We start from the raw sequence: 55,797 nt of genomic DNA, 5'->3' as shown, positions 1-55,797 counted from the left end.
GCTGGTCAGGGTGACGTCGCAGGGGGCGCCGACGTTGCCGGGGCGGGCGGTGCCGCGGCCGTCCGGGCCCACGACGATCAGCGACTCGTCGACGCTGCCGTGATAGCTGTAGCTGTTCACGAGGATCTTGGACCGGCCGGTGACGGCCCGGGCGAGCCGGATCGCCCAGCGGTTGGCGTCGGTCGCGGTCAGCGAGAAGCTCCAGCGCGCGAGCCCGAAGCGGCGGGTCAGCTCCGCGCCGACCCACTCGGCGTCCTCCGTGGGGAGCATCGCGGTGGCCCCGCCCTGCTCGGCGAACCTGCGGTTCACCGCCTCGGCCACCACTGCGGGTGAGTGACCGGCCATGGCACCCGTGTCGCCGAGGCAGAAGTCGATGTACTGGTGTCCGTCGATGTCGGTGACCCGGGCTCCCCGGGCGGTTGCCAGATAGCGCGGAAAGGCGCCGGCGGTCTTGTTCATCCAGGTCATCGGCACCCGGCCGAAGAGGTGGTCGGCCCGCGTGTAGGCCGCCTTCGAACGCGGGTTGCGGCGCTCGGCCTCGGCGCTCTCGCGGGCCAGGAGGTGGTGGAGACGGGTGCGGTCCATGGAATACCCCAGCGGCGACGGCAATGACAACGGAACATGCGGAGCGTACGACCGAAGCAGCTGATACATCAACCCTGTACGCTCGATTCGATTGTTCGAGCACGCGATTCGAGCGCCCATCTCGTCACTGGAAGTAACGATTACTCGCTCGACAGCCCGAATCCCTGCTCGATTTTCGAATGTCGGGCACGAAACGCCAGGGCGCGCCACCCCTTCCGCCACATGGATCTATCTACCAGCATGCATATCCGGTGTTGGCGTGAAGTCGCACGAAGTGCCCGGTGACAGACGCCGCGCCCGCGCCCGTGTCAGGCGAGCGGAGATCACCCGGAGCGGTGCATGATGAACCCGATGTGGATGCAGGGCGTGGAATGGCTTGCCGCGGCGGCGGCGAACCCCCGGGCGTGCAAATGGGAGTGGGACCACGGCGAGGGCATCGCGCTGCTGGAGGCCGGACGCTTCTGGGACGTGCTGAGCGTTCCCGACCGGCTCGGTCTGCTCACCCTGGACCTGCTGTGGCGGCCCTCGCTGCCCGTCCCCGGGCCGACTCTGGTGGACACCGTGGCGCACCGGGTCGGCTTCTTCCTGCCGCCCGACCCGTCGGGTCGGTGGGTCGGCGCCGGGCTGCGGTACGCGACCAAGGGGTCCTGGGTGGCCGTACCGCCGCCGTACCGCTCGGCCCGCTCGCTGGAGTGGCTGATCCCGCCCGACGGAACCGGCTCGCTGCACGGTCCCGGCACCCTGGAAATGGCGCTGCGCCAGGCCAACGGGACGCTCGCGGTCCTCGGGCCACAGGCCGACGGCTAACGCCTCACAGACGCCCCACCCCGGGCCGGATGCGCACCGGAAGTCCGGCGAGGAAGGTCCACTTCAGGTCCGGGTCCGCGGGTACGCACCGCCCCTCGGCGCGCCACTCCGCGACGAGCTGCGCGTAGATCGGCTCACGGGTCCGCAGTGCGGCGGTCGGCTGCGCGGAGCGGGGCGGGTCGGGCTCCGGGTTCTGTGAGCGTCGCAACGCGACGGAGGTTCGGTCCATGCCGGAGCAACGCGTACTGTGCGCCGGTGGTACGCGCGCACCCGGGCGCTCACCGTGTCGGGTGAGTGCGCCGCCCGATCGGGGCACCCGCCGGTGCGACAAGCATCCGGAACGACAGGTGCCCCGGCCCGGTCAGCAGATCCTAGGCAGCTGCTCCCCCAGGGGCATGTCGACGACCCGGGTGCCCCCGAGGCCGGTGCGGGCCACCACCATCCCGGGGTGCTCGCGCACCGCCTCGCCGATGATCCTCGCCTCCTCGCCCAGCGGATGTGCCCGCATCGCGTCCAGGACGGCGTCGGCGTGCTCGCGCGGGACGAAGGCCACGAGCTTGCCCTCGTTGGCGACATAGAAGGGGTCGAGGCCCAGCACCGCACAGGCGTTGGCCACCTCGGGCGGGACCGGGACGTCCCGCTCGGTGACGACCACGCCCGTCCCCGAGGCGGCCGCGATCTCGTTGAGCGAGGCCGCGAGGCCGCCGCGGGTGGGGTCACGCAGCACGTGCAGATCCGGCGTGACGGCGAGCATGGTCTCGACGAGACCGCCGAGCGCGGCACAGTCGCTCTCGATCTCCACCCCGAACTCCAGGCCTTCGCGCACGCTCATGATGGCCACGCCGTGCACCCCGATCGCGCCGCTGACGATCACGACGTCGCCCGGGACGACCCGCTGCGGCCGCAGGTCGACACCCGCCGGGACAAGGCCGATGCCGGCGGTGTTGAGGTAGATACCGTCGCCGTGACCGGCCTCCACCACCTTGGTGTCGCCGGTCGCCACCTCGACGCCCGCGGTCCGCGCGGCCGCGCCGAGCGCCTCGGCCACCCGTGAGACGGTCTGCAGCTCCACGCCCTCCTCCAGGATGAATCCGCAGGAGAGGTAGGCCGCCCGGGCCCCGCTCATCGCGAGGTCGTTGACGGTGCCGTTGACGGCGAGGTCACCGATGCTGCCGCCCGGGAAGAACAGGGGCCGTACGACGAAGGAGTCGGTGGAGAAGGCCAGTCGCACACCGCCGAGGGACAGCGCGGCGGCGTCGCCCATCTGGGCGAGGACCTCACCCCCGAAGGCGGGCGCGAAGATGTGCTGGACCAGTTCGGCGGAGAGCGTGCCGCCGCCCCCGTGGCCCATGACGATCCGGGGCTGGTCGCGCAGCGGGGCCGGGCAGGTCCACCCGGTCGGGTCCAGGGTGTCGGAGGTGCTGTCAGGCAACGGGGCTCGCCTCCCGGGCCGCGGGGGTGATGTCCAGGCGCCGGTAGAGGTAGTACGCGGCGCAGGCGCCCTCGCTGGAGACCATGGTGGCTCCGAGCGGGGTGCGGGGGGTGCAGCGGGTGCCGAACGCCTCGCACTCGTTCGGCTTGAGCAAGCCCTGCAGGACCTCGCCGCTGCGGCACTCGGCCGGCTCGCAGGTGCGGATGCCGTCGACGGCGAAGCGCGACTCGGCGTCGTAGTCGCGGTACTTGGCGGACAGCCGCCACCCGCTGTCGGGGATCACGCCGATGCCCCGCCAGGCGCGGTCGGTGACCTCGAAGACGTCCTCCAGCATGGCCCGCGCGGCCGGGTTGCCCTCGGCGCGGACGGCACGGGGGTAGGCGTTCTCGACGGTGTGCTCCCCGCGTTCCAGCTGCGCGACGGTCCGGCGTACCCCCTCCAGGATGTCCAGGGGCTCGAAGCCCGTCACGACGATCGGGACGCGGTGGCGCTCCGCCAGCTCCGGATACTCGTCCACGCCCATCACGGTGCACACGTGCCCGGCGGCCAGGAAGCCCTGCACCCGGCAGCTCGGGGAGCGCATGATCGCCGCGATGGCGGGAGGGACCCGCACATGTGAAACCAGCAGGCTGAAGTTGCGGATGCCCAGCCTGCGGGCCTGATGGACCGTCATGGCGTTGGGGGGTGCGGTCGTCTCGAAGCCGATGCCGAAGAACACCACCTGGCGGTCCGGGTTCTGCTGGGCGATCCGCAGGGCGTCGAGCGGTGAATAGACGACCCGTACGTCGCCGCCCTCGCCGCGCACCTGGAACAGGTCCCGCCCGGTGCCGGGCACCCGGAGCATGTCGCCGAAGGAGCAGAAGATCACGTCCGGCCGGGAGGCGATCTCCAGGGCCTTGTCGATGACGTCGAGCGGGGTCACGCACACGGGACAGCCCGGACCGTGGATCAACTCGACCTGCTTGGGGAGGAGTTGGTCGATGCCGTGGCGGATGATGGAGTGCGTCTGCCCGCCGCAGACCTCCATCAGCGCCCAGGGCCTGGTCACGGTGGCGTGGATCTCGTCGAGGAGCCGCCGCGCCAGCGCCGGGTCCTGGAACTCGTCGATGTACTTCACTTCCGCGCCTCCTCTGCGGCGTGGGTCGCTCCCGCGCCCGCGGCCGCTTCCCAGGGGTCGCCGAACTCCTCTTGGAGCATGCCGAGTTCGGCGAAGAGTTCGAGCGTCTGCCGGGCCGACTCCTCGTCGAGCCGCTGCAGCGCGAACCCGACGTGCACGATGGCGTACTCGCCGACCTGCAGGTCGGGCAGGTACTCCAGGCACACCTCCTTGACCACACCGCCGAAGTCGACGGTGGCCAACCGGGTGCCGTCGCGCTCCTCGATGTCCAGGACTCTGCCGGGTACCGCCAGGCACATGGGCCTCTCCTCGCTGTGGGGTGGTTCGTCAGTCGGGGACCGGGCTCCGCGCGGCCACCATGAGCTGGCCGAGGGACAGACCGCCGTCGCCCGGCGGGACCAGGTGGTGGCGCAGCACGGTGAAACCGTCCGTGTCCAGCGCCGCCGTACAGGCCGAGGAGAGCGGGGAGTTGAGGAACACACCGCCGGTCAGGGCGACGGTGTCCACTCCGTGCCGCTCGCGCGCCCGCACGCAGACGCGGTGGACGATCTCGGCGACGGCCCGGTGGAAGCGGACCGCCACCCGCGCCGGAGCGACACCCGCGCGCAGATCGGCCACGATCGCCGAGAGGACGGGCGCCGGATCGGCCCGCACCGGTTCGCCGTCCAGCAGCGCGAACGCGTAGGCGGCGGTGTCCTCGGGGGGCGCCTGAAGGGCCGCGGCCTCCAGTTCGACGGCCGCCTGGGCCTCGTACCCGGCCAGCTGGCACACCCCCGCGAGCGACGACACGGCGTCGAAGAGCCGGCCCATGCTGGAGGTGGGAACGCAGTTCAGGTCTCGCTCCAACTGCTTTGCCAGAACGGCGAGTTCGCCAGAAGGGCAGGCCGCAACAGAGGCCAGGTCGGTGGACCACTCGATCCCGGCGGCGCGCAGGTGCGCGAGGGCCATGCGGTAGGGCCGGTGCACCGCGGCGTCCGCGCCGGGCAGCGGTACGTAGGCCAGGTGTCCGAAGCGGGTGAAGCCGTCGTAGTCCGCGAGCAGGAACTCCCCGCCCCACACCGCGCCGTCGTCGCCGTAGCCGGTGCCGTCGAAGGCGACGCCGAGCACCGGGCGGCTGCCGTCCAGTCCGTGTTCGGCCATCGTGGAGGCCACATGGGCGTGGTGGTGCTGGACGCGGACGACGGGCCGGCCGTCGGCGTTCCTGCTCGCCCACCGCGCGGAGCGGTAGCCGGGGTGCCGGTCGGCGGCCAGCAGCGTGGGCCGTACCGGGGTGATCGACTGCAACTGCCCCACGGCACGTTCGAAGGCCCGCTGCGTGGCCAGGTCGTCCATGTCGCCGATGTGCGCCGACAGCCAGGCCCGGCGTCCCTCGCCGAGGCAGAGGGTGTTCTTCAGGTCGCCGCCGACCGCGAGGGCCGGGTGCACGGGGACGGGGAGGTCCAGGGGCAGCGGGGCGTAGCCGCGGGCCCGGCGCACGACCAGCGGCCTGCCGTCGCACACGCGCACCACGGAGTCGTCGCACGGCACATGGATCGGCCGGTCGTGGGTGAGCCAGGCGTCGGCGAGCGGGGCCAATCGCTCCAGCGCCTCCGCGTCGTCGGTGACGATCGGCTCGCCGGAGACGTTGCCGCTGGTCATGACGAGCAGCCGGGTGCCCTCGGGGTCGCCGGGCAGGCCGAACAGGAGGTGGTGCAGCGGGGTGTACGGGAGCATGATGCCGAGGTCGGGGCTGCCGGGGGCGACGGTCTTCGCCGGCCAGGGCTTCGCGGGACCGGTGGGTGTGCGGCGGCGCAGCAGGACGATGGGGCGGCAGGCGCCGGTGAGCAGAGCGCGCTCCTCGGGACCGAGGCGCACGAGGTGCTCGATGTCGTCGAGGCTGCGGGCCATGACGGCGAACGGCTTGTCTCCCCTGGACTTCCGGTCGCGCAGCAGGGCGACCGCGCCGGGGTCGGTGGCATCGCAGGCGAGGTGGTAGCCGCCGAGGCCCTTGACCGCGACGATCGCGCCGCGCGCCAGCAGAGCGCGGGCCTCGGCGACCGGGTCGGCCGCGGCGACCGGGGCCGGCCGGCCTCCGGGGTCGGGTGCGCGCACCAGCAACCGCAGACGCGGCCCGCAGGCCGGACAGGCGACCGGCTGGGCGTGGAAGCGCCGGTCGGCGGGATCGGCGTACTCGCGGGCGCAGTCGGGGCACATCGGAAAGCCGGCCATCGTGGTCTGCGCCCGGTCGTAGGGCAGGCCGGTGACGATCGTGAACCGCGGGCCGCAGTGGGTGCAGTTGACGAAGGGGTGCCGGTGGCGCCGGTCGGCGGGGTCGGTCAGCTCGCGCAAGCACTCCGCGCAGGTCGCCGTGTCCGGGGGGATCAGCGTGCCGACGGGTCCGGCCGTGCGCGAGACGAGGATGGTGAACCCGTTGCCGCCGAGGGCGGGCACGTCCCGGTGGTCGACCGCGTCCACACGGGCCAGGGGCGGCGCGTCCGGTGCGATCCGGGCGCAGAACCGGGCGACCGCCTCGGCCGGGCCCTCGACCTCCGCCACAACGCCTTCCGGGGTGTTGGTCACGTGCCCGGACAGGTCCAGTGCGGTGGCGAGGGTGAAGACGTACGGCCGGAAGCCGACCCCCTGCACCACGCCGCGCACGGTGACCCGGCGGCGCAGTCGGGTCCGGCCTTCGGCTTCGACGGGTGGGGGCAGGACGCTCACGATCGGGACGGGACCGTGGCGTGGTCGTGGTCGTGGTGATGGTGGTGAAGGGGCCGGCGGGCCATGACGGGACTGTGCGGCGGGGTGCCCTCCGCGGCCGCCAGTGCCCGGTCGAGCAGGGAGCCGAGTCCCTGGTCCGCGCGTACCGAGGTCAGCAGCACCTCGACGCCGGGATTGACCCGCTCCACGTTCGCGCGGAAGGCGGCCTCGTCGAAGCCGACCGCCTCGGCGATGTCGGTCTTGGTGACCACCACCAGCTGGGCCAGGCCGAAGGCGGTGGGGTACTTCAGCGGCTTGTCCTCGCCCTCCGTCACGGAGGCCAGCACGACGCGGAGCGTCTCCCCGAGGTCGTAGGAGGCGGGACAGACGAGGTTGCCCACGTTCTCCACGAACAGCAGCCGGGTGGGCTCGGGCAGCCAGCCGTCCAGGTGGCGGGCGAGCATCCCGGCCTCCAGGTGGCACAGTCCGTCGGTGAGGACCTGCTTGACCGGGACGCCCGAACGCGCCAGTCGTGCCGCGTCGTTCTCGGTGGCGAGGTCGGCGGTGAGCGCCGCGACCGGCACGGACCGCTCGCGCGCCAGCGTCAACTCGTGTTCCAGCAGTGCGGTCTTGCCGCTGCCGGGGCTGGAGAGCAGGTTGACGACCGTGGTGCCGCGGGCCGTCAGTTCGGTGCGCAGGGCGTGCGCGGCCTCGTCGTTGCGGGCGAGGACCGCCTGTTGCAGGTCGAGCACACGGCACATGGTTCAGCGCTCCTCGACGATCGGTTCGCGGGCGGCCGCGGGCGCGCCGCCGTCGTCCCACCGCACACTGGTGACGCGCAGTTCACGGCCCGACAGCAGCTCGGTGGTCCCGCCGGCGCACCGTGGGCAGGTCAGCGAGGGCGGCATGCCGACGGCCCATTCGTGCGCGCAGGGCGCGCAGCGCGCCCGCCCCGGCACGGTGTCGGTGACCAGTTCGGCGCCCTCCAGCACGGTGCCGGCACAGGCCAGTTCGAAGCAGAAGGACAGGGAGTCGGCCACGACACCGGCGAGTTCGCCCACCTCCAGGCGCACCGAGCGCACGGCGGTGACGTCCCCGGCCCGCTCGGCCGCTTCTTCCACCTGTCCGATCACCGCCAGCGCGATGGACATCTCGTGCATCGGTCTCCGTCCTGGCGCGTGGTGTGCGCGCCGGTCACCGGGTCCCATTACAGGCGCGGCAGCACGGGCGGGCGGCTCGGCACGCCGTCGCCGCCCGGGCACGTACGCCGTTCGCCGCAACGTGTCGCCGGGCGGACGGGGCCTGTCTCACATGCGGCTGATCTTCAGGTAGCGCCTGATGTCGGGCAGCGACTGCACGACCAGGGCCGCGATGGCGGCGGACAGCACTCCGAGCGCGATGTTCTTCTTCATTCTGTGTCTCCTCAGTTGACGGCTTCGGCGGCCCGGGGCCGCGCCCCGGGCTCCGGCGGTGCGGCCAGCAGCTCTTCGATCAGCCGGACGGCCTGCGGTACGGCGTCGGACACCGGCCCGCTGAGGCCGATCCCCTCCTCCACGGAGGCCGGTTCGCAGCCCACGACCACGGTGCGGCGCGGGGGCCGGCCGCCGGTTCCGGCGCACAGGGTGCCCAGCAGGGCGAGCACGGCGTCGGGGGTCATCCGATGGCCGTCGAGCGGGGCGTGCTCCGTGCCGTCCGCGCCGATGTCGTCGTGCTCGATCACATACAGGGTGCCGGGGGCTCCGCCACGGGCCGTGGCGTCCACCAGGATCAGGGTGTCGTAGCCGTCGAGGAGCTGGTAGGCGAGGTGGACGCCCCGCACTCCGATGTCCACGGCCTCGACGTGGCCGGGCAGTTCACGTGCCGCGAGGGCGCGCACGGTCTCCACACCGAAGCCGTCGTCGCCGAGGAAGATGTTCCCGATGCCCGCTACGAGCACACGGCCGCCATGGCCCCGCTCCGGGGAAGGGCTCATGCGTCGTCCTCCAGGGGGGTCAGTTCGTCGGGCTGGAAGTACAGATAGCGGCCCTGTTCACGGCGCAGGTCGGCGCCGGGGTCGCCGTCCACCGTCACCGCGAGGTGCACTGCGCCGTCCACGTCGTGCAGCACGGCCTCGACCGTCGCGGTGCGCCCGCGCAGGAACAGGTCCTGGGCGTCGGTGCGGCGCAGGCCGGGGTTCAGGACGACCCGGCTGCCGGCGCCCACCGGCCGGCCGCCGACCGTGACCCGGTCGCGGGCGGGGTCGAAGCCGGCGTCGGCCGCCGGGTCCCACCAGGGTGTGTCGGGCTGTGGTACGCCGTGCTCGCCGGGGAAGCCCGCGGCGGGCGTGGGCCGTGTCACCTCGCGCAGTCCGCGCACGGTGCCGTGCAGGCGCTCCAGCACCTCCGGGGGCAGCGAGTCGGCCAGGTCGATCACGGCGGCGGCCCGCTCGTCGGTGCCCCGTGCCTCGCGCTTCTCCTCGTCGGTGAGGGCGGCGGTGCGCAGGGCGAGGATCTCGTCGATCTCGGTGGCGTCGTACAGGGCGCCGGGGCTTTCGGGCGCGATGGCCGGGTGGTCCTCGAGGATGATCGGTGAGGACAGGACGACGTCGGCGCGGCCGGGTTCGCCCGCGAGCACCGGCCAGGTGTGCAGATTCCGGCAGGAGGCGATCGCGGCCTTCGCCCACTCGGGGGGATCGGTCATCGACAGGAACGACCCCTTGCTCAGCGCCATCAGGAGGTGGGCGGCCACCAGGGAGCGCGGGAGTGCCGCGTCCCGGTCGGTCGCTTGTCCGGACGGCGGCAGCCAGGTGCTGGTGTTCTCGGCGACGGCGGTGAGCCGCGCGACCCGGTAGGGCCCGTCGAGTTCGCGCGCCGACAGGCGCAGGATTGCGCCGAGTTCCTCGTACCGGTGGATCGTGCGGCCGACGGTGCGGCCCGTCTCGTCGAGGACGGGCTCGCTGTCCTCGCCCGCGGGGCGGGCGAAGGGGATGGTGACGTCGCCGGCGAGCAGGTCCGCCACGGGCACGACCGCCTCGACGCGTTCCTCGACGCCCTCGTCCCAGGGAACCAGGACCCGGTCGGTGAGCCGGAGTTCGGGGACCGTCTCGAACCCACCGTCCGCGAGCGACCGTTGGACCGTGCGGCGACGGGCGCGCAGGAAGCGCAGTTCGACGGCGAGGGTGGCGCCCGACCGGGGTTCCATCAGGCACTCGGTGTGCTGGAAGGAGTGTTCCTCGCACTCGGCACCCCAGGCGGGCGGCACCAGCACACCGAACTGCCAGCGCAGCCGGTTCTTCGCGGAGGAGGCACGGTACGGGTAGAGCACATAGCCCTCGAAGAGCACGGCGTCGGCCACCTGCCGGGCGAGGGCGAGCCGCGCCTCGGTCTCGGGCGCGAAGGTGGTCACGCTCACGGAGCGGTCCTTCCGGTGATGACGGCGCCGGTGACGGATGCGCTCCGTGTCTCGTCCAGCAGGGCGCGTACGGTCGCCTCCCAGGAGGGCAGTGCCCGGCGTGAGCGGAAGGCGAGCAGGGCGTCCATGGTGTCGCGGGGCAGCCGGATCCAGCCGCAGCCGGGGAAGTGCTGTTCGACCATCTCGCGCCAGGTCGCGACGGGCATCCGGACCGTCGCCTCCCGGTCCCAGGGGACGGGCTCGACACGGAAGCCGCCCTTGCCGGTGAAGGCCGTGCCGGAGAAGAGCAACAGCAGCGGCACCTCGCCACCGCTCAGGGCGTCGAGGTAGCGGGTCGCCGCGATGTCCATGTCGTAGGTGCAGGGCACCACCAGGTCCGCCTCGGTCTCCCGGGTGAAGCCCGTGACCATGAGCGGGACCTGTGCGAACTGCACCGGCTGGAGAGTGCTGCCCCACCGGGAGCGCTCGCCGAAGAGGTCGGTGAGCGCCTCGGCCTCGGCGCCGTCGTAGCCGCGCCGGGCCGGCTCGATACGGATCTGGCAGTTCAGCAGGAGGGCGTGCACCGGTTCGTCGTCGGGCTTGGTGATGCGCAGCCGGAACACCAGGGTGGGTCCGGCCGCGTAGCGGTCGGCGCGTACTCCGGTGCAGGCGAAGGAGAGTGCGGTCACGGCCGGTCCTCCTCGCCGACGGGCCGGGCGAGGGCCGCGACCCGTGCGAAGAACGCGTCCAGGGCGGCGCGGGCCTCGGCCCCGCCGTCGAAGCCCTGCCACAACAGGCGCATCCGGCCGACCAGTTCGTAGCAGATGTCGATCGGTACGAGATGGCACTCGACACCGGCATCGGTGCGGCGCAGCAGGAGTGCCTCGACGTCCGGTTCGAGCAGCCCGGCGAGCCCGGTGGCGGCGAGGACTCCCGTCCAGGCCTCCGGTTCGAGCTCGCTCTCGGTGGCGCCGGCCGGACTCGGGTAGAGGGCCACCAGCCGGTCGAGCGCGGTGTTGCGGAAGAAGAACGCGACACCGACCGGGATGCGCAGCGTGTTCCAGGCGTTGTCGTCGAGGCGGTGGTCCGGGTCGGTGAGGTGGCGGGCCGGGACCGGCCGGAAACGGCCCGCGCCGGCGCCCGGCCGGTCCATCAGCAGGAAGCAGGGCGGGCAGGCGCACACCAGCGCCCGCTGCTCGGTGTCCACGAGGTGGCGGTGCTCCCCCTCGGCCACGACGACCGAGCACAGTCCGCACCGCTCGGGCTGCGGCGGGCGTTCGGCGAGAAATCTGCGCAGGCCGGACGCCGGGGCCGACGTCGCGGTCATCCGCGCACCCCGGGCCGGGTGCCGATCTGGAGCAGCGCGGGCTCGCCCGGGGCCCCGGCGGTCCGCACCTCGACGGCGCTGACCTCCGGCACGAAGCAGGTGAGGGCGTCCTCGGCCGCCTGCCGCACCGCCGACGCGGTGGCCGCGCAGCCGCAGCCCGCACCGGCCGCCGCCCGCAGCCGGAGTGTGCCCGTGGGCTCGTCGAAGTCCTCGACCTCCAGGCTCTGGTCCGCAACGGTGGCCAGGGCACGGGCGATGCGGGCCTCCCGGTCCTCGGGGTGGAGGTCGTGGAGCACCAGCAGGCCGGCCACCAGTTCGTCGCCGAACAGGGCCTCGACCGGGGCGCCCGCGGACAGCAGGTCCACGATCCGGGCGAGCCCTGCGCCGTAGAACTCCATGAGGGACCGCACCAGTTCCTCCGCCGCGGCGACCGCGGCGGTGTCGCCGGTGCCGGCCAGGCGGTCGAGGACGTCCTCGATCCGCCGCCCGGCCTCTTCCGCGCTCATCGGGCGCGTGGCGGGGGCCGCCGTGGTCGCGCTCATCCGCCCAGTCCGCTCAGGCCGGTGGGCACGTGCATCTTCTGCACGGTCCTGCCGCCTCCGACGTACATGTGGACACCGCAGGGCAGACAGGGGTCGAAGCTGCGCACGGTGCGCATGATGTCGATGCCCTTGAAGTTCTCCGGCGGGTTCTCCTCGAAGATCGGCGTGTTCTGCACTGCGTCCTCGTAGGGGCCGGGCGTGCCGTAGGAGTCCCGGACGCTGGCGTTCCACGGGGTGGGCGGGTAGGGGTGGTAGTTGGCGATCTTGCCGTCGCGGATCACCATGTGGTGGGAGAGGACACCGCGGACCGCCTCGGTGAAGCCGACGCCGATGCTCTCGTCGGGGACCTCGAACTTCTCCCAGGTCTGGGTGCGTCCGGCGCGGACCTCGTCCAGGGCCTGCTCGGCGAAGTGCAGGGCGAGGGCGGCGGTGTAGGCCTGGAAGTAGCTGCGCGCACGGTTGCGTTCCAGCGCGTTGCTCCACTTCGGGATCTTCCACTCGAAGGTGGTCTCGGGCTTGGTCATGGTGCGCGGCAGGTTGATGATCACGCTGTGACCGGTGGCCTTGACGCCGCCGGTGTCGACGAGTCCGGCCAGGGCGGTGGTCCACAGCCGGGCGATGGGGCCGCCGCCGGTGTCCAGGGCGAGATGGTCCTTGCCGTCGAACCAGCGCGGGGACATGACCCAGCTGTACTTGTCGTCGAAGTCCCGCTTCTGCGGGGCCGGGATGGTGTGCTGGTTCCAGGGGTGGCGCGGGTCGACCGGGTTGCCGAGCGGGTCGTGGGTGACGAAGAGGTCCTTGCCCTCCCAGTCCTCGTAGTACGAGCTGCCCAGCAGGATGCGGATGCCCAGGTTGATCCGGGTGAGGTCGGTGGTGACCAGCTTGCCGTCGACGACGATGCCGGGGGTGACGAACATCCGCCGGCCCCAGTCCGTCATGTTGGCGTAGGTGAAGTCGCAGTACTCGGGGTCGTTGAGCGCGCCCCAGCAGCCGAGCAGGACGCGACGGCGGCCGACCTCCTCGTAGCCGGGCATGGCCTCGTAGAAGAAGTCGAAGAGGTCGTCGTGGAGCGGGACGACCCGCTTCATGAACTCGACGTACCGCATCAGCCGGCTGAGGTAGTCCGTGAAGAGCTGGACGGAGGCGTTGGTGCCGACGCCGCCCGGGTACAGCGTGGAGGGGTGCACATGGCGGCCCTCCATCAGGCAGAACATCTCGCGCGTGTAGCGGCTGACCTGCAGCGCCTCGCGGTAGAACTCGCCCTCGAGGGGGTTCAGGGCCCGCATGATGTCGGCGATGGTGCGGTAGCCGTGCTCCGCGGCGTGCGGAGCCTCCGTGCGCTCGGCGAGTTCCAGGACGCCGGGGTTGGTCTCCTTGACCATCTTCTCGCAGTAGTCGACCCCGACCAGGTTCTCCTGGAAGATGTTGTGGTCGAACATGTACTCGGCGGCCTCGCCGAGGTTGATGACCCACTCGCCGAGGTGCGGGGGCTTCACGCCGTAGGCCATGTTCTGCGTGTACACGGAGCAGGTGGCGTGGTTGTCGCCGCAGATGCCGCAGATGCGGCTGGTGATGAAGTGGGCGTCGCGCGGGTCCTTGCCGCGCATGAAGACGCTGTAGCCGCGGAAGACCGACGAGGTGCTGTAGCACTCGGCGACCCGCTTCTGTTTGAAGTCGATCTTCGTGTGGATGCCCAGGCTGCCCACGATCCGGGTGATCGGGTCCCAGGACATCTCCATCAGGCCGCTGCCGTCGCCGGCCGCCTTGGTCTTCGGGGTCATGGTCTGTGTGGTGTCCTTCGTGTGCCGGGGGTCGGGAGGTGGGCGGAGGTGGGGTCAGGCGCGCCGGGGGTTCACCACGGACGCCGGTATCCGGTGGTGAGCTTGCGGCCCTTGTGGCGCCACTTCGGCTCTTTGTCGACGGTGTGGAGGGTGACGGAGCGCAGCTTGCGGATCACGGCGCCGTAGGCACCGCTCGCCGTGGTGGAGAGGGTCGCGCCGGGGGGCTGGTCCATGAAGGGCATGAACTTGTCCGGGAAGCCGGGCATGGTGCAGGCGATGCAGATGCCGCCGACGTTCGGACAGCCGCCGATGCCGTTCATCCAGCCCCGTTTGGGCACGTTGCACTTGACGACCGGGCCCCAGCAGCCGAGCTTGACCAGGCACTTGGGCGAGTCGTACGTCGAGGCGAAGTCGCCCTGTTCGTAGTAGCCGGCGCGGTCGCAGCCCTCGTGCACGGTGGCGCCGAACAGCCAGGTCGGGCGGAGCTTGTCGTCCAGCGGGATCATCGGGGCCGAGCCGGCCGCCTGGTAGAGCAGATAGGTGAGCGTCTCGGCGAAGTTGTCGGGCTGGATCGGGCAGCCCGGGACGCACACGATGGGGATGCCGGCCTTGGACTTCCAGTCCCAGCCGAGGTAGTCGGGCACGCCCATGGCGCCGGTCGGGTTGCCCTCCATCGCGTGGATGCCGCCGTACGTGGCGCAGGTGCCGATGGCGACGACGGCCAGTGCCTTGGGCGCGAGGCGGTCGATCCACTCGCTGGTGGTGATCGGCTGGCCGGTGGCCGGGTCGTCGCCGAAACCGCACCAGTAGCCCTCGGGTTTGATGGCCTCGTTCGGTACGGACCCCTCGACGACCAGCACGAAGGGGTCGATCTCGCCGCGCTCACCCTTGAAGAACCACTCGATGAACGTGTCGGCACCGCCGACCGGTCCGCATTCGAAGTCGATCAGGGGCCAGTGGACCTCGATCTTCGGCAGCCCGGGCAGCACGCCCAGCGCGATCTGCTCGATGCTCGGCTGCATGGCGGCCGTCAGCGCGACCGAGTCGCCGTCGCAGCTCAGTCCGGCGTTGATCCAGAGGATGTGGATCGTGGGCGTCTCGTCGGCGGGCGCGCCGGCGGTGTGCGTCGTGCCGGCCGTGTCGGGCATCGCCGGTGTCATGGGACCGCCTCCTCGGGGAGGTAAGGGACGAAGGCATGTTTTTCGATTACTGGATTCCTTGCATTTCTTGCTACCAGTGGTTCGGTGGCGATGAGACGCCGACGACGGCCGTTCCAGTGACGTCGGCCCCGGACGGGTCCGGTCCCGCGACTCCCCGGCCGCCCGGGGCCGCGCTGAGGTGCGGCGGTGTGCCGGCGGGCCGTTCCTTGTGGACGAACGCGCTGCGCAGCGCGTGGTACGGGGCGTCCGGGTCGTCGAAGGTCCGGCGCATCCGGTCCAGTTCCCGCTCCCGGAATTCGGCAAGGGGTTCGGTGCTCTCCTGGTGGTCCAGGGAGTCCTTCTTCGCGGCGATGCGGGACGGCGTGCCCGGCAGCGCGGCCAGCCGGGCGGCCAGCGCGCCCACCTCGGCGGCGAAGTCCCCGGGCCCGCAGTCGACCACGCGGTCCACGAGGCCCAGGCTCGCGGCGCTCGCTGCGCTCATCGGCAGGGCCTCGTTCATGAGCCGGTCGGCCGTGGCGGGGCCGACCCTGCGGGGCAGCGTGTACGTCCAGTACTCCGAGCCGTACAGGCCCATCAGCCGGTAGTGCGGATTCAGTACCGACCCGGCCCGGCACCACACCTCGTCGGCCGCCAGGGCGAGCATCACGCCGCCGGCCGCGGCGTTGCCCCCGACGGCGGCGACGACGAGCCGGTCGGTGGTCGTCAGGACCGCCTCGACCAGGTCGTCGATGGCGTTGATGTTCGCCCAGGACTCGGCGGCGGGCTCGGCGGCGGCCTCGATGACGCCCAGGTGGATGCCGTTGGAGAAGAAGTCCCGCTGCCCGCCCAGCACCAGCACGGTCGTCGGGCGTGCGCACGCCTCGCGGTACGCGGCGAGCAGGCGCCGGCACTGAGTGGTGCTCATGGCACCGCCGGGGAAGGAGAACGACAGGAAGCCGACGGTCCCCTCCTCCCGGTAGCGGATGTCCGCCCAGTTCTTGCCGGCGCAGGCCGGTGACGAGGACAGCTCGGGCAGGGGCGGCAGTCGGTCGCCGAGGGCCGTCACCGCGGGCAGTTTGAACCTGGGCGGCTGCTCCCGACCGCGTCGGCGCCGCAGCTCCGGGATCCACACGCCGCCGTCCGTCGTGGCCCGGCAGATCGCCCCCGCCCGGGTGGCCAGCAGCGCTCCCGGGGCGCCGTGGAGGCCGGTCTCGGGGTGGCCGCCGTGCAGATACCACTCGTCGCCGAGCAGGACGTCGAGCACGCCGGGCTGCGAGTCCGCGGCGCGGAGCTTACGGACGACGGTCTCGGTGGAGTCCGCCGCCCAGTCGATCCGGCGCACGCTCTGGTCGAGGTACGGGCGGGTGTGCCCGGTGTCCTGGCGCAGCGGGGTGTGACGCCCGTCGGCGAAACGGTCCACGGCGAGCAGGACGGCCGACAGCGCGGCGTCGGCGATCTCGCCCCGGTACAGGTCGCTCTTGGACACCGGCGGGACCGGGCAGCGCACGGAGGCCCACACGGCTCCGGCGTCCATCTCCTCCTCCGCCTGAAGAACCGTCACTCCCCAGTGTTCGGCGCCCTCCTGGACGGCCCAGTCGAGCGAGGACGGCCCCCGGTCCCCGGCCGGTCCCGGGTGCACGACGAGGCAGGGCCGGGCGGACCACACCTCCCGGGGGATCGCCGTCTTCAGCATCGGGGCCAGGACCAGCCGGGGGGCGTGCCGCTCGACGGCCTGCGCGAGCGACCGGCCCGGCAGGGCGAGCTCCACCGCAACGGTGTGGCCGCGGTCGCGCAGCTCGGCGTGGACGCGCTGGGTGAGGCTGTTGAAGGCGCTGGCCACGAGCAGGATGTGCACGGCGTACTCCCGGCGGACGACGCACCGGGCAGTCGTGCCCGGCCGACTGCGATGCTCCGTCACGGGCAGCCCTCGCACAGGCCGACAAGCGGCCGGGTCACCCGAAAGCGGGGCTCACGCCGCCACCCGGCCGTGTGGACATGGCAATTCCAGACAGTCCGCACAGTAGCGAACAGATTTCGGACCGATTCGAAGAGAGTTATCGCCCAACCGTGCGAGTTCGGTCGATGACGGTGTGTACTGTGCTGCGGGCGCCTTCAGTGAGCGCCACGGACTCCCCCTGCCTCGCTTCCCGCACAGCTTCCTGCCCTGCTCCCTGCCCGACTTCCTTGGACCCCTGTCGATGATGGAATTACCGGACCTGGTGGCCGGTGGCCTCGCCGCCGGCACGCTGTCCGCGCTTGCGCTCGGCGGCGGTCTGCTCCGGTCCCGACGCCAACGAGCATCGCTCCTCGCCGAGTTGACCGGGTTACGGGCCCGTCTGGACAACGCCCAGCAGGCGTTCACCGCCGTGATCGAGCACCTCGCCGCGCGGCGCGTTCGGTCACGGTGAGCGGCGTGATGTCCGACCGGTCAGGCGTGCGGGCCCGCGCCCCAGGACAGATGCGAAGCGTCCGCCGGGTACCGGCCTGCGGCGATCGAGCAGCTCACCCAGTGGCTGCCCGACCTGGAACCCGTCGTGCCCCGGGACCGCCTCGACCGGCGGCCCGGCCCCTTCCATCGCTCGCTGACGTCCCTGCCCGTGCGGTTCAGCCCCCCGCTCCCCGACCAGCCAGGAGAGTTGCCGTGACCGTGACCGACCGCATCGACCGCATCGCCATCGACCCGTTCGGCGCCGACATCCCCACCGAGAGCGCCCGGCTGCGCGCGCTCGGCCCGATCGTGCCCGTCGAGCTGCCCGGCGGCATCCCCGCCTGGGCCCCCACCGGCTACGACGTCCTCAAGGAACTGATCCTCGACCCCCAGGTCAGCAAGGATCCCCGGCTCCACTGGCGGCTGTTCCCCGAGATCGGCGCCAACCCCTCCTGGGCCTGGATCCTCGGCTGGGTCGGCGTGGTCAACATGCTCTCCACGTACGGCCCCGACCACACCCGGCTGCGCAAGCTGGTGGCGCCCAGCTTCACGCACCGGCGCACCGAGGCGATGCGGCCGCGGGTGGAGGCGATCACCGCGGAGCTGCTCGACGCCCTGGAGGCCGCGGGCGCCGACGGCGAGGCGGTCGATGTGCGCCAGGCGCTCGCGCACCCGCTTCCGATGCGGCTGATCTGCGACCTGTTCGGTGTGCCCGAGGAGATGCGGAAGGACACCGCCGAACTCATCGCGGCCATCATGGACACCTCCGACCCGAGCCCGGAGCACGCCGCGTGGGTGCAGGAGCGGATCGGCGCGGTGCTGGGCGCGCTGATCGCGTTCAAGGTGGCGCAGCCGGGCGACGACATGACCACGGAGCTGATCCGGGTCAGGGACGAGGACGGCGACCGGCTCAGCGACGAGGAGCTGCTCTACACGCTGCTGCTGGTGATCGGCGCCGGTTTCGAGACCACGGTCAACCTCATCGGCAACGCGGTCGTCGCCCTGCTGCGCGACCCCGGGCAGCTGGCGGCCGTCCGCTCCGGTGCCGTCTCCTGGGACGCCGTGATCGACGAGACGCTGCGGGTGCACCCCTCCATCGCCTCGCTCCCGCTGCGCTTCGCGGTCAGCGACCTGAAGGTCGGGGGCGTCACCATTGCGGCCGGGGACGCGATCATCACGACGTACGCCGCCGCCGGACTGGATCCCGCGCACTACGGGCCCGACGCCGATGTCTTCGACGCCTCGCGGGCGGCAGACGACCAGCTCTCGTTCGGCATCGGCGTGCACCGCTGCATCGGCGCCCCGCTCGCCCGGATGGAGGCCCTGACCGCGCTGCCCGCGCTGTTCGACCGGTTCCCGGAGCTGCGGCCGGCCGTCGCGGACGACGAGCTGCGGCAGGTGCCGTCCTTCATCGCCTTCGGCTGGCGGGAGATTCCGGTCCGCCTGCGGGGCTGAACGCGAAAAGGGGGCGCGACCGGTCCCCCGTTCCGGTCGTGCCCCTGCGGAATGTGAACTTACGTGCAGGTGGAGCCGTTGGGTATCGCGGCGGTGCCCGTTTCCGGGCACGGAGGACTCACCCGTGCACAGGTGCGTCCGAATGACCCGGTTACGTACCGTGGAGTGCGGGTTCGGCGAGGTCACCGACTGCCAGCAGAGCCAGCACGACCTCGTACAGGTCGGTGCCCGCGGCCAGGAGCTGGCGTTCCAGGACGGGTTCGGCGCTGCGGACGTGTTCGCGCACGGTCTGGGCGTGGACGCCGAGGTCCTGGGCGGCGCGCTCGGCGTTCCCGCCCGCGGCGATCCAGGCACGCAGCGTGCCGCGCAGGTCCCGTCCGTCCCGGATCAGCCGCCCGAGGAGCTCATGGGCCCAGGTGCGCAGCACGGTCCCGGCGAGCAGGTCGCCGATCCGGACGGCACCCGGCCGCGGGTCCGCGCCGGACGCGGTGCCCTCCGCGCATCCGGCCTGGGTGTTCAGGGCGAGGTGGACGACGGCACGGACGGTGAGATCGGAGAAGTCGGTGCCCAGCAGGCCTTCGACCCGGTCCATGCGGGCACGCACGGTGTTGCGGCTGACGCCGAGCACCTTGGCCGCGTTCACCGCGGTGAACTCCAGGCCCAGCCGGGTGGTGGCCAGCAGTTCGGCGCGGGTGTGGTGGGGCAGGGTGTCCAGGGGGCAAAGGAGGTCGGCGGACCAGGCGCACAGTGCCGCGAAGTCCATCAGCCGTTCCGGATGGGTCCGTTCGGCGTAGACGGCCGCGTGGTCCGGGCGGAAGTGGGCGACGGCGAGCGCGCTGATGGCCTGGCCGTAGGCGGTGGCGGTCTGTGCGAGGCTCTGCCGGGTGCTGCCACCGAGGAAGGTGCCGGGGCGGCCGCCGACGAATGTACGCAGCCGCTCCCCCGCCGCGGCCACCGGGCTGACGACGATGACGTGCTCGTCCATGGCGGGACAGCGCACGACCAGTGCCTGACCGCCGATCACGTCCAGGCATTCGTCGGCGAGACGGTCCCGTTCCTCGGCGGTCCCTTCGACGATGTACACACTGGCCGTGTCGGTGTCGAGCAGTCCCGGCCACAGGCCCGCGGCGACCCGTCGGGCCGAGACGGTGTCCTCCACCATCAGCAGCTGCAGGATCGCCAGCCGAAGATCGGCTGCGGCGCGCCGCAGCCGGTGGCCGGCGGCCGTCAGCTCGCGGTCCCTGAGCAGCAGTTCGACGACCGCGGCGGTCCGGGTGACGATCTCGGCGGCGCGCCGGTCGAACGGAGCCTCGCGTGCCACGGCCAGCAGGCCCGTCGACGCCGGGCGCGGGCCGGGGTGCCGCACGGCCACCAGGCGCATGTGCCGGCCCGCGTCCTCGACGGCCGCGGAGGAGATGCGCCCGGCGACGACGCCGGCGACCAGCGCGTCGTCGAGCGTCATCCGTTCTCCGGCGAGCAGGACACCGTCGGCGCCTTGGAGGCAGGCCGTTCCCCCCACGGCGTGCGCGAGCCAGGCGAGGACCCGGCGCAGGTCGCGCCCGGTGGGACGGAGATGATCGAGCAGCTCCTCGGCCCACGCGGCGTCCGTGTCGTACGGCGTCTGTGCGCGCGGGTCCTCGTCCGCTCTGCCACCCACGGCTGCCCTCTCCTCGTCCATCGCGTTGACCTCGGCATTCGGAGGTGGACGTTACCCGACGGACGGTCCGGGGTCGCGGGGCTCCCGGGCGAGCGGGCCGAGGCCGAAGGAGCGGCTCCGCCGGTGGTCTCGGGGGAGGGACCGCCGACGGAGCCGTGTGGCCCGGGGCCGGGGGAGGTCCCCGAGCGGCTCCCGGTTCGGGTTCCCCGGAACCGGCGGGCTACGCGCGGGAGTTCAGGGCATCGGGCGATCGGCCGGGCATGCCTCGCTCGGATCGGCCATGGGTCCCGGAGCCCGCCTGCGTCGCGGGCGCCCGCCGACGGCATAAGCTCGGCGGATGGCGAAGTACTTCGACGTGCACCCCGAGAACCCGCAACCGCGCAGCATCGCCCAGGTCGCCGACGCCGTGCGCTCGGGGGCGCTCATCGCATACCCGACCGATTCGTGCTACGCGCTGGGGTGCCAGCTCGGCAGCCGTGACGGCATCGACCGGATCCGTTCCATCCGCAGGCTCGACGACCGGCACCACTTCACCCTGATGTGCCGCGACTTCGCGCAGCTGGGACAGTTCGTGCGCGTGGACAATGACGTGTTCCGAGCCGTCAAGGCATCGACCCCGGGCAGCTACACCTTCATCCTCCCGGCGACCAGGGAAGTGCCGCGCAAGCTGCTGCACCCCAGGAAGAAGACCGTCGGCGTGCGCATCCCCGACCACACGGTCACCCAGTCCCTGCTGGCCGAGCTCGGCGAACCGCTGCTGTCCAGCACGCTGCTGCTGCCCGACGAGGAGGAGCCGATGACGCAGGGCTGGGAGATCAAGGACCGGCTCGACCACGCGGTGGACGCGGTGGTGGACTCCGGGGACTGCGGCACCGAACCGACCACGGTCATCGACTTCTCCGGCGGCGAGGCGGAGATCGTCCGGCGGGGAGCGGGCGACACGTCACGCTTCGAGTGACCCGCGAGGGCCGGTGGGCCGGATACGGGAATGGTGATCTTGCGTGAAACCATGACCGTGTACACGCCGCGTCACGGAGGTCCCCCTCCGAACGACGATTCCTCAGGGAGGCTCTCTCGCCATGACCGCCGTACAGGGAACAGCCGTGGACATCCGGACCGAGGACGGCATCGCCGACGCCTACCTGGCCCACCCCGGCGACGAACGCCCCCGTCCGGCCGTCCTGTTCTACCAGGACGCCTACGGACTGCGCCCGCACCTGAGGTCGATGGCCGACCGGCTCGCCGCGGCCGGCTACACGGTGCTGGTGCCGAACGTCTTCTACCGTCACGGCCGGACACCGGTCATCGATCTGCCCGAGTTCATCGACCCCGGTGCCGACCCCACCATCTGGGAGCGGATCGGCCCCATCGTGCAGTCACTGACGCCCGATCTCGTCGAGCGGGACGCGGGCGCCTATCTGCGCTGGCTGGCCGACAGCCCGCTGGTCGCCGACGGCCCGGTCGCGGTGACCGGCTACTGCATGGGCGCGCGGCTGGCCCTGCTGACCGCCGGCACGCACCCGGACCGGATCGCGGCCGCGGCCGGATTCCACGGCGGACGGCTCGCCACCGCCACCCCGGACAGCCCGCACCTGGTCGCCGAACACATCACCGCCGAGCTGTACTTCGGCCACGCCGACCAGGACCCCTCCCTGCCCGAGGAGCAGATCGAGCGGCTCGAGAACACGCTCACCGCGGCGGGCGTACGGCATCGCTGCGAGGTCTACCCGGGTGCCGACCACGGGTACACCCAGGCGGACACCCCGGCGTACGACCGCAAGGCCGACGAGCGGCACTGGGTGGCGCTGCTCGACCTGCTGGACCGCACCTTCTGAACCGGACCGTGTGGTGCCCGCCGGGCGACGGGCGCCACATGGACTTCGTCCAACTCATTGACATGCACGCGCCCCGACGCAACGCTGAGAGCGCTCTCAAACTGGTCCGGACCAATATCCGTACCACCCCGACCCCACACGGAGGTGGAGAGTGCTCGCAAGACTCACCCGTCCCGCGCTGCCCTGTGCGGCCGCGGCCACCCTGATCGGCGCACTGCTCGCGCTGGCCACACCCGAACCGGCCGGTGCCGCCGTGCCGGACACGATCCCGCTGAAGGTGACCAACAACTCCGGCCGCGGCGAAGCGGTCTACATCTACGATCTCGGCACCCAGCTGTCGACGGGCCGGCAGGGCTGGGCGGACGCCGGCGGCGCCTTCCACGCCTGGCCCGCGGGCGGCAACCCGCCCACACCAGCGCCCGACGCCGCGATTCCCGGGCCCGCCGCCGGGCAGTCGAAGACGATCCGGATCCCGAAGTTCTCCGGCCGGATCTACTTCTCCTACGGCAAAAAGCTCGACTTCCGGCTCACCACCGGCGGGTTGGTGCAGCCGGCCGTGCAGAATCCGAGCGACCCCAACCGCAACATCCTCTTCAACTGGTCGGAGTACACACTGGGCGACTCCGGGCTGTGGCTGAACAGCACCCAGGTCGACATGTTCTCCGCGCCCTACGCGGTCGGGGTGCAGCGCTCCGACGGGAGTGTGAGCAGTACCGGACACCTCAAGCCGGGTGGCTACAACGGATTCTTCAACGCGCTGCGCGGACAGCCGGGCGGCTGGGCCAACCTGATCCAGACGCGGCCCGACGGGACCGTCCTGCGGGCGCTCTCCCCGCTGTACGGGGTGGAGACCGGGGCCCTTCCGGCGAACGTCATGGCCGACTACGTCAACCGGGTCTGGCAGAAGTACGCCACGACGACACTCACCGTCACCCCGTTCACCGACCAGCCGAACACCAAGTACTACGGGCGGGTGTCGGGGAACGTCATGAACTTCGCCAACTCCTCGGGAGCGGTCGTCACCAGCTTCCAGAAGCCGGACGCCGACAGCATCTTCGGCTGTCACAAGCTGCTGGACGCCCCCAACGACACCGTGCGCGGACCCATCTCCCGTACGCTGTGCGCCGGTTTCAACCGGTCGACCCTGCTGGTCAACCCCGTCCAGCCGGACACCTCGTCGGCGAACTTCTACCAGGACGCGGTGACCAACCACTACGCGCGCAAGATCCACGCGCAGATGGCGGACGGCAAGGCGTACGCCTTCGCCTTCGACGACGTCGGGAACCATGAGTCGCTGGTCCACGACGCAAGCCCTCAGCAGGCGTATCTGACGCTGGATCCGCTCGACTGACATGGTGCGGTCCCGCACCCGGAGGGCATCCGGGGTGCGGGACCGCGTCGTTGCGAATCAGCCGGTCGTCAGGGCGGTGTCGTCCACGACGAAGCTGGTCTGGAGCGAGTAGTCCTCGACTCCGTTGAACTTCAGCGTGACCGTCGAGCCCGCCAGCGAGGACAGGTCGAAGGACTTCTGGCTGTAGCCGGAGGCGGCGTTGAGGTTCGAGTACGTCGCCAGGGTCTTCGAACCGGCGGTCACCGTCAGCTTGTCGTACTGAGTGCTGCTGGTGGTCTCCGAGGTGTCGATGTGCAGGTAGAAGGTCAGGGTCGCCTTGCAGCCCGCGGGGATCGTCACCGACTGGGACAGGGTGTCGGTGTGCGAGGAGCCGTACCCGTCCAGCCAGGCCTTGTAGGAACCGCTGTGGGACGCCTCACCGCTGTCGGTGGTGATGACCCCGCTGGTCGCGGACCAGCTCGTGCTCCCCGACTCGAAGCCCGGGTTGCCGAGCAACTGGGTCGACGAGCAGCCGCCGCCGGTGGAACTGACGGTCCAGCCGAAGGTCGCGGTGCCGGTCGCGCCGGTGGAGTCGGTCACCGTGACCGTGGTGCTGGAGCTGCCCGCGGTGGTGGGCGTGCCGGAGATCAGGCCGGTCGAGCTGTTGATCGACAGACCGGCCGGCAGACCGGAGGCACTGTAGGTGAGCGCACCGCTGTTGGTGCTGCTCGCCTGGATCTGCAGGCTGACCGCCGTACCGACGGTGGCGGTCTGGCTGCCCGGGTTGGTGACCGTCACGCCGCTGCTGGGCGGGTTGATGTGGCCGCCGACGTTGATGCCGGCGAAGGCGTTGCCGACCCCGGCGTACTGGGTCGAGTTGGTGCCGTACAGGGCCGCCGCCGCGTTGAGGGCCGCGGTGCGGGCCGCGGCGTAGTCGGTGCTCGACGTCATGTACGTCGTCAGCGCCTTGTACCAGATCTGCAGGGCCGCGGCCCGGCCGATGCCGGTGACGGCGACGCCGTCCGAGGTCGGGCTGTTGTAGGTCACGCCGTTGATGACCTTGGTGCCACTGCCCTCGGAGAGCAGGTAGAACATGTGGTTCGCGGGGCCCGAGGAGTAGTGCACGTCGAGGTTGCCGACGCCGGAGTACCAGCTGTCCGCGGATCCGCCGTCCTTGCTGGGCTTGTCCATGTACCGCAGGGGCGAGCCGTCTCCGTTGATGTCGATCTTCTCGCCGATGAGGTAGTCGCCGACGTCGTTGGAGTTGTTGGCGTAGAACTCCACACCCGTGCCGAAGATGTCGGAGGTCGCCTCGTTCAGGCCGCCCGACTCACCGCTGTACTCGAGACCGGCGGTGTTGGAGGTGACGCCGTGGCTCATCTCGTGGCCGGCCACGTCCAGCGAGGTCAGGGCGTGGGTGTTGCCCGAGCCGTCGCCGTAGGTCATGCAGAAGCAGTCGTCGTCCCAGAACGCGTTGACGTACCCGCTGCTGTAGTGGACGCGCGAGTACGCGGCGACGCCGTCGTTCTTGATTCCGCTGCGGCCGAAGGTGTTCTTGTAGAAGTCCCAGGTCTCCTGCGCGCCGTAGGCCGCGTCGGCGCCGGCGGTCTGGGTGTTGGAGCCGGTCCCGTCACCCCAGACGTCGTCCGAGTCGGTGAACAGGGTGCCGGTGCCGGAGGTGCCGCGGTTGAGGTTGTACGTCTTGTGGCCGCCGCGTGTGGTGTCGTACAGCTGGTACGTCGAACCGGAGAGCGTGGTGCTCAGTGAGACCGTGCCGCTGTACTGGGTGTTGCCCGTACCGGTCTTGATCGCCTGGTAGCGGTAGAGCTCCTTGCCGCTGGTGGCGTCGGTGATGACGTGCAGCTGGCTGGGCGTGCCGTCGTCCTGGAAGCCGCCGATCACCGTCTCCCAGGCGAGCTTCGGGGTGCCGTGGCCGGCCCAGATCACCTTGCGGGCGCTGTCCGTCGAGGGCTTCTTGGCGTCCAGGGCCTTGGCAGCCTTCAGTGCCTTGGTCGCGGCGGCCGCCTTGGTGAGGGCCGCGGTGGTGGAGGCGACCTTGATGGTGTGCTTGTTGTTGAAGGTGGTGCTGACCGTGCCGACGGCCACAGAGGCCGGCGGGGTGTGCACGACGAGGTCGCCGCCGAGGACCGGAAGCCCGGCGTAGGTGCGCTCGTAACGGGTGTGCACGGTGCCGTCGTTGTCCTTGACGACGTCCCGGACGACCAGCTTCTCCTTGGCGCCCAGGCCGATGGTGCGGGCTGTCGCGGCGGTCTTCTGCTGGGCGCTCTTGATCAGTGCCCGGTGCTGGGCCGGACTGAGCTTGGCCTCGAGACCGCCGGTGCGGAGGGGGCTGGGGTGGGGGGTGGCGGGCTTGGCACTCGCCGGGACGGACTGAATGCCGACGGCAAGGAAGGCCGCGGTCGAAACCAGGGCGACTCCGACCGCGGAACGTCTGTGGGGAAGGCGTCTCACTCGAACTCCTCCTGCTGCGGCCGCCGGGTCGCGGCCGATGACAGACCGGACAGACGGGGTGTGCTGTCCGGGACGAGCTCAGCTGTGCGGGAGCGTGGTCCGTGAACAGACCGGGGAGGAACGGTGTGGGGGGCAGGAGGGAGGATCCCAGCATTGACTCGCCCATGTCAGTACCGTCGGTAACATTCAAGGGTTTTCCCTATGACGTCCTGCCCGACGATGTGCCCCGGCGACTCAGGGGCCTCGGCAGTGACACGGTCAACAGCCTTTCGTGGGCCAGCCCTTGGCGGACCGCGTACCGGCCGTTGCTACGGTTCACGCCGTGTCTGACTCCTCACGCGATACCGCAGAAGGCGCCGGCTGGGGCACCGCCGAACGGGGCGCCTACAAGCAGCTGATGCCGGACCATGTCGAGAAGCTGTCGTGGCTCAGCCCGAAGACGCTGTGGGCCGCCCGCAACGGGGTGGTGGCGTCCTGGTTCGGCGACCCGACGGGCCGCACCCGCAGTCGCTGGGCGGCGCAGCGCAGGGCCGCCGGCGCTCCCGCCGACAAGGTGGTCCGGCGGGACGAGGCGGACCGCTTCTCCTTCATGGTCATCGGTGACACCGGAGAGGGCGACGACTCCCAGTACGCCGTCGTGCCAGGCTTCTTGAAGGCCAGTCAGGACACGTCGTTCACGGTGATCGCAAGCGATGTGATCTATCCGGTCGGCGCCACCGACGACTACGGCACGAAGTTCTTCCGCCCGTACCGGGACTACCCGGCACCGATCTACGCGATACCCGGCAACCACGACTGGTACGAGGACCTCGGCGCGTTCATGCGCGTCTTCTGCGACGACGCCCCGCCCCTCGCCCCCGAGCCCGCGCCCCGCCCGCTCACCCGCGCCTGGTGGCGTGCCCTGCTGTGGCACAGGCCCCGCCCCACGGACGAACAACGCCTCGCCGAGGCACGGAAGTTGCGCTCTGCCCCGGCCCAGCAGGCCGTCCAGCCGGGCCCGTACTGGGCCATCGACGCCGGACCGGTGCGGATCATAGGCATCGACACCGGCCTGCTGGGCACGATCGACGCCGAGCAGGGCGCCTGGCTCCGCGAGGTGTCACAGGGACCCCGCCCGAAGATCCTCGTCACCGGATCCCCGCTGTACGTGGACGGCGAACACCACCCCTGCGCCATCGAGGGCGGCGGCACCGTCGACGACATCGTCCGCGACCCGGCTCACCACTACGTCGCGGCGATAGGCGGCGACATCCACAACTACCAGCGCTATCCCGTCGACGTGGACGGCCGCACCATCCAGTACGTGGTCTCGGGCGGCGGCGGAGCCTTCATGCACGCCACGCACACCATCCCGCGCGTGCAGATCGCCGGCGTCACCGAGGACGACTTCCGCTGCTACCCGCTGCGCGGCGACTCCCTGGCCTTCTACAGCCGGCTGTACGGCCGGCGGCTGCGCCTGCGCCGCTTCTTCACCCTCACGGAGGCCGAGGCCACGGCCGTCATCGCCGAGCGGCTCGGCATCAGGCCCGGCCGTGCCCCGGGCCCGGACGTGCGCGTCACCCGGCGCACCCGGCTGGTCGCGAGCCTCCTGGGAGCCGGTGGCCGCCCCGAGCGCACCTCCCGGTTCCGGCTTCCCGTGCGGAAGATCTACACGCAGCTGTTCTCACCGGGCTCGGCGACGTACAGCCCGCCGTTCTTCAAGTGCTTCCTGCGTCTGGACGTCACCCCGGAGGCGGTCCGGCTGCGCTGCTTCGCCGCGACCGGTAACCGCCCGCAGGAGCTCGATCCGCCGGTCGAGGACGAGATCAGCATCCCGCTGATCTGATCACACGGGCGCAATGTTCGGCTGCCACAATGGGGACAGAAGCGCAGAGCAGCCGAACGACTGCCGGAGGAGCTGTGCCGTCCACTCGACGCCCGCTGCGCAAGCTGGGCTTCCTCACCATCGGCCTGTTCGACGGTGCGGATCCGCGCCCGGGACACCAGTCCACGCTGGAGATCATCGAGCTGGGCGAACGGCTCGGCTTCGACAGCGCATGGGTGCGGCACCGCCATCTGCAGTTCGGCATCTCGTCCCCCGTCGCCGTCCTGGCGGCGGCCTCGCAGCGCACCAGCCGCATCGAGCTCGGCACCGCGGTCGTCCCGCTGGGCTGGGAGAACCCGCTGCGCCTGGCCGAGGACCTGGCGACCGTGGACATATTGTCCGGCGGCCGGCTGAACCCGGGCGTCAGCGTGGGCCCGCCCATGGACTACGCCCGGGTCAAACATGCCCTGTACCCGGACTCGGCCGACGCGGAGGAGTTCGGCTACGAGCGGGTGCGCAGGCTGCTCGACTTCGTGCGGGGCGAGCCGGCGATCGATTTCAGCGGTGCCGAGGGCTTCGAAGCCACGCGGCGGCAGCCGCATGTCGAATACAGCTCGGACGTGGTCCAGCCCCACTCCCCCGGGCTCGGGCGCCGCCTCTGGTACGGCGGCGGCAGCCTGAGCTCGGCGCGCTGGGCGGGCGAGCACGGAATGAACTTCCTGACCAGCAGCGTCGTCAAGGCGGAGGACCCGGAAGGACCGGTCGACTTCGCTGACATCCAGCTCTCCCACATCCGCGCGTTCCGCGAACGCCACCCCGACGGCGAGAAGGCCCGCGTCTCCCAGGGCCTGGTCGTCATCCCCACCGACTCCGCCACGCCCGAGCAACGCGCCAAGTACGAGGCGTACGCCGCCGCGCGCCTGCCCCGCACGGAATCACCGCAGGGCCCGGCGCGGCTGCTGTTCGCACCCGACCTGGTGGGCACCTCGGCACAGCTCGCCGAGCGGCTGCACGAGCACGCCGCGTTCCGGGAGGTCGACGAGGTGGCGTTCGCGCTGCCGTTCACCTTCGAGCACGACGACTACGTACAGATCCTCACCGACATGGCGGCACGGCTGGGTCCGGCACTGGGGTGGCGCCCGGCCGGCTGATCCCCTCGGCGTCCGTCACCAACGGCCCGGCTCGGTGCCGACGATCGCCTCCGACGGTCTGCCGTCCACGCCGACGGGCACGCAACCGGTGAGCATCACCCGGTGCATGGTCCGGGGGAAGCCGAGGTGGGCGTTGTCGCTGGGGGCCAGATGGATGGTGGCCCGGTTGTCCCAGAAGGCGACACTGCCGGGCTCCCAGCGGAAACGGACCGTGTACTCGGGCCTGACCGCCTGCTCCAGCAGCATCTCCAGGAGCGCCGCGCTCTCCGGCCGCGCCACGTCGGCGATCTGCTCGATGTAATAGCCGTTGACGAACAGCACCCGCTCCCCCGTCTCCGGATGCACCCGCACCAGCGGGTGGACGGAGGCGACCTGATGGTCCAGCAGATGCCGCAGATACGCGTCGTCTCCGGGCCGCGGCTGATACCCGACGCCCAGCCGGTGTTCGGCCCGCAGCCCGTCGACGAACGCCCGCACGGGGGCCGACAGCCCGGCATACGCGGCAGCCAGATTGGACCAGGTGGTGTCGCCGCCGTACGGCGGGACGGTCTCGGCGCGCAGGATCGTCGCGGCCGGCGGGTCGATACGGGCGCCGTGGTCGCAGTGCCAGCCGCGCAGCAGCGTGTGCCGGCGCCGTCGCAGCCACTCGTCGTGCTCCATGCCGAACCGTCCGCCCAGCTCCAGCCGGTCGGCCGTGGTCTCCACCTCGGGGAAGTCCGGCGGGGAGGCGCTGCCGCGCCGCCCGAGGACGACCGGTTCACCGAACCGGCGCGCGAACGCCACATGCGCGGCGTGGTCGAGTTTCTGGTCGCGGAAGAAGACCACCTTCCAGCGCAGCACCGCCGCCTGGATCTCGGCGACCGCCGCGTCGTCGAGCTCCTCCGCGAGGTCGACCCCGGTGATCTCGGCTCCGATGTGGCCGGCGACCGGCCTCACCTCGATCCCCGCGTCCCGCTCCGCCGTGCCCCTGTCCGTCGTCATGCACGCTCCGATCCGGTGCCGTCCTCGGTCGGGCCGCCCCGCTCTGCGGTTGATCACCGCTCACCCTATCCGTGACGCTGGGTGTACGACACAGCCGAGGGAAGGTCCCGCCTTGATCAGCACTCCGGCGCGCAAGCTCAACGACGGTACGACGGTCCCCGCCGTCGGCCTGGGCACCTGGCCCCTGAACGACACGCAGGCGGAAGAGGCCGTACGCGGCGCGCTCGGCCTCGGTTACCGGCTCGTGGACACCGCGGCCAACTACCGCAACGAGGCCGGTGTCGGCCGCGGGATCGCGAGCAGCGGGGTGCCCCGGGAGGAGATCGTGGTGACCACGAAGCTGCCCGGCCGCCACCACGGGTACGAGGAGACCCTGGCCTCGTTCGAGGAGTCCCGGCTGCTGCTGGGCCTGGAGTACGTCGATCTGTATCTGATCCACTGGCCGCTCCCCCGCGTCGGCAGGTACGTGGACTCGTGGCAGGCGATGATCAGGTTGCGCGAGGAGGGTCTCGTGCGGTCGATCGGCGTCTCCAACTTCGCGCCGGAGCACATCGAGCGCCTGGAGCGGGAGACGGGCGTCCTGCCGTCCGTCAACCAGGTGGAGCTGCACCCGCTCTTCTCGCAGGACGAGCTGCGGGTCTTCCATGCGGGCAAGGGCATCCTGACCGAGAGCTGGAGCCCGCTGGGCCGGGGCAGTCTGCTGCTCGCCGATCCCACGGTCGTCGCCGTGGCCGAGGCCCTCGGGGTGACCCCCGCTCAGGTGGTGCTGCGCTGGCACGTCCAGCTGGGCGCCGTCCCCATCCCGAAGTCGGCCGATCCCGGCCGGCAGCGCGCGAACCTCGACGTGTTCGGCTTCGAACTGGGCCCCGCCCAGATGGCGGCCATCTCCGACCACGCCCGAACGCGGCTCGGCGCGGACCCCGAGGTGCACGAGGAGTTCTGACCTACTGCTCCTCGACCCGCTCCCCGGCGGTGTCACGGCCGGCCCCGGTCGCGGTGAGGCTGCCGAGGATGTCCAGCAGCTCGGCGCTGCGGCTGCCCGGCTCGGCGTGGAAGACGACCAGGGTGAGGCCGTCGGTGCCGTCCATGGACAGCTTGTCCGAGTGCAGGTCGAGGTCGCCGACCTGCGGGTGGGTCAGACGGCTCACCCGCCCGCGCCGGGGCCGGACGTCGTGCCGGGCCCACAGGAGACGGAAGCGCTCGCTGCGCACGGACAGGTCGCCCACCAGGTCTCGCAGCCGCGGGTCGTCCGCGTCCGGGCCGGCGTGGGCCCGCAGGGTGGCCACGCCCTCCTCGGTGAGGTCCGCCCAGTCCCGGCGCAGCTCCCGCTCGGCCGGGTCGAGGAACACGGCCCGCAGCAGGTTCACACCGGGCCGGTAGTTGGGGCTCAGCGCCCGGGCCAGGATGTTGGCGGCCAGGCAGTCGGTGTAGCGGTTCTGGACGTAGGCGGGGTTGCGCGGCCAGCCGTCGATGAGCTGGAGGATGCTGACGGGCACCTGCTCCTGCGTGCGCGGCGAGCGCGCCCGGGCCGGGTGCCGTAGGCCGCCGGGCCGTTGCCGGGCCAGGCCGACGAGATGGGCGGTGGCGTCCTCGTCCAGCCGCAGCACCCGCGCGACGGCCTCCAGCACCTGGACGGACGGGTTGCGGTCACGGCCCTGCTCCAGTCTCAGGTAGTAGTCGGAGCTGATGCCGGAGAGCAGGGCGACCTCCTCGCGGCGCAGTCCCGGCACCCGGCGCAGACCGCCGCCGGGCAGCCCCACGTCCTGCGGCCGGACCAGCGCCCTGCGGGCCCGCAGGAACTCCCCCAGCGCGTTCGTTCCGTCCATGCCACCACCGTAGGGCCGGGTCCCGCCCGGTGACTGGCCCTGTCACTCCCAGGAACGCGGGGGCACTGCCGCCGTCGGCGGGACCGGCGCAGGGTGGATGTGGAGGGCGGGCCACCGGATCACCGGCCCGCCGGTACGGACAGCACGAGAGGTACGACATGTCTGCAACGCTCGGCGGAACCTTCACCCCGGCCGACGGTCCGGCCCTTACCCGTATGGGCTACGGCGCCATGCAGCTCGCGGGGCCGCACGTCTTCGGCCCGCCCAGGGACCGCGACCGGGCCGTCGCCGTGCTCCGCGAGGCGGTGGCGGCGGGCATCACGCACATCGACACCGCCGACTTCTACGGCCCCGTGGTCGTCAACGAGATCATCAAGGAGGCCCTGCACCCCTACCCCGAGGGCCTGCACATCGTCACCAAGGTCGGGGCCCGCCGCAGAGCCGACGGCGGCTGGATCATGTCCCGGCACCCCGAGGACCTGAAGGCACAGGTCCACGACAATCTGCGGCACCTGGGCCTGGAGACCCTGGACGTGGTCAATCTGCGCCTCGGCGACATGGACACCCCAAATTCGGAGTCGGTCACCGACCAGTTCGGCGCCCTGGCCGAGCTGCGCCGGCAGGGTCTGATCCGCCACCTCGGGCTCAGCGCCGCCTCCGCCGGCCAGCTCGACGAGGCACTGGCGATCGCGCCCGTGGTCACCGTGCAGAACCTGTACAACCTGGCCAACCGGCAGGACGACGCCCTCCTGGAGCGCACCGCCGCCGAGAAGATCGCCTTCGTGCCCTACTTCCCGCTGGGCGGCTTCACCCCACTGCAGTCCGAGACGCTGACCAAGGTCGCCTCCCGGCTGGACGCCTCGCCGCAGCAGGTCGCGCTGGCCTGGCTGCTGCGTCGCTCGCCGAACATCGTGCTGATCCCCGGCACGTCCTCACCCGAGCACCTGCGCGAGAACATCGCCGCCGCCCGTCTGGCCCTGCCCGCCGACGCGATCGCCGAGCTGGACGGCATCGGGCGGCAGGGCTGATCGGCGTCGGTCTTTGCCGGGGCTCTCGCCGGGGTACCCGGAGTCGCGAGGCGTGGGGGGCACGTGGTACGGAGGGAATCGCCGATGGACGCGGACGACCGGCTGCGGAAGTACCACGGCAAGCGCGACTTCGAGCGGACGGGTGAGCCGGCGGGAGGCTCGGCGCCCGCGGCTGCCGAGCCCCGGTTCGTCGTGCAGATCCACGACGCGCGGCGGATGCACTTCGACTTCCGGCTGGAGGTCGACGGTGTGCTGAAGTCCTGGTCGATCCCCAAGGGGCCGTCCACCGATCCCGGTGACAAGCGGCTGGCGGTGCCCACCGAGGACCACCCGCTGGAGTACGAGGACTTCGAGGGCGTGATCCCGAAGGGCGAGTACGGGGGCGGCACCGTGATCGTCTGGGACCGCGGGACGTACGAGCCCCTCAGCCACGACCGCCGGGGGCGGCCGGTGGACTTCGAGGAGTCCCTGGAGCGAGGGCATGCGACCTTCCGGCTGCACGGCTCGAAGCTGCGCGGCGAGTACGCCCTCACCCGGCTGCGCACCGACGGGAGCGACGACGCCTGGCTCCTGGTGAAGAAGGGATCGGCCCGCGCCCACGGCCACGGCACGCCCGACCCCCACCGGGCCCGGTCGGTGCGCACCGGCCGCACCCTCGCCCAGGTCGCCGCGGACGCCGAGGGGAAGTGATCGTCGGGCAACTTGCCTCCTGGACACTCGGATTGACGGGTTCCACCCCCCAAGCACGGCACCCTCAGCCACTTCGGCTCGGCCCGCGCCCAGGACGGCAGGTATCCGGCGGGCAGCGCGGTCCGGGAGGCGACCGGACCGGGGAACGTGCACATGGGCCGCGACCTCGGTGACACCCCCGTCGTGCTCGATGTGCTGTGCGTCCTGCCGCACGGCGCGTCGTTCTCCGAGGACGCCCCGAACCCCGGCAGCTCCTTCCAGTGATCACTGCCGCAGCGGTGATCACGTCTCGGGCAGCGGCTGTTCGGCCCAGATCGTCTTGCCGCTGCCCGTCTGCCGACTGCCCCAGCGCTGGGTGAGCTGGGCGACGAGCAGCAGACCGCGGCCTCCTTCGTCGAAGGCGTGCGCCCGGCGCAGATGCGGCGAGGTGGAACTGCCGTCGGAGACCTCGCAGATGAGCGCGCGGTCGCGGATGAGCCGCAGCTGGATGGGCGGTACGCCGTAGCGGATGGCGTTGGTGACCAGTTCGCTGACGACGAGCTCGGTGACGAAGGCGGCCTCGTCCAGCCCCCAGAGCGCCAGTTGCTCGGTGGCCGCCTGGCGGGTGGTGGCCACGTGCGCCGGGTCGGGCGGCACGTCCCAGGTGGCCACCCGGTCCGCGCCGAGCGCCCGGGTACGGGCGAGCAGCAGGGCCACGTCGTCGCCGGGCTGTTCCGGCAGGACGGCTTTCAGCACGTTGTCCCCGAGGGCCTCCAGCGAGTCGGCGGGCGCGGTCAGGGCGCGCAGCATCTCGTTCATCGCCCGGTCGAGGTCACGGTCGCGGTCCTCGACGAGGCCGTCCGTGTACAGGGCGACGACCGCTCCCTCGGGCAGTTCCAGTTCCGTCGCCTCGAACGGCAGGCCGCCCACGCCGAGCGGTGGTCCGGCCGTCATGTCGACGAGTTCGGCAGCGTCGCCCGGCAGGACCAGGGCCGGAGCCGGGTGGCCGGCGGCGGCCAGGCTGAGGCGGCGCGAGACGGGGTCGTAGACGGCGTACAGACAGGTGGCACCCAGCTCGGCGACCTCCGCACCGCCGTCCCCGGCCGCGAGGTGCGTGACCAGGTCGTCCAGGTGGGTGAGGAGTTCGTCCGGGGGCAGGTCCACGTCCGCGAGGGTCCGTACGGCCGTCCGCAGCCGCCCCATGGTCGCCGACGACTGGATGCCGTGCCCCACCACGTCGCCCACGACCAGGGCGACCCGGCTGCCGGACAGCGGGATCACATCGAACCAGTCGCCGCCGATGCCGGCCAGCGAGCCGCAGGGCAGATAGCGGTGGGTTACGTCGACCGCCGCCTGGCCGGGCAGTCCCCTCGGCAGCAGGCTGTGCTGCAGGGCCAGCGCGGTGGTCCGCTCCTTGGCGAAACGGCGCGCGTTGTCGACGCAGACGGCGGCGCGGCTGGCCAGTTCCTCGGCGAACACGGCGTCGTCGGCGACATAGTCGTTCGGGTGTGTCCTGCGGACGCACACCGCGACCCCGAGCGTGGTGCCACGGGCCCGCAGCGGCACCGCGATCATGGAGTGGACGCCCTCGCGGTAGGCGCGGCCGCCGGGCGAGAGGGCGTTGCGCTCCTCCAGCCACTGGACGAACTCCGGCTCGCCGGCCTGGCTGAGCACGGCCCGGCCCTCGCGCAGCGCTCGCGCCGGCGGCGAGGACGGCTGGTAGACGTTCACGTCGCCGAGGTGCACCGCCGCGCCCGGGTTTCCCTCGGTGGTGGAACCGTGGGCGACGCGCCGCAGGAGGACGTCCTCACCCACGGTCATCGGCAGCTCGTCCGAGCCGAGGACCCAGTCGAGCAGGTCCACGCTGGCGAAGTCGGCGTACCTCGGCACCAGGAGTTCCACGACCTCCTCGGCGGTGCGCACCACGTCGAGGGTGGTGCCGACTGCGGTCGCCGCGTCGTTCAGCAGGGCCAGCCGCCGCCGGGCCCAGTACTGGTCGGTGCTGTCGAACGCGGCCAGGGCGACCGCGGTCAGCTCACCGGCGGAGTCCCTCAAGGGCCACATCTCGATGCTCCAGGCGTGGTCCCGGTGCAGGACGGGCGCGCCGGTGAAGGTCTCGTAGCGGACCGGTCTGCCCGTCTCCACCACCTGGCGCAGATGGCTGAGGAAGCCCGGACTGTGCTCGGCGTCCTCCAGGTAGGTCCGGCCGACCAGCGTCTCCTCCGGCACACCCAGCTGCCGGCAGGCCGCGTCGTTGAGCCGCAGGTAGCGCTGGCTGGTGTCGAAGACCGACATCGACATGGACGCCTGCTGGAAGACCTGTCCGGCCAGGGTGGGCTCGGCTCCGCTGGACCGGTGGGCGGTGACCACGTGTCCCATGGGCATGCCGTCTGGGCCGAGCACGGGGCACGCGGTCAGTGCGAGCTCGACGCGGTGGCCGTCCCGGTGGCGCAGGGCGACGACTCCGGTGCGCGCGGCGACGGTCTCCGCGGGCACCTCATCGTCGAGCAGGGCGGCCGCCGGCCGCCCCACGACATCTTGCGCCGGGTGGCCCGTCAGCAGCCGCGCGCCCTCGCTCCACCCCGTCACCATGCCGAGGGCATCGATGATCGCCGCGGCCGCGACATGCTCCATATGCCCCAGGATGATCCCATTGCCTCGGGGCATCAAGCGCGCGGCGGCCTGCCTCAGCCCCGATGAGTGCGCAGTGCGGACAGGGCCCGGTCGGCGTGGGTGTTCATACGCAGTTCGCTGCGGACGACCTCCAGGACCGTGCGGTCCTGGGCGATGACGAAGGTGACCCGCTTGGTGGGCGCGATGGAGAAACCGCGCTTCACGCCGAACTGCTCACGGACCGATCCGTCGGTGTCGGACAGCAGCGGCATGCCGAGTGTGTGGCGTCCGGCGAACTCCTGCTGACGCTCGACGGTGTCGCCGCTGATCCCGACCGGCCGCGCGCCGACGGCGGCGAATTCGGCCGCCAGGTCCCGGAAGTGGCAGGCCTCGGCGGTGCAGCCGGCGGTCAGGGCGGCGGGGTAGAAGAACAGCACGACGGGTCCGTCGGCGAGCAGCTCCGACAGCCTCCTCGTCGTGCCGGTCTCGTCCGGCAGCGCGAAGTCCTCGACCTTGCCACCGACGTCGACACGCTCGTTCATGACCGGCCCTCCCCGTTGCGGGCGACACCACGGGCCCACAGCACCAGGGGCACCTGGAGTGGCAGCCGCGCGAAGGCGGCTGCCTTCAGCGGTGCGGGGCGGTGCCGCCAGTCCACGGCCATCTTCACGTTCGCGGGGAACACCCCGAGGAAGAAGGCGGCAGCGGCCCGCGCGGCGACCGGCCGGGTGCGCTGCGCCACCAGGCCCGCGGCGAGGGCCAGCTCCACGGCCCCGCTCGCGTACGTCCAGGTCCGGGGCGAGCCCGGCAGCATCTTCGGAATCGTCGCATCGAATTGCCGGGGAGCGGCGAAGTGGGCGACCCCCGCGGTGGCCAGCAGACCGGCCAGCAGCAAGGGTGAGCGTTCGGACCGGGGCACGGTTCCTCCTCTGACGACCTGTCGCCGGATATTACTCGACGGTAGGCGCAGTGGGTCGCTCGGGATGGCCGGGGCCGGTCCATGGAGAAGGTACGTCGGCCGGGCCGGACGCCAGGGACGTCACGAGTACCGTGCGCCGGCCTGGCGAGCCGGCCTGCCCGGCCAGTTGGCGCGGACGACGAAGGACACCGTGATCAGCAGCGCCCAGGAGACCCACTTCGACATCGACACCGGTTCCCAGCCGTGGAGCTGGTACGGATACCTCCAGGCACCGAGGTACGTGGCCACGTTCTCCGCCAGCCACAGGAAGAAGCCGGCCAGCGCGAAGGACAGGGCGAGCGGCATGCGGTGGCGCCGCTCGCCGACCGTGAAGTACATCCAGGTGCCCCAGGTCGCACACAGCAGCAAGCCGCCGAGGACCCAGCGCAGGTCGGGCAACCAGTGGTGAGTAAGGAAGTTGATGTAGAGGAAGGCGGCCACTGCGGCGGTGATCCGGGCCCGATAGCCGGTGAACGACAGCTCCAGCAGCCGCCAGGTCCGGCAGCCGTAGCTGCCGACGGCCGCATACATGAACCCTCCGTACAGTGGCACGCCGGCCACCTTGGTCAGTGCGGGCTCGGGATAGCTCCAGGCACCCACATGCACCTTGACCAGCTCGAAGACGAGCCCGAGAACATGGCAGACGGCGACGACCGCAAGATCCCGACGGGTCTCCCAGCCCAGCAGATGGCACACGACCGTGAGCAGCACGCCGTAGGCGAGAAGGAGGTCGTAGCGCGCCACGGGGAGCGGCGGCAGCATCCGGACCGCCGCCATACCGCCGAACAGCGCGACCGCGAAGGCGCAGCAGCGGGCCTGCACCCAGCCGAAAAGGGCTATCTGGCGGGCGAGGATCCCGGCCTGCTGCTTGATCTTGTGCATGTCAGGAAGACGACAGTTCGAAGCCGACGGTTGCAAGCCTGCCGGAGCCGCCGGCGGTGAAGGGGCCGATCGTTCAGGCCTTGCCCACCGGCGCACCGGCCTCGTGGCCGGACTCCTCCTCGACGGCGCACGCAAGGAAGTCGTCGACCATGCGATGGAACAGTGTGGCCAGCTGCCGCAGCTCCTCGGGCTTCCACTCACCGAGGGCGAGCTGCATGCCACGGGCTCCGGCGTCCCGGACCCGGTCGATGGCCTCACGGCCCGCGTCGGTGAGCCGGATGCGCTGGGCGCGGCGGTCGTCGGGGTCGGGGATCCGGGTGACATAGCCCGACTTCTGCAACTGCTGCACGGTGCGGGTCACATGGGAGGCCTCGACACCCAGCCGCTGCGCCAGCTCCCCCGGCCGCAGCGGGTCGGAGTCGGCGACCTGGCGCAGCAGCGCCACCGCGGCCCGGTCCAGCGGCACACCGGCGAGCGCCATCAGCCGCTCGTGCTGCCGGGCCCGGGTGCTCAGATACGTGATGCGCGTGAGGGCACGCTCGATCTCGACGACGTCCGGGGAGGCGGCGGAGGTGACGTGCGGCGGTTCTGTGCGCATAATCACCAGTTTAACCATATCGTTGCGTAACTCAAGTAAATGGAGAAGATCCGTCCCCGGGGACGTCCCCCGCGTTCCACGGGACGCGGGGACGGCATCCTGACGGTTCGTCACGGAAACGCTGGGTCTCGTGATCACGCTTCGTGGTCACGAGATCGACAGCCCGGAGGTTTCGATGATCCGACGGACCGTGAAGAGCGGCCTGCTGGCGACGATCGCGGTGCTCGCGCTCCTGCCCACGGCAGCCGGCGCCGCCGAGGCGGACCACACCGTACCGCTCCCCGCACCCAACGTCTCGGCGCAGTACACCATCCCCGCACCGCTCCCCACCCCCGCACCGCACCGTCAGGCGAAGCACCGCACGACGCACCACAAGTCCCGCCGCGCGCACCGCACCACGCACCGTGTGCACCGCGTCCGCCGCACGAGCACCACGCACTGCGCACACCGGGTCCGCCATGCCGTCCGGTCGGCCGGGCACCACCACGGCCTCCCCGTCGTGGGGCGTGTGACCACGCACCGCCTCGCGCTGAACGTCCGCTCCGGCCCGGGCACCGGCTACCGCGTGGTCGGCCACCGGCACCCGAACCGGCTCGTGGCACTCGCCTGCCGGACAGGCGGGTCCCGGGTGCGCGGCAACTCCACCTGGTACCGGCTCTCCCACCACAGGGGCTATGTGTCCGCCCGCTACGTCCGGGTCGGCACCGCCGCCCCCTGGTGCTGACCGCTCCGTCCCGCCGTACGCACTGACCCCGAGGCCTGTTCGGGAACCTCTCGTTCCCGAACAGGCCTTCGGCGTGTACGCACTTCACCCACCTCATACGTCACGACAGGTTGCACTTCCCCCTTCCCCGGGAAGCCATTCCGGCAACAGTGGGCGAAACGCCCATAGCGGAACCGGAGTCGAGGAACGCACCATGCGGCAGCCCGCAGAACCGACCGCGCCGGAGGAGCCGTTGATGGTGAGACTGCGCGAACTGAAGGACCGTACGGGGCTGAGCCTGGCGGCGCTGGCCGCCCGCACCCGGTACAGCAAGTCCGCCTGGCACCGCTATCTGACCGAGGGCAAGCGGCCTCCCCGCTCGGCCGTGGAGGCGCTCGCGCGGATCGCCGGCGTCGACCCGGCCCCGGTGCTGGCCCTGTGGGAGGCCTCCGGCGAGCATCCTGCCGGCAGCCCGCCGGACGAGAGCGGCCAAGAGAACCCGGCAAAGCGCCGGTTGCGGCGGCCGGCGGTGCTCGCCCTGCTGACCGTCACGGCCGCCGCGGCGGCCGCCCTCGCTCTGTCCGCCCGGCACGGCTCGCCGGGTACGCAGGCCGTCGTGGCGGCCCCCCGCTGCCACGGGAGATCCTGCCAGGGCGAGCTGCCCGACGCTTCGGCCTGCGCGCGCGACGCACAGACCAAGAGCACCGTCACCGACCCGGACTACGACGTCCGGCTGCGCTACTCACCGGCCTGCCGCACCGCCTGGTCGGAGGTGCGGGTGCACTCCCCGCACGCCCGGGAGATCTCCGTACGCGCGGGCGAGAACATGCTCTCGGCCACATATCCGGCCTACGACTCCACCGGCTACACCAGCCCGATGCTCGCCGTGACATCACCGCGGGGCGTGGAGGCGTGCGCCGAGGTGGCCGGGCAACTGGCCTGCACGGGGCTGGACGCCGACGAACCCGCGGAGTCCGGGGAGCAGCCGTGAAACGCTCGGCGCCTGCCGCTCGGGGCGCTACGTCGTGGGCCGGCGCATCCCGGGGGCGCAGGGGTCGGCGGCCGCCGCGGGGCTGTCCGCGCTGACCTACCTGCCGATCGGGGCCTTCTTGGCCGTACGACACACTCAAATATGCTTGCCTAACTCAAGTAAGTTGCCCTGAGCGGCGGCGGCCCCACGCGCCGTACCCGTGAGGACGGGGATCGGCGCGATCCCGGGGCCGCTGAGCGAGCGACGGCACGGGACCGAGACGGAAGAGACAGGTCACCTCCATGAAGAACTCCGTACGAGCCGGGCTGGCCGGGGTGCTCGCCTGCGGCGTCATCGGCGCCGCACTCGGCATCGTCCGCGACGACGTCGGCTCCGGTGACGACTCCACACCGTCGAAGGGCCCCTACGTCGCGCTCGGCGACTCCTACACCTCGGGCCCGAGGGTTCCCGACCGGACCGGCATACCGGTCGGCTGCGACCGGTCCGACCGCAACTACCCGACCCTGGTGGCCCGTCGACTCGGCCTCGACGCGGCCGACTTCCACGACGCGAGCTGCAGCGGGGCCACCATCGCCGATCTCTCGGCGCCCCAGTCCACGGACGACGGGGTCAACCCGCCCCAGCTGTCGGCACTGTCCGCGCGCACCCGGCTGGTCACCGTCGGGATCGGCGGCAACGACATCGACCTCATCGGCCTGATCAAGCGGTGCGTGACCGCGGGGGCGGTCTACTTCGCCACCGGGAGCGGCGGCGGCAACGGCAAGACCCTGCCGGGGGACGCGCCCTGCCGCGGGCAGTACGTCTCCGGGGACACCGACGAGGTGCGGCAGAAGACCGACACGGCGGGGCGGAAACTCTCGCGCACGCTGGGCGAAGCGAAGCGGCGCGCACCGCACGCCCGTGTCTACGTCGTCGGCTATCCGGCGATCCTGCCCGCCGACGGTCACGGCTGCAGGCGCGAGATGGACCTCGCGCCGGGCGACGTCTCCTTCCTGCACGAGAAAGTGCAGCAGCTCAACGCCGTGCTGCGGCGGCGGGCCGAGGCCGCCGGAGCGCGCTATGTGGACACCTACAGGCCCTCCGCGGGACATGACGCCTGCTCGGCCTCCGCCACCCGCTGGATCGAACCTCTCGTCCCCGCCTCCCCCGCCGCCTCCGTCCACCCCAACGAACGCGGCGAGCGCGGCATGGCGGACGCCGTCCTGTACGCCATGGGCGCCTAGCGCGGCCGCCGTCACTCCCCCCAGCAGTTTCCGGCACATCGGAAAGCGAGAGTCAGCCCATGGCCACGATGAAGTCCCTCCGCACCGGTGGCGATCGCGACGGCAACGGTGGTCGGCGCGTTCCTGCTGCCCGAGACGGTGCTGCTGATGCGGCGGATCGGCGGGGCCAGGCGTCTGGACGCACACCGACCTGCGCTCGATGTTCGCCCACCACGTCCACGGCCGGCTGCCCTGCCCGATGGTGCCGTTCAGGGGAACCGCTCCCGAAAGGGGCGTGAGCGCGCCGAGCGCGGTCGACAACTTCTGCCGTGACCCTGCCGCTGATCCCGCCGATGCTCGCCACTCCCGGAAGGCTGCCGCCCACCGCCCAGGACGCCCGGTGGGCCTACGAGACCAAGCAGGACGGCCAGCGCGCGGTGGTCTATCTGCCCGGCGACGGCTCCTTGCTGCTGCGCGCCCGCTCCGGCGAGGACATCACCGCCGCCTATCCCGAGCTGCGGCCGCTGGGCGGCGCCCTCGGCAGCACCCCCGCGATCCTGGACGGCGAGGTCCTCGCCCTGGACGAACACGGTCGAGCCGACTTCCAGTTGCTGCAGAGCCGCATGGGCCTGGCCCACGCACCGGCGCGCGCGGCGCGCCGCGCGGCCCAGGTCCCGGTGCACCTGGTGCTGTTCGACGTGATGCACCTGGGAGGGTCCCTGCTCGCCCGTCCCTACACACAGCGGCGGGCACGGCTGGAGGAGCTGGGCCTCGAGGGGCCCCACTGGTCCACCCCGGCCGCCGTCTTCGGCCACGGCACCGAGGCCCTGCGGGCGACCCGCGAGCACGGTCTGGAGGGACTGGTCTGCAAGCGCCTGGACTCGGTCTACGAGCCGGGCGTGCGCTCCCGCTCCTGGATCAAGATCCGCAACATGCGCAGCGAGGACGTGATCGTCGGCGGCTGGCTGCCCGGCAAGGGCCGGCTCACCGGACTGCCCGGTGCCGTGCTGGTCGGCCAGCGGGCCGCCGGGCGCCTGCGGTACGTCGGCGGTGTGGGCACCGGCTGGAGCGAGGCCGAGCGCACCGAACTGGCCGCGCTGCTGCGGGCCGCCGAGACCGGCGTGTGCCCCTTCGACCCGGTCCCGCCGGTCTCCGGCGCCCACTGGGTACTGCCCCGGCTGGTCGGCGAGGTCGCCTACAGCACCCGTACCCGCGCCGGACTGCTGCGCCAGCCGTCCTGGCTCCGGCTGCGTCCGGACCTGGCGCCGGAGGAGTCGGCGGCGGACATCCCCGATGAACCGGCCTGATCCCGTCTGATCCGGCCTGATCCGGGACCACTCCATCCTGCTTCCGGCCTGCCCCCCCTCATGATCCGAGAGTTGGGCCGTCCTTCACCACCGGTACGCGTGCGACCCCTTGGCCCGGAGTCGAAAACCCTGGAAGCTGAACTCCCTTTGCCCCCACAGCCGTTGGGCTGCGCCCAAAGAGGAGGACGCAGTGACGTCACCGAAGTTCAAGGCACACCGCAGAAGATGGCTCACAGGTTTCGCGGGCGCCGCCGCGCTCGTCGTCGCCACCGCCACCGCCGCGTACGCCGCCCCGCCCCCGGCGCTCCCCGCCAACGCCGAGCCCTCGGAGTTGAAGTACCAGCCGGCCTTCGACTACGACACCGACGGCTGCTACTCGAGCCCGGCCATCGGCCCCGACGGCACGATCAACGGCGGTCTGAAGCCGACCGGTGCGCTCAACGGCTCGTGCCACGACGCCTCCGACCTGGACAACACGAACAGCTACTCGCGCTACAAGTGCAACAACGGCTGGTGCGCCTATCTGTACGGCCTGTACTTCGAGAAGGACCAGGCACTGCCCGGAGTCAGCCTCGGCGGCCACCGGCACGACTGGGAGCATGTCGTGGTGTGGGTGCAGAACGACCAGATCAAGTACGTCTCCACGTCCAACCACGGCTCATTCACCGTGCACCCCGTCTCCGACGTCCGCTTCGAGGGCACGCACGCGAAGATCGTGTACCACAAGGACGGCATCAGCACGCACTGCTTCCGGCTCGCGAACTCGAACGACGAGCCGCCGGAGAACCACAAGCACACCTGGCAGTACCCGCCGCTGGTCGGCTGGAACGGCTACCCGGCGGGCCTGCGCGACAAGCTGAGCGCGTACGACTTCGGCAGCGCCCACTTCGGCCTCAAGGACGACAGCTTCGCCTCGCACCTCTCCTCGGCCAGGCCCTCCGGCATCGCCTTCGACCCCAACGCCTGAGCCGGAGCGGGTTCCCTGCCGCCCCGGGCGCGGCAGGGAACCCATGGACGCCCGCCGGTCCGCGCCTCATGATGGCCGGATGGATCTTCACGGAGAACTGCCCTCCGCGGTGGACGCGGACGCCCTGCTCGGGCTCGCCAAGGGCCATCACGGCCGCACCGTACGGCCGGCCGGGACCCGGGAGGCCGCCGGACACCTGGTGAAGGTGTACGCCCTGACGGCACCGGGGCGTACGGTCACCGAGGCCGACACGGACGCGGCGCTGGAACTCGCCGGGGCCCATCTGGCGCTCGGGCGGCTGCGCGGCTCGCTCGGGCTCTCGGTGCTGATCGTGCACGCGGGCGGCGACGGGGACTACGTCCTGGTGCACACCTGGACCGAGGGCCACATGTCCGACCTCGCCGTGTTCACCGGCCCCGCGGGACGCCCCGAGGAGCTCCGGCCGGGCCGGACCGGGCTCGCACCCTGCGTGTGGGAGGCGGCCGTTCTCGCGCACGAGCGCGGCGCGTTCTCCCGGCACGTCCTCGGCGGCACCGGCGCCCTCCCGGACCGGCTCGCGGCCTGGGGCGCGGACGCCGTCGCGGGAACGGTCCGTTGACCGGCACGCCCCTGGTGCGTCACGCCGGGCGCGCCGACCTGCCGCGCGTCTGCGAACTGGCCGCACAGCACGCGGAGTACGAGCGCGCCGCGCCACCCGTGCCCGATCTCGCCGCACGGCTCGCCACCCTCCTCTTCGACGCGCCCTCACCACGCCTGCGCTGTCTGGTGGCCGAGACTCCGGACGGCGAGGTCGTCGGCTACGCCACCTGCTCGCCCGAGCTGTCCACCTGGGAGGGCCGCGAGTACCTCCACATGGACTGCCTGTTCCTGGCCCCCGGCCACCGGGGTCTCGGCCTCGGCGCGCTGCTCGTCGACGCCGTGGCCGCCGAGGCCCGCGCCCTGGGACTCGGCGAGGTGCAGTGGCAGACCCCCGCCTGGAACGAGGGCGCGGTCCGCTTCTACGACCGCCTCGGCGCCCGTTCCCTGGAGAAACTCCGGTACAGCCTGCGGATCACCGGATGAACCCCGAAGGTGCCGCCCGGCAGTTGTTCCACGAGCTGCTCGACCACGAGGGGCCCGACGCGTGTGCCACGGTCGTCGAGCCTTGGCTGACGCGCGCCGGGGACGGCTACCGCGGCCTGCTCGCAACGGCCCCTGGGGTGTTGACGGCGCCTGCCTGCGACGGACCGGACGAGCGGCGCCGGGACCTGGTGTGGGAGCTGTACGCGCTGAGCCGGGTCAGTGACGTGCTGCTGCTCTCCTTCCAGCCGCCGGGGTACGACGGGTGGGCCGGGCCGGGCGTGACGATGGATCAATACCTGGGCCTGTTCGCCCGCCTGGGCGCGGTGCCGTTCGAGGAGACCGCGGTCTTCGATCCCTTCCGCCACGAGATCGTGGAGGTCGAGCAGGCCGATGACCCCGACCAGCCGGTGCGGATCACCGAGGTGGTGTGGCCCGGACTGTGGCTGGGGCCGGTGCTGTTCGGCCGCGCGGGGGTGCGGGTGCGCGCCGGCGTGCACCACGCCGAACGCGGTGTGGCCGACCGCTCCCCGCTGTACTGGACCTTCCGGCGTCGGCACCGCCCCACGGTCGACCTGTCGCAGGGCTGGGGCCACAATTCCCAGTGGCGCACGGACTTCCGCGTCGACCTGCGCACCGGGGCGGGCGACCGCGTCAACACCGAGGGCAGTGCACACGTCGATGCCGTCGAGGACGGTACGTCGGAGGCGCTCCTGACCCCTGCCGAGCGCCGTGATCTGCTGCGGCGGTGCCTGGTGCGCACGCCCGTCAACGCCGCCGCACTCGCCACGGATCCCCGCTGGGCGGAGGACCTGTTTCCCTTCGACTGGCACATGGAGTCATGACGGTACCGGCACTCGCGGCGCGGCGGAGCAATGCGGGCGATCGGCACGGACGACCGTTGCGACGGTCTATCGTGTCCCCATGTCCGTCCCGGAACTGATCCGTATCGTCTCCCGCGACTCACCGATGGCGCTCGCCCAAGTGGAGCGTGTCCGCGCCGAGTTGGCGGTCCTCCATCCGCAGGTGCGCACCGAGGTCGTCCCGGTGAAGACCACGGGCGACAAGTGGCTGGGCGATCTGTCCAAGGTGGACGGCAAGGGGGCGTTCACCAAGGAGGTGGACGCCGCTCTGCTGGCCGGGGAGGCCGACCTGGCGGTGCACTGCGTCAAGGACGTGCCGGCCGACCGGCCGCTGCCCGCGGGCACCGTGTTCGCAGCGTTCCTGAAGCGGGACGACATCCGTGACGCGCTCGTCCACCCGGGCGGGCTCACCCTCGACGAGCTACCGGCCGGCACCCGGATCGGCACCTCCGCGGTGCGCCGTGTCGCCCAGCTCGCCGCCACCCACCCGCAGCTGCAGTGCGTGCCCTTCCGCGGCAACGCCAACCGCCGCCTGGAGAAGCTCGCGGCCGGCGAGGCGGACGCGCTGCTGCTCGCGGTCTCCGGTCTGGAGCGCATCGACCGGCGTGACGTGATCAGCGAGGTGCTCTCCCCGGAGACGATGATGCCGCCGATCGGCGCGGGCATCCTCGCGCTGCAGTGCCGTGAGGGCGACACCGAGCTGATCGACGCCGTCAGCGGGCTCGGCGACCCGGACACCTACCGGGAGGCCACGGCGGAGCGCATGTTCCTGCATGTCCTGCAGGGGCACTGCAACAGCCCGATCGCCGGTTGTGCCCGTGTGGACCGCAGTGGTGAACTGTCCCTGCGTGCCTGTGTGTTCACGCCGGACGGCAAGACGCGGCTGAACGCCCACGAGTGGGCGGGCCGACTCGACCCGGCCACGCTCGGCACCTCGGTCGCCGTGTCCCTGCTGCGGCAGGGTGCCCGCGAGATCATCGACGGCATCCCGCACTGACCCGCCATAGGGCCTGACCCGCCATAGGGGCCGTCAGGCGGTGCCCGGCTCCGTCTGGTCCTCCAGGTCCTTCAGGAAGACGCTCACCTGGTGGGCCAGGCTGCCCGGTCCGGCAGCCGCGGAGGCGGCGGCGACGGGCTCCTCGAGCAGTCCGATGCCGCCCGCCCACAGCCGGCGGTCTGTCCACTCCTCGTCGACCCGCAGCTGGACCTGGACGTCGACCTGGGTCAGCGACGCCTCCGACCCCGCCGCGTACACCACGGCGGTGGCCCGGCGCAGCGGGTAGACGTCGAAGCCCTCGATGAACTGCGAGTTGCGCCAGTCGATGAAGGCGCCCTCCCCGTCGGGGCCGACCCGGACGTCGATCTGCCCGTCCTCCAGCTGGACGCTGAAGTGGCGCGCGCCGCGGTTCTCGATGGTCACCCGGACACTGAAGTACGTCAGCCCGGCAGCCGCGTCGTCGCGTCCGCGGGGCGGCTCGGCCGCCTCCAGGCTGTGGACGCGGACGCGCAGACCGGCATGCTCGTCGTACTCCTGCCAGTCCCCGACCACGTTCGGCTCGTACACAGTGCCCCTCTATCGACCTCGGAGAGCTGCTGTCTATCTGTGCGCCGAGCACACTGTCAAATGAGCAGAATGCGCTGTGGCCAGGGGATTCGCCCGCTTTGATCGCTGATCAAGCGCTGCGCAGCAGGAATCCTCTCGGCGGGCCCCGAGGCGGTGTCCGCCTGCGTGCCGCACATCACGTCCGGGCAAGATCAGCGGGCGAGCCGGCCCAGCAGCGAGGAGGCAGCGGTGATGCCGAGTGCGGCGGCCACGAGAAGGACGCCGAAGTCGGCGGCGAGATGCGCGGGCGTGCCGAGCAGAAGGCCACGCAGGGCGTCGACTTGGTAGCTCAGGGGATTGGCCTTGCTGACCGCCTGGAGCCAGCCGGGCATGATGGAGACGGGGTAGAGGGCGTTGGAGCCGAAGAACAGCGGCATCGTGATCGCCTGTCCGAAGCCCATCAGACGGTCGCGGTTGAGGACGATGCCCGCGATGGTGATCGACAGGCAGGAGAAGAAGGCCGAGGCGAGGACCACGGCCGCTGCGACGCCCAGCAGACGCAGCGGGTTCCAGGTCATCGCGACGCCGAGCAGGGCGGCGATGACGATGACGACGACCGCCTGGACCAGCGACTTCACTCCGGCAGCGAACGCCTTGCCGGTGATCAGCGCCGCGCGCGGGGTGGGCGTGACCAGCAGTTTGTTCAGGATGCCGGCGTCCCGCTCCCAGATGATCTGGATGCCGTAGAAGATGGCGATGAACATCGCGGACTGGGCGATGATGCCGGGCGCGAGATAGTCGATGTAGGGGATGCCACCGGTGGGTATCGCCCTGATCCGGCTGAAGGTCTGGCCGAAGATCAGCAGCCAGAGGGCGGGCTGCACCGCCCTGGTGTACAGCTCGGTGCGGTCGTGGCGGAGTTTCTGCAGTTCGACGGCGCACATCGCGACCACCCGGGCGGGCAGCAGCCGCCAGCCCGCGCGGGGCCTGGGCGGCCGCAGCAGCAGGTCCCTGTCCGTCGTGGGGACGGGGTCAGCCGACGCGGTTGGCGGTGCGGCGGGTGCTTCGGACATCGCGGAAATCTCCTGACTTCTCGTCGAGACCGCTGCCGGCGACATCGCGGAAGACGTCCTCCAGCGTGGGCAGCGTGTCCGTGGCCGGGGCGCCCGCGGCGCGGCGGCGTTCACCGAGCCCCCGTCTGAGTTCGGCGGGCGTGCCGAGGGCGCGGATACGGCCGTGGTGCATCAGACCGACGCGGTCGCAGTACTGGTCCGCCTCGTCCATGTAGTGGGTGGTGACCAGGACGGTCATGCCGGTGGCCGCGCGGACGGCGTTGATGTGCTCCCAGACACCGGTCCGGGCGATCGGGTCGAGGCCGATGGTCGGCTCGTCGAGGATCAGCAGACGGGGTGCGCTGACCAGGGCCTGGGCCAGCTCCAGCCGGCGGACCATGCCGCCGGAGTAGGTGCCCGCCAGCCGGTCGGCGGCGTCGGCGAGGCCGACGGCGGCCAGGGCCTGCGCGACCCGTGCGGCCCGCTCGCGGCGGGGGACGTCGAAGACCCGGGCGAAGAGTGCGACGTTCTCGCGTCCGGTGAGCCCGCTGTCGGCGGACAGCTGCTGCGGGACGTACCCGAGGAGGCGTCGTACGGCCATGCGGTCGCCGGCCGTGTCATGGCCGAAGACGCGGACCATGCCCGGGGGGACGGGCAGCAGCGTGGTGATGCAGCGGATGGCGGTGGTCTTTCCTGCGCCATTGGGGCCGAGCAGTCCGAAGACCTCGCCCTCCCGCACGGTCAGGTCGAGCCCGTCCACCGCGTTGGTCTCCCCGAACGCGTAGGCGAGCCGCGTGCAGGTGACGGCTTCGGCCGGGCCGGCGGCGGTGTCCCGCGTCATCATTCCCCGGCCTCCTCGTGCAGGGTGACGGCCAGCTTGCGCAGCGCCGGGAGTGCGGCGCGCAGCGCTTCCCGGTCCGCCTCGTCGAGCCGGTCCACATGGCGCCCGACGAGGGCCGCCCGGCGCCGCTGCCAGTCCCGCAGCCGGTTGCGGGCCGCCTCGGTGAGCTGCAGCCGGGCGGCACGCCGGTCCGCCGGGTCGGTCTCCCGGATCAGATAGCCGTCCTTGGCGAGCTTGTTGACGAGGGTCGAAACGGAGTTGCTCGCCAGGTAGAGCTCCTTGGCGGCGTCCGAGATGCCGATGCCGGGCCGGGCCTCGACCAGGCGCAGCAGTTCCACCTCGGCGCCGCGCAGCCGCGGCGCGGTCAGCCCGCTGCGCAGCCGGCGGCGGATCAACCGCTGGATGCCGACCAGGGTGTCCGCCAGCTCCTCCGGGAAGGCCTCGGGCGTCTTCGGTCCCTTCGGTTCCACACTTGAAGATTACCTCTGAGTCAGAGGTATCTCTCCCAAGAGAACCCCAAAGAACGGTCAAATCGGACACTGGACGACTGGGCAGCGTCATCATTTCGGGTGATTTGTTTCGGCATGTCCGGTCCGGGGAATGTTCATGCAAGTGCTTCGGACAGGAGGCACGTCCGTGGGAGCCGGTTCGCCGGGCGCCCCGGGTGTCCCCTCAACGGTCCCAGAGCGCGCTCTCCCATGGTGTCTGTCCCATCCAGCACCTGCTGAGGGAGGTGCGCACCCGCCATGGGTACCACCACCAGAACGAAGCCCCATCCGCACGACGACGCCCCCGACACGGCCGAAGCGTTCGAACGCCTGGCGGAACTGCCTGACGGCCCGGAGCGCCGGGCGCTGCGGGACGAGCTGGTCCGGCTCTGGCTGCCGATGGCCGAGCGGATCGCCGTCCGCTTCCGTGACCGCGGGGAGACCCTGGAAGACCTCTACCAGGTCGCGGCCCTGGGCCTGGTCAAGGCCGTCGACCACTACGACCCGGCACGCGGCCGCGCCTTCGAGGCGTACGCCGTACCGACCGTCACCGGTGAGATCAAGCGCCACTTCCGTGACCACATGTGGACGCTGCACGTGCCGCGCCGGGTCCAGGACCTGCGCAACCGGGTCCGGAGCACCGCCAAGGAACTCGCACAGACGATCCCGGGCCGAGCCCCCACGGTCGCCGAGATCGCCGAACGCGCACAGCTGACCGAGGACGAGGTCCGAACCGGTCTCGAGGCACTGGAGTGCTTCTCCGCGCTGTCGCTGGACGCGGAGATGCCGGGCACCGACGGTTACGCCCTGAGCGACGCCCTCGGTGAGAGTGATCCCGGCTACGACCTCGTGGTCGACCGCATCGCCGTCAAGCCCTGTCTGGAGGCGCTGCCCGAGCGTGAGCGCCTCATCCTGTATCTGCGGTTCTTCCGGGGCATGACACAGAGCAGGATCGCCGAACAGCTCGGGATCTCCCAGATGCATGTCTCGCGGCTGCTCAGCGGCTGCTTCGACCGGCTGCGCGAGGATCTGCTGGCCGAGGCGCGATGAGCCTCACTCCGGCAGTGTCCCCGGAACCTGCGTCGGACCGTGCCGGTCCAGGGCGTCCTCCAGCTCGGCGCGGATCTCCGCGGGCATGTCACCGGTGCGTCCCCAGATGAGGATGAGGTCCGCGACATTGCGCAGCTTGATGTTCGTGTGCTGGGAGACCTCCTTCAGCACCTGCCACCCCTGGTCAGGCGTGACCCGGCCCAGTGCGACCACCATTCCGATCGCCTGGTCCACCACGGCATGCGAGGCGACCGCCTCCTTCAGCTGCTGCACTTCCTCCTGCAGCTCGAAGATGCGATCCGTCTCGTCCTCGTGGCGCTCGCCCATGCATCAATCGTGTCACTCGTCCGGCCGTATGCCACCAGGGCACTCGGCAGGCGCTCGGACCGCTTCCGGTTGGACACTGGTGGAAGACCGGTGGCCACCGGTCCCCGAGACCAGGACGCGAGTGCGATGAACCATGACACGCCCCTCCCCGGCGACGCGAAGAAGAAGGAAGTCGTCTCCACGCACTCCGTCTTCGGCGCCCCCTGCTGGGTGAGTCTGACCAGCCGTGACCTCAAGGCCACGGAGGAGTTCTACGGGGCCGTACTGGGCTGGCGCTGGCGCAACGCCAAGCTCGGTGATCATTTCCGGATCGCGCTGGCGGGCGGGGTGCCGGTCGCCGGGATCGCCGCGGTCGCCGCCATGTGGCAGATGGCGGTGACCTGGACGCCGTACTTCGCCGTCCCGAACGCGGACGAGGCCGCGGCCCGGGTCCGGGAGCGCGGCGGCACCGCGGCGGTCGGTCCGCTCTCCTTCCCGCCCGGGCGTGCCGCGCTGCTCGCCGACCGGGACGGAGCCATCTTCGGCATCTGGGAGGGCGAGCTCATCTCCAACTGGGAGACCTGGCGGCGGGCGGCGCCGACGTTCATCCGGCTCCACACCCGCAACGCCTTCGACGCCGCCCTCTTCTACGGCGAGATCCTCGACTGGGCCACGGACAGTCCCGGCTGCTGCGAGGTCGAGTACGAGGGCGGCGAGGTGGTGCTGCGCAGCCGGGGCGACGTGGTGGCGCGCATCGACTCCGGTGCGGTGGAGGCGGCGCCCGATCCGTCGGTCCGGCCGCACTGGCAGATCCACTTCGCCGTGGCCGACGTGGCGGACTGCGCCCGGGCGGCGGAGAAGCACGGCGGCAGCGTGCTGCGCGAGGAAGAGGAGGAGGCCGTGCTCCGGGACCCCGACGGCGCGCAGTTCACGGTGACCTCGCGCCGCGAGCACTGATCTTCACCGCGTCCCCGTCGCCGCGTCCTGGGTCCTGTCGTCGGATCCCCGTCGTCCGTTCCTCTTGTCGACGCGGGACGGCCGGGACAGCAGGACGAGGCTGCGTGCGTCGACCCGGAGCCTGGTGCCCGCCTTGCGCTCGCGCTCGTCCGGGACCCCCTCGGGGTCGGCCGTGTCGATCAGGGTGGTCCAGCGCTCGCCGTAGGTGTCGTCGGGCAGCCGGAAGTCCACCGGTTCCCAGTAGCTGTTGAGCAGCAGCAGGAACGAGTCGTCGACCACGCGCCGGCCGTAGGGGTCGCGTTCGGCGATGGCGTCGCCGTTGAGGAACACGCCGACCGAGTGCGCGTCGGGGCGCTGCCAGTCACGGCCGGTCATCTCGCGGGCGTCGGGCAGCAGCCAGACCAGGTCGGGCAGGCGTTGCCCGGCGTGGGTCACCGTCTCGCCGCGGAAGAAGCGGCGGCGGCGCAGTACGGGGTGGGCGGCGCGCAGGGCGATGACGTGGCGTGTGAAGTCCGTCAGCGTGCGCTGTTCCCCGGTCGGCGACCAGTCGATCCAGGAGACCTCGTTGTCCTGGCAGTAGGCGTTGTTGTTGCCGCCCTGGGTGCGGCCCAGCTCGTCACCGTGGCAGAGCATCGGGATGCCCTGCGACAGCAGCAGCGTGGCCATCAGGTTGCGCTGCTGACGGGCACGCAGCTCCAGGACCGCCGGGTCGTCCGTCTCGCCCTCGGCGCCGCAGTTCCAGGACCGGTTGACGCTCTCCCCGTCCCCGTTGCCCTCGCCGTTGGCCTCGTTGTGCTTGTCGTTGTACGAGACGAGATCGCGCAGGGTGAAGCCGTCGTGCGCGGTCACGAAGTTGACGCTGGCCCGGGGCCGGCGCCTGCTGTGCGCATAGAGGTCGGAGGAGCCGGTGAGCCGGGAGGCGAACTCGCCGAGCGAGCCCGGTTCCGCCCGCCAGAAGTCCCGTACCGCGTCCCGGTATCTGCCGTTCCACTCCGACCACAGCGGCGGGAAGTTGCCGACCTGGTAGCCGCCCTCCCCCACGTCCCAGGGCTCGGCGATGAGCTTGACCCGGCTGATCACCGGGTCCTGCTGGATCAGGTCGAAGAACGCCGACAGCCGGTCCACCTCGTGGAACTGCCGGGCGAGCGTGGCCGCCAAGTCGAAGCGGAAGCCGTCGACGTGCATCTCGGTGACCCAGTACCGCAGCGAGTCCATGATCAGCTGAAGCACGTAGGGATGCCGCATCAGCAGGCTGTTGCCGGTGCCCGTGGTGTCGTAGTAGTGCGCCCAGTCGCCGTCGACGAGACGGTAGTACGAGGCGTTGTCGATACCGCGCAAGGACAGCGTGGGCCCGTACTGGTTGCCCTCGGCGGTGTGGTTGTAGACGACGTCGAGGATGACCTCCAGGCCGGCCGCGTGCAGCGCCTTCACCATCGCCTTGAACTCGTTGACCTGCTGGCCGCGGGTGCCGAAGGCGGCATAGGCGTTGTGCGGGGCGAAGAAGCCGATCGTGTTGTAGCCCCAGTAGTTGGACAGGCCCCGGTCCTGGAGGACGCCGTCCTGCACGAACTGGTGCACCGGCATGAGTTCGACGGCGGTCACCCCGAGCGAGGTCAGATGCTCGATGACCGCCGGGTGCGCGAGGGCCGCATAGGTGCCGCGCAGCCGGGGCGGGACCTCGGGGTGGGTGCGGGTGAGTCCACGTACGTGCGCCTCGTAGATCACGCTGTCCGCGTACGCCCGCCGGGGCGGGCGGTCGTCGCCCCAGTCGAAGTACGGATCGGTGACCACGCCGAGCATGGAGTGCCCGGCGCTGTCGGCCGGGGAAGCACCGCCCGGATCGCGCTCGTAGAGCGAGGCGTGGTTGTCGATCTGCCCGTCCACGGCTCGCGCGTACGGGTCGAGGAGCAGCTTCGCCGGATTGCACCGGTGGCCGAGGTCGGGGTCCCACGGGCCGTGCACCCGGAAGCCGTAGCGCTGCCCCGGTCCGATCCCGGGGACGTAGCCGTGCCAGACGAAGCCGTCGACCTCGGTCAGCGGGGCGCGGGTCTCGGTGCCGGCGTCGTCGACCAGTACCAGGTCGACCTGCTGGGCGACCTCGCTGAACAGGGCGAAGTTGGTGCCCTGTCCGTCGAAGGCGGCACCCAACGGGTAGGGGTGCCCGCTCCAGACGGGCACCCCTTTCCGCTTGGGTCGCGCCGTCACCGGGCGTCCTCCAGGGCGGCCTCCACCGGGTCCGCCGGGGTGGCCAGTGCGGCGACGGGCACCTCCCGGGGCACCTGGCGCACATAGCGCAGGCTGGGCGCCGGGGCCGTCGGGACCAGCGGGACGCGCTCGCCGGAGCGGGCGCGCTGGGAGAACCAGATGATCTTGCTGCCGGTGTCCGAGGCACAGCACCCCCAGCCGTCGCTCGTCGCGGCGATCTGGGTCAGGCAGCCGCGCAGGTCCTGGTCGGGACGCAGATCGCGGTCGTCCTCGCCCACGGCGGTGATCAGATGCTGGCCGTTCCACCACATCTCGATCGATGTGTGCTTGTCCGTCGCGTGCTCGTCAATGGCCCGCAGCAGCAGTTCGGTGCCGCGGCAGACGGGATCCACGAGATTCTCGAGGTCCCAGTAGCGGAGGTGGGCGGCCAGGATGCGGCTGACCTGTCCGACCCGTTCGGGGCTGACTTCCACGTCGAGGTGGTAGTAGCAGGGCACTGCGGTCTTCATTGTCGCTTGCTCCTCACCGGCGAAGCTGCCGCTCGTTCTCGCCCCCGCAGGCAACGGCCCCGATCACTGAGCGTCGAGCACTGATCGCTCCTGAGTCAGATCCACAGTGCGGGTACTACGCCATTCGTGCAACACGAGAGCACTCGAGTGGTGGTTGAAGATCCAACAAGACGCTGAGTCGTCACACGTGCACCATGAGTGAAAGTGCCTCGATCGCCGTAACGGTTCCGTGCCTCTCCGTGCACGGAGACCACCCGACCGTCGGGAAACGCGCCCAGTCGAGAGCGTGGAAGGTGAAGAGGGCCATGCTGCTACCCGCTAAGGCCGAAGTGGCCAGGCAGTTGCGGCGGTACCGGGCGTGGGAACGCGTGATGCTCGCCTCTCCGGCGGACCGCGCGGTGCGGGCCACGTTCGAGGACTCGGGCTACACGCTGTGCGTGCTGATGGGCAAGCGATGCGCCCGCGAGGCCGCCGACGCCGCCGAGCGCTATCTGCGCTCCAGTCTGGGCAGTTACCTGCAGGAGCAGGGCGGGCGGCCCCATGGGAGCGGCGCGGCGCGGCGGGCTCCGCCGTGGGACCGGCGTTCCAGCGCCGGAAGGCACTGACCTTCCGGAGTCATTGGGATTCCGAGCCGGGCCCGGGGCCCGGCTTCGCGCACGGCGGAGGTGAGACCCATGAGTTCGACCCCGGCCATCGGCCGAGTTCCGGTTCGCGACGTCCGGCCGGCCGTGGACTGCGGCAGGCGCCCGGCGAAGGCAGTGACCGGGGAGACGTTCCAGGTCACGGCCACCGTCTTCCGTGAGGGCCACGACGCCGTCGGCGCGAACGTGGTGCTGCGCGACCCCGAGGGCCGCCCCGGCCCGTGGACGCCGATGCGTGAACTCGCCCCGGGCACCGACCGCTGGGGCGCGGAGGTCACGCCGGACGCGACGGGCCGCTGGACCTACCTCGTGGAGGCCTGGAGCGATCCGGTGGCCACCTGGCGCCGGACCGCCCGCATCAAGGTCCCGGCGGGCATCGACACCGGGCTGGTTCTGGAGGAGGGCGTGGACCTCCACACCCGGGCCGCCTCCGGGGTGCCCGAGGGCCCCGAGCGCGAAGCGGTGCTGGCCGCCGCCCGGGCGCTGGGCAACGACTCGCTCTCCCTGGAGGCCCGTCTCGGGGCGGCGTTGGCGCCGGAGGTGGACGAGGTGCTGGCGCGCTATCCGCTGCGGGAGCTGGTGACCGCGTCCGAGCCGATGCCGCTGCTGGTGGAGCGCGAACGCGCGCTGTACGGCTCGTGGTACGAG

At 71.6% G+C, this 55,797-nt stretch carries 57 protein-coding genes and 2 pseudogenes (1 of these 59 only partly in view); 26 read left to right on the top strand and 33 right to left on the bottom strand.

All coding sequences use genetic code 11. The annotated features are described in order from the left end of the window. A protein-coding gene (locus Q8A52_RS40350) for a transaminase (RefSeq protein WP_316761387.1) crosses the window boundary here: on the bottom strand, positions 1-585 show its 5' portion. The gene continues 765 nt to the left of window position 1, outside the view; the window shows 585 of its 1,350 coding nt (coding positions 1-585); the start codon lies at positions 583-585; its stop codon lies off the left edge, out of view. Between the two features lie 339 nt (positions 586-924). Here Q8A52_RS40350 and Q8A52_RS40345 point away from each other — a divergent pair, with 339 nt between their 5' ends. Continuing rightward, positions 925-1,392, top strand: a complete 468-nt coding sequence (locus tag Q8A52_RS40345) for a hypothetical protein (RefSeq protein WP_316761385.1) — start codon at positions 925-927, stop codon at positions 1,390-1,392. 4 nt (positions 1,393-1,396) lie between these two features. On the opposite strand, the gene Q8A52_RS40340 is transcribed toward Q8A52_RS40345, so the two are convergent. The 16 genes from Q8A52_RS40340 to Q8A52_RS40270 form a co-directional block, all read right to left on the bottom strand. Further along, positions 1,397-1,621 (bottom strand): hypothetical protein, encoded by a 225-nt coding sequence (locus Q8A52_RS40340; RefSeq protein WP_316761382.1) that lies wholly within the window; start codon positions 1,619-1,621, stop codon positions 1,397-1,399. Positions 1,622-1,753: 132 nt separating this feature from the next. Further along, positions 1,754-2,824 carry a hydrogenase expression/formation protein HypE gene (hypE, locus tag Q8A52_RS40335; RefSeq protein WP_316761378.1) on the bottom strand — a complete coding sequence of 357 codons (1,071 nt, stop codon included), beginning with the start codon at positions 2,822-2,824 and terminating at the stop codon, positions 1,754-1,756. After that, on the bottom strand, positions 2,817-3,941 hold the full coding sequence (gene hypD / locus Q8A52_RS40330) for a hydrogenase formation protein HypD (RefSeq protein ID WP_316761376.1): 1,125 nt from the start codon (positions 3,939-3,941) through the stop codon (positions 2,817-2,819). The genes hypE and hypD overlap by 8 nt, the downstream gene beginning before the upstream one ends. Further along, the gene (locus tag Q8A52_RS40325; protein WP_316761374.1) at positions 3,938-4,240 is read right to left on the bottom strand and encodes a HypC/HybG/HupF family hydrogenase formation chaperone; all 303 of its coding nucleotides are present in this window, start codon (positions 4,238-4,240) and stop codon (positions 3,938-3,940) included. Before Q8A52_RS40325 ends, hypD begins: the two co-directional genes overlap by 4 nt. Positions 4,241-4,268: 28 nt before the next feature. Then, on the bottom strand, positions 4,269-6,641 hold the full coding sequence (gene hypF, locus Q8A52_RS40320) for a carbamoyltransferase HypF (protein ID WP_316761373.1): 2,373 nt from the start codon (positions 6,639-6,641) through the stop codon (positions 4,269-4,271). Beyond that, positions 6,638-7,381 carry a hydrogenase nickel incorporation protein HypB gene (hypB, locus tag Q8A52_RS40315; RefSeq protein ID WP_316761371.1) on the bottom strand — a complete coding sequence of 248 codons (744 nt, stop codon included), beginning with the start codon at positions 7,379-7,381 and terminating at the stop codon, positions 6,638-6,640. The genes hypF and hypB overlap by 4 nt, the downstream gene beginning before the upstream one ends. Before the next feature lie 3 nt (positions 7,382-7,384). After that, the gene (locus Q8A52_RS40310; RefSeq protein ID WP_316761369.1) at positions 7,385-7,780 is read right to left on the bottom strand and encodes a hydrogenase maturation nickel metallochaperone HypA/HybF; all 396 of its coding nucleotides are present in this window, start codon (positions 7,778-7,780) and stop codon (positions 7,385-7,387) included. Between the two features lie 147 nt (positions 7,781-7,927). Beyond that, positions 7,928-8,032, bottom strand: coding sequence for a DUF6893 family small protein (locus Q8A52_RS49315; RefSeq protein ID WP_390709632.1), 105 nt, complete (start codon positions 8,030-8,032; stop codon positions 7,928-7,930). An 11-nt stretch (positions 8,033-8,043) separates the two neighbouring features. Continuing rightward, positions 8,044-8,592 carry a hydrogenase maturation protease gene (locus tag Q8A52_RS40305; protein ID WP_316761367.1) on the bottom strand — a complete coding sequence of 183 codons (549 nt, stop codon included), beginning with the start codon at positions 8,590-8,592 and terminating at the stop codon, positions 8,044-8,046. Next, positions 8,589-10,010, bottom strand: coding sequence for a hypothetical protein (locus Q8A52_RS40300; protein ID WP_316761365.1), 1,422 nt, complete (start codon positions 10,008-10,010; stop codon positions 8,589-8,591). Before Q8A52_RS40300 ends, Q8A52_RS40305 begins: the two co-directional genes overlap by 4 nt. Next, positions 10,007-10,678 (bottom strand): DUF6084 family protein, encoded by a 672-nt coding sequence (locus Q8A52_RS40295; RefSeq protein ID WP_316761364.1) that lies wholly within the window; start codon positions 10,676-10,678, stop codon positions 10,007-10,009. Before Q8A52_RS40295 ends, Q8A52_RS40300 begins: the two co-directional genes overlap by 4 nt. Continuing rightward, positions 10,675-11,316: a DUF5947 family protein gene (locus Q8A52_RS40290; protein WP_316761361.1), complete on the bottom strand. Its 642-nt coding sequence runs from the start codon at positions 11,314-11,316 to the stop codon at positions 10,675-10,677. The genes Q8A52_RS40295 and Q8A52_RS40290 overlap by 4 nt, the downstream gene beginning before the upstream one ends. Beyond that, positions 11,313-11,858, bottom strand: coding sequence for a hypothetical protein (locus Q8A52_RS40285; protein ID WP_316761359.1), 546 nt, complete (start codon positions 11,856-11,858; stop codon positions 11,313-11,315). Before Q8A52_RS40285 ends, Q8A52_RS40290 begins: the two co-directional genes overlap by 4 nt. Beyond that, complete coding sequence (locus tag Q8A52_RS40280) at positions 11,855-13,639, bottom strand: nickel-dependent hydrogenase large subunit (protein WP_316761356.1); 1,785 nt, start codon at positions 13,637-13,639, stop codon at positions 11,855-11,857. Before Q8A52_RS40280 ends, Q8A52_RS40285 begins: the two co-directional genes overlap by 4 nt. Positions 13,640-13,710: 71 nt before the next feature. Next, a complete protein-coding gene (locus Q8A52_RS40275) occupies positions 13,711-14,799 on the bottom strand; it encodes an NADH-quinone oxidoreductase subunit B family protein (protein WP_408649336.1) in 1,089 nt (362 codons plus the stop codon). A 70-nt stretch (positions 14,800-14,869) separates the two neighbouring features. Continuing rightward, positions 14,870-16,633: an enoyl-CoA hydratase-related protein gene (locus Q8A52_RS40270; RefSeq protein WP_316761353.1), complete on the bottom strand. Its 1,764-nt coding sequence runs from the start codon at positions 16,631-16,633 to the stop codon at positions 14,870-14,872. Positions 16,634-16,976: 343 nt separating this feature from the next. Between Q8A52_RS40270 and Q8A52_RS40265 the strand changes: the two genes are divergently transcribed. The 3 genes and pseudogenes from Q8A52_RS40265 to Q8A52_RS40255 all read left to right on the top strand — a co-directional run bounded on the left by Q8A52_RS40265 (position 16,977) and on the right by Q8A52_RS40255 (position 18,661). Further along, entirely contained in the window at positions 16,977-17,186 is a 210-nt protein-coding gene (locus Q8A52_RS40265; protein WP_316761350.1) for a hypothetical protein, read from the top strand. Positions 17,187-17,267: 81 nt separating this feature from the next. Then, positions 17,268-17,423, top strand: a pseudogene (locus Q8A52_RS40260) (cytochrome P450); the annotation flags it as partial. After that, positions 17,420-18,661 carry a cytochrome P450 family protein gene (locus Q8A52_RS40255; protein ID WP_316761346.1) on the top strand — a complete coding sequence of 414 codons (1,242 nt, stop codon included), beginning with the start codon at positions 17,420-17,422 and terminating at the stop codon, positions 18,659-18,661. The pseudogene Q8A52_RS40260 and the gene Q8A52_RS40255, both read left to right, overlap by 4 nt. Positions 18,662-18,812: 151 nt before the next feature. On the opposite strand, the gene Q8A52_RS40250 is transcribed toward Q8A52_RS40255, so the two are convergent. Next, positions 18,813-20,318, bottom strand: coding sequence for a helix-turn-helix domain-containing protein (locus Q8A52_RS40250; protein ID WP_408649335.1), 1,506 nt, complete (start codon positions 20,316-20,318; stop codon positions 18,813-18,815). Between the two features lie 337 nt (positions 20,319-20,655). On the opposite strand from Q8A52_RS40250, the gene Q8A52_RS40245 reads away from it, so the two are divergent. The 3 genes from Q8A52_RS40245 (at position 20,656) to Q8A52_RS40235 (ending at position 23,504) form a co-directional block, all read left to right on the top strand. Beyond that, entirely contained in the window at positions 20,656-21,276 is a 621-nt protein-coding gene (locus Q8A52_RS40245) for an L-threonylcarbamoyladenylate synthase (protein WP_316761342.1), read from the top strand. A gap of 121 nt (positions 21,277-21,397) precedes the next feature. Further along, positions 21,398-22,153: a dienelactone hydrolase family protein gene (locus Q8A52_RS40240; protein ID WP_316761341.1), complete on the top strand. Its 756-nt coding sequence runs from the start codon at positions 21,398-21,400 to the stop codon at positions 22,151-22,153. A 151-nt stretch (positions 22,154-22,304) separates the two neighbouring features. Further along, the gene (locus Q8A52_RS40235; RefSeq protein ID WP_316761339.1) at positions 22,305-23,504 is read left to right on the top strand and encodes a glycoside hydrolase family 64 protein; all 1,200 of its coding nucleotides are present in this window, start codon (positions 22,305-22,307) and stop codon (positions 23,502-23,504) included. A gap of 57 nt (positions 23,505-23,561) precedes the next feature. Here Q8A52_RS40235 and Q8A52_RS40230 read toward each other — a convergent pair whose 3' ends face one another. Continuing rightward, positions 23,562-25,955: a M4 family metallopeptidase gene (locus Q8A52_RS40230; protein WP_316761336.1), complete on the bottom strand. Its 2,394-nt coding sequence runs from the start codon at positions 25,953-25,955 to the stop codon at positions 23,562-23,564. A gap of 322 nt (positions 25,956-26,277) precedes the next feature. Here Q8A52_RS40230 and Q8A52_RS40225 point away from each other — a divergent pair, with 322 nt between their 5' ends. Both Q8A52_RS40225 and Q8A52_RS40220 read left to right on the top strand, forming a co-directional pair. Next, positions 26,278-27,780, top strand: coding sequence for a metallophosphoesterase family protein (locus Q8A52_RS40225; RefSeq protein WP_316761334.1), 1,503 nt, complete (start codon positions 26,278-26,280; stop codon positions 27,778-27,780). 74 nt (positions 27,781-27,854) lie between these two features. Continuing rightward, positions 27,855-28,910: an LLM class flavin-dependent oxidoreductase gene (locus Q8A52_RS40220; RefSeq protein WP_316761331.1), complete on the top strand. Its 1,056-nt coding sequence runs from the start codon at positions 27,855-27,857 to the stop codon at positions 28,908-28,910. A gap of 15 nt (positions 28,911-28,925) precedes the next feature. Here the strand turns inward: Q8A52_RS40220 and Q8A52_RS40215 are convergent, their stop codons facing one another. After that, positions 28,926-29,891: a TauD/TfdA dioxygenase family protein gene (locus Q8A52_RS40215; protein ID WP_316761329.1), complete on the bottom strand. Its 966-nt coding sequence runs from the start codon at positions 29,889-29,891 to the stop codon at positions 28,926-28,928. Positions 29,892-30,003: 112 nt separating this feature from the next. On the opposite strand from Q8A52_RS40215, the gene Q8A52_RS40210 reads away from it, so the two are divergent. Further along, positions 30,004-30,834, top strand: a complete 831-nt coding sequence (locus Q8A52_RS40210) for an aldo/keto reductase (protein WP_316761328.1) — start codon at positions 30,004-30,006, stop codon at positions 30,832-30,834. Position 30,835: 1 nt separating this feature from the next. Here Q8A52_RS40210 and Q8A52_RS40205 read toward each other — a convergent pair whose 3' ends face one another. Continuing rightward, positions 30,836-31,717: a helix-turn-helix domain-containing protein gene (locus tag Q8A52_RS40205; RefSeq protein WP_316761325.1), complete on the bottom strand. Its 882-nt coding sequence runs from the start codon at positions 31,715-31,717 to the stop codon at positions 30,836-30,838. Positions 31,718-31,875: 158 nt separating this feature from the next. Between Q8A52_RS40205 and Q8A52_RS40200 the strand changes: the two genes are divergently transcribed. From Q8A52_RS40200 to Q8A52_RS40190, 3 genes and pseudogenes are all read left to right on the top strand, one after another. Next, positions 31,876-32,745, top strand: a complete 870-nt coding sequence (locus Q8A52_RS40200; RefSeq protein ID WP_316761322.1) for an oxidoreductase — start codon at positions 31,876-31,878, stop codon at positions 32,743-32,745. A gap of 84 nt (positions 32,746-32,829) precedes the next feature. Beyond that, the gene (locus Q8A52_RS40195; protein ID WP_316761319.1) at positions 32,830-33,435 is read left to right on the top strand and encodes a DNA polymerase ligase N-terminal domain-containing protein; all 606 of its coding nucleotides are present in this window, start codon (positions 32,830-32,832) and stop codon (positions 33,433-33,435) included. 51 nt (positions 33,436-33,486) lie between these two features. Beyond that, a pseudogene (locus Q8A52_RS40190) lies at positions 33,487-33,699 on the top strand (cupin domain-containing protein); the annotation flags it as partial. A gap of 18 nt (positions 33,700-33,717) precedes the next feature. Here Q8A52_RS40190 and Q8A52_RS40185 read toward each other — a convergent pair. The 5 genes from Q8A52_RS40185 to Q8A52_RS40165 form a co-directional block, all read right to left on the bottom strand. Further along, positions 33,718-36,048: an ATP-binding SpoIIE family protein phosphatase gene (locus tag Q8A52_RS40185; protein WP_316761316.1), complete on the bottom strand. Its 2,331-nt coding sequence runs from the start codon at positions 36,046-36,048 to the stop codon at positions 33,718-33,720. 53 nt (positions 36,049-36,101) lie between these two features. Then, positions 36,102-36,569, bottom strand: coding sequence for a peroxiredoxin (locus Q8A52_RS40180; protein WP_316761313.1), 468 nt, complete (start codon positions 36,567-36,569; stop codon positions 36,102-36,104). Then, positions 36,566-36,946: a DoxX family protein gene (locus tag Q8A52_RS40175; protein WP_316761310.1), complete on the bottom strand. Its 381-nt coding sequence runs from the start codon at positions 36,944-36,946 to the stop codon at positions 36,566-36,568. The genes Q8A52_RS40180 and Q8A52_RS40175 overlap by 4 nt, the downstream gene beginning before the upstream one ends. A 120-nt stretch (positions 36,947-37,066) precedes the next feature. After that, entirely contained in the window at positions 37,067-37,867 is an 801-nt protein-coding gene (locus tag Q8A52_RS40170; protein WP_316761308.1) for a DUF817 domain-containing protein, read from the bottom strand. Positions 37,868-37,940: 73 nt separating this feature from the next. Next, positions 37,941-38,465 carry a MarR family winged helix-turn-helix transcriptional regulator gene (locus Q8A52_RS40165; protein ID WP_316761305.1) on the bottom strand — a complete coding sequence of 175 codons (525 nt, stop codon included), beginning with the start codon at positions 38,463-38,465 and terminating at the stop codon, positions 37,941-37,943. Positions 38,466-38,595: 130 nt separating this feature from the next. Here Q8A52_RS40165 and Q8A52_RS40160 point away from each other — a divergent pair, with 130 nt between their 5' ends. From Q8A52_RS40160 to hemC, 9 genes are all read left to right on the top strand, one after another. Further along, positions 38,596-39,189 carry an SH3 domain-containing protein gene (locus tag Q8A52_RS40160; protein ID WP_316761302.1) on the top strand — a complete coding sequence of 198 codons (594 nt, stop codon included), beginning with the start codon at positions 38,596-38,598 and terminating at the stop codon, positions 39,187-39,189. Positions 39,190-39,382: 193 nt separating this feature from the next. Continuing rightward, positions 39,383-40,159 carry an XRE family transcriptional regulator gene (locus Q8A52_RS40155; protein WP_316761300.1) on the top strand — a complete coding sequence of 259 codons (777 nt, stop codon included), beginning with the start codon at positions 39,383-39,385 and terminating at the stop codon, positions 40,157-40,159. Between the two features lie 281 nt (positions 40,160-40,440). Next, positions 40,441-41,382, top strand: a complete 942-nt coding sequence (locus Q8A52_RS40145; protein ID WP_316761298.1) for an SGNH/GDSL hydrolase family protein — start codon at positions 40,441-40,443, stop codon at positions 41,380-41,382. A 308-nt stretch (positions 41,383-41,690) separates the two neighbouring features. Then, positions 41,691-42,668, top strand: a complete 978-nt coding sequence (locus Q8A52_RS40140) for an ATP-dependent DNA ligase (protein WP_316761297.1) — start codon at positions 41,691-41,693, stop codon at positions 42,666-42,668. A gap of 190 nt (positions 42,669-42,858) precedes the next feature. Then, a complete protein-coding gene (locus Q8A52_RS40135; RefSeq protein WP_316761294.1) occupies positions 42,859-43,635 on the top strand; it encodes an NPP1 family protein in 777 nt (258 codons plus the stop codon). A 79-nt stretch (positions 43,636-43,714) separates the two neighbouring features. Continuing rightward, the gene (locus tag Q8A52_RS40130; protein WP_316761292.1) at positions 43,715-44,233 is read left to right on the top strand and encodes a hypothetical protein; all 519 of its coding nucleotides are present in this window, start codon (positions 43,715-43,717) and stop codon (positions 44,231-44,233) included. Beyond that, entirely contained in the window at positions 44,230-44,697 is a 468-nt protein-coding gene (locus Q8A52_RS40125) for a GNAT family N-acetyltransferase (RefSeq protein ID WP_316761291.1), read from the top strand. Before Q8A52_RS40130 ends, Q8A52_RS40125 begins: the two co-directional genes overlap by 4 nt. Continuing rightward, positions 44,694-45,539 carry a hypothetical protein gene (locus Q8A52_RS40120; protein ID WP_316761290.1) on the top strand — a complete coding sequence of 282 codons (846 nt, stop codon included), beginning with the start codon at positions 44,694-44,696 and terminating at the stop codon, positions 45,537-45,539. The genes Q8A52_RS40125 and Q8A52_RS40120 overlap by 4 nt, the downstream gene beginning before the upstream one ends. Before the next feature lie 79 nt (positions 45,540-45,618). Further along, positions 45,619-46,554 (top strand): hydroxymethylbilane synthase, encoded by a 936-nt coding sequence (hemC, locus tag Q8A52_RS40115; protein ID WP_316761288.1) that lies wholly within the window; start codon positions 45,619-45,621, stop codon positions 46,552-46,554. A 33-nt stretch (positions 46,555-46,587) separates the two neighbouring features. Here the strand turns inward: hemC and Q8A52_RS40110 are convergent, their stop codons facing one another. From Q8A52_RS40110 to Q8A52_RS40095, 4 genes are all read right to left on the bottom strand, one after another. Continuing rightward, positions 46,588-47,121 carry a hypothetical protein gene (locus Q8A52_RS40110; RefSeq protein WP_316761282.1) on the bottom strand — a complete coding sequence of 178 codons (534 nt, stop codon included), beginning with the start codon at positions 47,119-47,121 and terminating at the stop codon, positions 46,588-46,590. 191 nt (positions 47,122-47,312) lie between these two features. Then, the gene (locus Q8A52_RS40105; RefSeq protein ID WP_316761280.1) at positions 47,313-48,173 is read right to left on the bottom strand and encodes an ABC transporter permease; all 861 of its coding nucleotides are present in this window, start codon (positions 48,171-48,173) and stop codon (positions 47,313-47,315) included. Then, a complete protein-coding gene (locus tag Q8A52_RS40100) occupies positions 48,133-48,993 on the bottom strand; it encodes an ATP-binding cassette domain-containing protein (RefSeq protein ID WP_316761572.1) in 861 nt (286 codons plus the stop codon). Before Q8A52_RS40100 ends, Q8A52_RS40105 begins: the two co-directional genes overlap by 41 nt. After that, the gene (locus tag Q8A52_RS40095) at positions 48,993-49,463 is read right to left on the bottom strand and encodes a MarR family winged helix-turn-helix transcriptional regulator (RefSeq protein ID WP_316761278.1); all 471 of its coding nucleotides are present in this window, start codon (positions 49,461-49,463) and stop codon (positions 48,993-48,995) included. The genes Q8A52_RS40100 and Q8A52_RS40095 overlap by 1 nt, the downstream gene beginning before the upstream one ends. A gap of 276 nt (positions 49,464-49,739) precedes the next feature. Between Q8A52_RS40095 and Q8A52_RS40090 the strand changes: the two genes are divergently transcribed. Then, positions 49,740-50,531, top strand: a complete 792-nt coding sequence (locus tag Q8A52_RS40090; RefSeq protein WP_316761275.1) for a SigB/SigF/SigG family RNA polymerase sigma factor — start codon at positions 49,740-49,742, stop codon at positions 50,529-50,531. Positions 50,532-50,534: 3 nt separating this feature from the next. On the opposite strand, the gene Q8A52_RS40085 is transcribed toward Q8A52_RS40090, so the two are convergent. Beyond that, positions 50,535-50,858 carry an ANTAR domain-containing protein gene (locus Q8A52_RS40085; RefSeq protein WP_316761272.1) on the bottom strand — a complete coding sequence of 108 codons (324 nt, stop codon included), beginning with the start codon at positions 50,856-50,858 and terminating at the stop codon, positions 50,535-50,537. 126 nt (positions 50,859-50,984) lie between these two features. Between Q8A52_RS40085 and Q8A52_RS40080 the strand changes: the two genes are divergently transcribed. Further along, positions 50,985-51,794 carry a VOC family protein gene (locus Q8A52_RS40080; protein ID WP_316761270.1) on the top strand — a complete coding sequence of 270 codons (810 nt, stop codon included), beginning with the start codon at positions 50,985-50,987 and terminating at the stop codon, positions 51,792-51,794. A gap of 3 nt (positions 51,795-51,797) precedes the next feature. Here the strand turns inward: Q8A52_RS40080 and glgX are convergent, their stop codons facing one another. Beyond that, on the bottom strand, positions 51,798-53,972 hold the full coding sequence (gene glgX, locus Q8A52_RS40075; RefSeq protein WP_316761570.1) for a glycogen debranching protein GlgX: 2,175 nt from the start codon (positions 53,970-53,972) through the stop codon (positions 51,798-51,800). A gap of 23 nt (positions 53,973-53,995) precedes the next feature. Next, positions 53,996-54,508 (bottom strand): pep a2, encoded by a 513-nt coding sequence (locus tag Q8A52_RS40070; RefSeq protein WP_316761269.1) that lies wholly within the window; start codon positions 54,506-54,508, stop codon positions 53,996-53,998. Positions 54,509-54,813: 305 nt separating this feature from the next. Between Q8A52_RS40070 and Q8A52_RS40065 the strand changes: the two genes are divergently transcribed. Then, on the top strand, positions 54,814-55,113 hold the full coding sequence (locus Q8A52_RS40065) for a DUF5133 domain-containing protein (protein ID WP_316761267.1): 300 nt from the start codon (positions 54,814-54,816) through the stop codon (positions 55,111-55,113). A gap of 69 nt (positions 55,114-55,182) precedes the next feature. Beyond that, positions 55,183-55,797 (top strand): maltotransferase domain-containing protein (locus Q8A52_RS40060; protein ID WP_316761264.1); only part of this gene is annotated, 615 nt, incomplete at its 3' end.

The sequence above is a fragment of the Streptomyces herbicida genome, from assembly GCF_032656585.1.
GTDB lineage: Bacteria > Actinomycetota > Actinomycetes > Streptomycetales > Streptomycetaceae > Streptomyces > Streptomyces herbicida.
The sequence above is the reverse complement of the archived record's forward strand: the minus strand, read 5'-3'. Positions and strand labels throughout refer to the sequence as shown.

Coding starts and splice junctions, on each gene's coding strand:
- Q8A52_RS40345 (WP_316761385.1), top strand. CDS start 925: ATGATGAACCCGATGTGGATGCAGGGCGTGGAATGGCTTGCCGCGGCG.
- Q8A52_RS40340 (WP_316761382.1), bottom strand. CDS start 1,621: ATGGACCGAACCTCCGTCGCGTTGCGACGCTCACAGAACCCGGAGCCC.
- Q8A52_RS40325 (WP_316761374.1), bottom strand. CDS start 4,240: ATGTGCCTGGCGGTACCCGGCAGAGTCCTGGACATCGAGGAGCGCGAC.
- hypB (WP_316761371.1), bottom strand. CDS start 7,381: ATGTGCCGTGTGCTCGACCTGCAACAGGCGGTCCTCGCCCGCAACGAC.
- Q8A52_RS40310 (WP_316761369.1), bottom strand. CDS start 7,780: ATGCACGAGATGTCCATCGCGCTGGCGGTGATCGGACAGGTGGAAGAA.
- Q8A52_RS49315 (WP_390709632.1), bottom strand. CDS start 8,032: ATGAAGAAGAACATCGCGCTCGGAGTGCTGTCCGCCGCCATCGCGGCC.
- Q8A52_RS40305 (WP_316761367.1), bottom strand. CDS start 8,592: ATGAGCCCTTCCCCGGAGCGGGGCCATGGCGGCCGTGTGCTCGTAGCG.
- Q8A52_RS40290 (WP_316761361.1), bottom strand. CDS start 11,316: ATGACCGCGACGTCGGCCCCGGCGTCCGGCCTGCGCAGATTTCTCGCC.
- Q8A52_RS40285 (WP_316761359.1), bottom strand. CDS start 11,858: ATGAGCGCGACCACGGCGGCCCCCGCCACGCGCCCGATGAGCGCGGAA.
- Q8A52_RS40280 (WP_316761356.1), bottom strand. CDS start 13,639: ATGACCCCGAAGACCAAGGCGGCCGGCGACGGCAGCGGCCTGATGGAG.
- Q8A52_RS40275 (WP_408649336.1), bottom strand. CDS start 14,799: ATGACACCGGCGATGCCCGACACGGCCGGCACGACGCACACCGCCGGC.
- Q8A52_RS40265 (WP_316761350.1), top strand. CDS start 16,977: ATGATGGAATTACCGGACCTGGTGGCCGGTGGCCTCGCCGCCGGCACG.
- Q8A52_RS40245 (WP_316761342.1), top strand. CDS start 20,656: ATGGCGAAGTACTTCGACGTGCACCCCGAGAACCCGCAACCGCGCAGC.
- Q8A52_RS40240 (WP_316761341.1), top strand. CDS start 21,398: ATGACCGCCGTACAGGGAACAGCCGTGGACATCCGGACCGAGGACGGC.
- Q8A52_RS40215 (WP_316761329.1), bottom strand. CDS start 29,891: ATGACGACGGACAGGGGCACGGCGGAGCGGGACGCGGGGATCGAGGTG.
- Q8A52_RS40205 (WP_316761325.1), bottom strand. CDS start 31,717: ATGGACGGAACGAACGCGCTGGGGGAGTTCCTGCGGGCCCGCAGGGCG.
- Q8A52_RS40200 (WP_316761322.1), top strand. CDS start 31,876: ATGTCTGCAACGCTCGGCGGAACCTTCACCCCGGCCGACGGTCCGGCC.
- Q8A52_RS40195 (WP_316761319.1), top strand. CDS start 32,830: ATGGACGCGGACGACCGGCTGCGGAAGTACCACGGCAAGCGCGACTTC.
- Q8A52_RS40185 (WP_316761316.1), bottom strand. CDS start 36,048: ATGGAGCATGTCGCGGCCGCGGCGATCATCGATGCCCTCGGCATGGTG.
- Q8A52_RS40180 (WP_316761313.1), bottom strand. CDS start 36,569: ATGAACGAGCGTGTCGACGTCGGTGGCAAGGTCGAGGACTTCGCGCTG.
- Q8A52_RS40170 (WP_316761308.1), bottom strand. CDS start 37,867: ATGCACAAGATCAAGCAGCAGGCCGGGATCCTCGCCCGCCAGATAGCC.
- Q8A52_RS40165 (WP_316761305.1), bottom strand. CDS start 38,465: ATGCGCACAGAACCGCCGCACGTCACCTCCGCCGCCTCCCCGGACGTC.
- Q8A52_RS40155 (WP_316761300.1), top strand. CDS start 39,383: ATGCGGCAGCCCGCAGAACCGACCGCGCCGGAGGAGCCGTTGATGGTG.
- Q8A52_RS40145 (WP_316761298.1), top strand. CDS start 40,441: ATGAAGAACTCCGTACGAGCCGGGCTGGCCGGGGTGCTCGCCTGCGGC.
- Q8A52_RS40130 (WP_316761292.1), top strand. CDS start 43,715: ATGGATCTTCACGGAGAACTGCCCTCCGCGGTGGACGCGGACGCCCTG.
- Q8A52_RS40120 (WP_316761290.1), top strand. CDS start 44,694: ATGAACCCCGAAGGTGCCGCCCGGCAGTTGTTCCACGAGCTGCTCGAC.
- hemC (WP_316761288.1), top strand. CDS start 45,619: ATGTCCGTCCCGGAACTGATCCGTATCGTCTCCCGCGACTCACCGATG.
- Q8A52_RS40105 (WP_316761280.1), bottom strand. CDS start 48,173: ATGTCCGAAGCACCCGCCGCACCGCCAACCGCGTCGGCTGACCCCGTC.
- Q8A52_RS40100 (WP_316761572.1), bottom strand. CDS start 48,993: ATGACGCGGGACACCGCCGCCGGCCCGGCCGAAGCCGTCACCTGCACG.
- Q8A52_RS40090 (WP_316761275.1), top strand. CDS start 49,740: ATGGGTACCACCACCAGAACGAAGCCCCATCCGCACGACGACGCCCCC.
- Q8A52_RS40085 (WP_316761272.1), bottom strand. CDS start 50,858: ATGGGCGAGCGCCACGAGGACGAGACGGATCGCATCTTCGAGCTGCAG.
- Q8A52_RS40080 (WP_316761270.1), top strand. CDS start 50,985: ATGAACCATGACACGCCCCTCCCCGGCGACGCGAAGAAGAAGGAAGTC.
- Q8A52_RS40070 (WP_316761269.1), bottom strand. CDS start 54,508: ATGAAGACCGCAGTGCCCTGCTACTACCACCTCGACGTGGAAGTCAGC.
- Q8A52_RS40065 (WP_316761267.1), top strand. CDS start 54,814: ATGCTGCTACCCGCTAAGGCCGAAGTGGCCAGGCAGTTGCGGCGGTAC.